The following is a 57671-nucleotide window of genomic DNA, read 5'->3' as shown; positions in this document are numbered from 1 at the left end:
GCCTCACCATCACCTGCCGTGCAGTCCCATTTGTTCGTGGTGGGAGGCACGAGGGTCGCGATACCCGCGACGCCTCCATCGCCACCGGGCCCGCCCAGCGCCGCGGGCCTGCCTCCGGAGCCTGCCTGGCCTGTCTGCGCCGAGCCCGGCTTGCCAGCCCCTCCTCCATGATCCTGGCCCCCGCAGATGCTGATGCCAGGCCCTCCGATGGAACCCGTGTTCCTGCCTTCGGCGGCGCCACCATCGAAGCCAAAGCCTCCGTCCAGCCCCTGAGCGCCGGCGCTTCCGGCAAGCCCATCCGCTCCCTGGCCCGCCCCGAAGGTGTCGTAGCGCAGTACGACTCCCTGGGAATCGATGACCTGCAGCGCGATGGAGGGCGTCCCCGCATCCGTCGCGTTGGCGGAGGAGACGTTCAGGCGGTCCAGCACCATCCCCGCGTTGCTGGGAATGCCTCGGATGACCAGACCGATCGTGCCGCCATCCAGGTGGGTGATGTAGTCGCCCTTGCGCCGCCAGTTGTCGAGGCCACCGTACGCGCCGTACAGGGACACCTGGGTGTCGAGCACGAGCCCCGGCTCGTTGTAGGTGCCGCGCGCCAGGTACACCAGGCGGGGAGCCGCGCCCGTGCGCACGCGCGCGAGCGCCTCGGTCAGCGTCTTGATGGGAGCGGACGCGGTGCCCGCGGCGCCCTCCGTGCCGCTGAGCGGGTCCACGAAGATGCCCGCGTCGGCCATGCCGTCGACACCGTCGCAGTTGGTGTCCAGGAACTCATCGTCCGGGACGTCATTCTCGTCCGTCTTGGTGCACTCCACATCGTTCTTGCAGCGATCCCCGTCGATGCAGTCCTGCTTCGCCTTGTCGAAGTCGAAGCAGCCCATCGCGACGGAGAAGCCTGCGAGCGCTGCCAGGGTGATGCGGGGTTTCCAGGTCTTCAACATAGAGTTCCTCACGGCAACGTCCCGACCACGCCCACCATTCCACCGCCAGGGCCCACCGAGACGGTAGGGCTGACCGGAGCCTTCTCGGCGGGGAGCAGATAGAGCACCGCGCTCGTCACGATGCCAGCCGCCGCGAGGCCAAAGGACACGCGGCTCAGCAGCTGGTTCCTCTTCCCATCACTGGCGAGCTTGGAGCCGTCGAGCAGCTGACCGTTACCACCCTGGGTCGTCAGCGTGTCGTAGTCGTCCTTGGCCTGGAGATAGAAGTACGTCCCCGCGCCAGCGAACACGACGCCACCAGCGGCGGGCGCCCACGCCCAGCGACGGCCCGAGGGCTCCGGCTCCTTCCGCGCCTCGGGCGGTTTCTCCACGAGGGGAGGAGGCTTCACCTCGGTGGGCTTCGTCTCGGTGGGCGTCTCGGGAGGCTTCGTCTCGGTGGGTGTCTCGGGCGGCTTCACCTCGGGCGGCTTCACCTCGGGCGGCTTCGTCTCGAGAGGTGGAAGGGAGCCCGGACGCAGCTCGCGCATCACCGCGGGCACCACCACATCCAGCGACTGGGTGAGCGCATCGAGCATTCCGTCCTCCCGGACCCCGGGGATGAGGTGCTCGGCCACCAGCCCGCCGTCCTGCGTCTTGTAGACCTTGGTGCCCACGCGATAGCCGTCCATGCGCTGCAGCAGCTCGGCCACCAGCACCACCTCGCTCCTGGCGGCCTGGCCGAGCGCGGTGAGGCACTTGAGATCGGTGCGCTTGCAGCGCAGCAGCGTCCGGCGCCGGGCCGCGGGAACCTTGCGGATGAAGTCCTTCATCCGGATGACGGTGAGCCCCTTGGCGCGGGCCTGATCGGCGACGTGCTCCTGTGCGAACTCCACGACGTGCCCGGGCACGCCTGCCGTGTCCGGCGGAGCGATCAGCACGGGAATGGGCGCCGGCGGCGAGGCGGGAGCCTGTTGGAGCACTACCAAGGTCAGGAGCAGGGGTGTCAGCACGGGGGCGACTTTCTCCTCATGCCGCCACTCAAGCAAGACTGTGGCTCACCCCAAGGCACACGCCGGACCTCGGCTGCTCCGCCGTGTCACTCCGAGTTGAGGTCGCCGAGCACTCCCCTCCGACCGAGGGGTGGTGGGAGAGCGCCCTACTACTCCCGAGGGCGCACCGGGGAGGAGCCCCGGGCGGCAGCGAGCTTCGGTGCCTCGGGGCCCTGCTCACCGGCGCGGTCGCTCGGGGGGAGGAGAGCGGATCTGGGTCTTCTCTCCCTTGCTGGGGGCCCCACTGTCCACCTCCTCGTCGTCCACGGCCGGCCGAGCGGCGGAGGTGGGCGCGGGAGCGGGCCGGCGAGGCGGCACGGCGCCCGGGCGCAGCGCATTGGAGGCGCCGGTGGTCGGGCGGGCGGGCGCCGCGGCGGGAGCGGTGGGGCGACGCGGAGGCGTGGCTGCTGCTGCGCGGGGATTGGTGGCCTCCGCGAGCAGGTCCTCGGCGATCTCCACCTTGGGCTCGTCCTTGGGAGGCATGCCCGCGTGGGTGGGCAGCTCCTCGGGCGGAGCGCTGAGGTCGTCCTCGTCTTCACCGCGAGCGAAGGGGTTGCGGGTGGGCGGCGGCGTCTTGTCCTCGTCCGAGAGGGCGTCGGGCGAGGGGCGGCTGGCGGGCCGCAGCTGCGCGGGCGCCGAGGCGGGCTTCGCTCCCGGAGGAGGCGGCGGCTTCCCGGTAGGGAGGTTGGCGGGCACCTGCACCTGCACGGGCGGCGAGGTTCCCGGCTGGCCGTCCTTGCCGTGGCGCGCGTCGTTCTGGAGCTTCTTCTCGAAGTCCAGCCACTGCTTCTTGTACTCGGAGGGGTCCGGCCGGCCCTGCTCGCGGTGCTTGAGCGAGGGGGCCCAGCGCACCTCATAGGAGGAGCCGACCTGGAAGGTGGGCGGCGGCGGCACCCCGTAGGTGGCCGGATCGAAGAAGGACTCGTCCAGGTCCGTGAAGCCGTAGGCGCGCGCCTTGCCCACGAAGGTGGGGATGATGCCGGTGGGGGCGTGGTAGCCCAGCACGTGGCCGTCCTCGTCCTTCGTCACCGGGGTGAAGACGAAGATGTCCTGGGTGCGGTAGTCGCCCTTCTCGTTGAGCGGGAGCACCTCGGACAGGGCAATCGTCTTGCGGCTGCCGTCATGGAGGCGCTCGCAGCAGACGATGAAGTTGATGGCGCTGGCGACCTGGGCGCGCACGGCGACCATGGGCAGCTCCACGGCGGACATGAGGCACAGCGACTCGATGCGGCGCAGCGTGTCCGTGGGGGTGTTGGCGTGGCAGGTGGCCAGCGAGCCGCCGTGGCCGGTGTTCATCGCCTGCACCAGGTAGAAGGCCTCGCCGCCGCGCACCTCGCCCACCACGATGCGGTCGGGGCGCAGACGCAGGGCCGAGTGGAGCAGGTCGCCCATGTCCACGCCGCCCTTGCCGAACTTGTCCGGCGGGCGGCTCTCGAAGGCCACCAGGTGGGACTGGTTGAGCTGGAGCTCCGCCGAGTCCTCGATGGTGAGGATGCGCTCGTCGTCGGGGATGAGCGAGGAGACGATGTTGAGCAGCGTCGTCTTGCCCGAGCCCGTGCCGCCGGACACCAGCATGTTGAGCTTGGTGTGGATGGCCGCGTCGATGATGCGCGCCATCTGCGTCGTCATCGAGTTGTATTTGATGAGGGCCTCCATCGTCAGCTTGTCCTTGAAGAACTTGCGGATGGAGATGGTGGTGCCCCGGCGGGCGATGGGCGGGATGACGACGTGGATACGGCTGCCGTCGGGCAGACGCGCATCGAGCCGCGGGCGCTCGTCGCTGAGGATGCGGCCGACGAACTGCGCCATGTTGCGCGCGGCGCCCATCAGGCCTTCCTCGGAGAAGACGGCGTCAGTCTTGGAGAGGCGGCCCTTGCGCTCGATCCAGATGTCCGCGGGGCCGTTGATCATGATCTCCGACACCGACGGGTCATCCAGATACGGGAGGACCGGTTTCAGGAAGGCGCGGAGTGACTCGGTGTACATCGACATGGCACCCCCGAGGGTAGCGCGAGCGGCGCCTCAAACCCAAGAACCCGCGGACGCTTCCCTGGTCGGGGTGGGGCCGACCTACATCCACCCGAGGGCGTGGACCGCCAGCCCCACGAGCGCGGACGAGGCGACGACGACCATGGGGGTGAGCCGGGCCTTGGAGCGGAAGAGGACGACGAGGGCGGCGGCGAAGACCAGGCCGGTGGGCACATCATGCACCGCGGCACGCAGCAGGGGGAGCGCGGTGCCGCCGATGAGGCCCACCACGCCTGCGGTGACGCCCTCGAGGAAGCCCCGGGCGCGAGGGTGGTCGAGCAGGCGTTCGAGCGGATCATGCGCCAGCAGCGTCATGGCGAAGGCCGGGGCGAAGATGCCGGCAGTCATGGCGAGCGCGCCGGGCAGGCCGCCCCCGAGGTAGCCGACGAAGGTGCCGAAGATGATGAGCGGGGCGGGGAGCACTCCGCCGAGCGCGAGCCCGTCGAGGAACTGGGCATCGGTCATCCACCCGCCACGGGCCACCGCGTCATTCTGGAGGAAGGGGATGGCGGTGTAGGCACCGCCGAAGGTGAGCAGCCCGGTGCGCAGGCCGGAGCCGAGCAGCGAGAGGGTGTCCGGCGCTGCCCCGGTGGCCGGCGTGGCGTTGAGCGGGGCGGGGTTGACGGGGGTGTGGATGAAGAGGAAGAGGCCCACGCCGAGGGCGCAGGCGATGGAGAGGGCGAGCGCCGCGGCGCGGGAGCCGGCCTGGAGGAGCACGGCGGTGAGGCCGGCCCAGGCCAGGGTGAGGGTGAAGTGGACGCCGAGGAGCTGGGCGACGGCGGCGAGCAGGGCGATGGCGATGAAGGCGCGCCGGGTGAAGGCGTGGGTGCCGATGCGGTGGACAGCGCGGACGATGAGGGCGGCGACGGCGGCCTGCACGGTGGTGAAGGCGGCCTTGACCCAGGGCGACTCGAGCCCCAGGTGCACGTAGAGCCAGGAGCACAGGAGCATGAGGAGGAGCCCGGGGAGCATGAAGCCCAGGCCGGCCAGCAGCCCGCCCACGCGGCCGCGGGAGAGCATGCCGAAGTAGACGCACAGCTCATGGGCCTCGGGGCCGGGGAGGATCTGGTAGAGGGCGAGCGCGCGGTTGAAGCGGGAGGGGGTGACCCACTTCTCCTCCTCGACGAGCTCCTGGCGGATCATGGCGATCTGCGCGATGGGGCCGCCCCAGGCCAGCAGGCCGAAGCGCAGGAAGCGCCAGAAGAGGCGAGGCAGGGGCTCGGCGGGCACCCGGGCGGTGGGCTCCGTGGAGTCGTGCGCCTCGGCGGAATTCAAGGTATCTCCCCTCACCCCTCGCTCGCGGGGAGCGAGGGCAACGAAGGTCCGTGACTCTGCTGTCTCCCGGCAAGCCCGTCCAGCCACGAGCAGGTCAACGATCGGAAGCGAACGGGGCCCGCCGGTTTTTCGCCCAACCCACCACGTCGGCATGATGGTATGAGACGTATGAGGGAGGGTACATGAGGGAGTATCTGCCGGGAGACTGGAGCGAGGTGCTGAAGGAGGCGCTGGAATCCCCCACGTTCCGCAAGCTCGAGCGCTTCGTGGCGGAGGAGAGGCGGCGGTACACCGTCTATCCCGCGGAGGCCGATCTCTTCTCGGCGTTCCGGCTGACGCCGTACGCGCGGGTGCGGGTGCTGCTGCTGGGGCAGGACCCGTACCACGGCCCCGGGCAGGCGCACGGCCTGGCATTCTCCGTCCAGCCGGGAGTGACGCCGCCGCCCTCGCTGGCGAACATCTTCAAGGAGCTGTGGAACGACCTGGGGCTGAAGCCGCCCGCGGGGGGCTCGCTGGTGCCCTGGGCGGAGCAGGGCGTGCTGCTGCTCAACGCGGTGCTGACGGTGCGACAGGCTGAGCCCAACAGCCACGCCGGCCAGGGCTGGGAGGAGTTCACGGACGCGGTCATCCGCGCGGTGGGCGCCAGGCCCGAGCCGGTGGTCTTCCTGCTCTGGGGCAACTACGCGCGCAAGAAGCGGAAGCTCATCGACGCGCAGCGGCACGAGATCATCGAGTCGGCGCACCCCTCGCCGCTGTCGGCCATGGGGGGCTTCTTCGGCAGCCGCCCGTTCAGCCGGATCAACGACGCGCTGATGCTGCGCGGCCAGGCGCCCATCGAGTGGGGCCGGCCGGAGTAGGCCCTCGCGCTCGGCCCGGGGACAGAACCGGTGGATCCCTCACACCCGGTACCAGGCGCCTGTGCGCTGCCCGACAGTCGTGGCAGGGAAGGAGGGGGTGGGCTCGGCAGCTGTCCCACGGCCTGGAGCACGATGTTGATGTTCCATGGCCCCTCTTGGTACGCACCCCTCGGATGAGCTCTCCGGGCGCCAGGCCTCCCGATCGGCCGGGGGTGCCCAGGCGCGACAGGAGGGCATCGACACCGTCCTCTTCGATCAAATGGAGGAGAGCGTCTCCGTCTTCCGGTGCGATGGGACGTACCTCTACCTCAACGCCGCCACCGAGCGCATGTTCGGTAAGTCGCGCGAGGAGGTGCTCGGCCGGTGCGTCTGGGACGTCTACCCGGGCGTCGAGGGCGGCGCGTTCCACCGGGCGTTCATCCAGGTCCGGGAGACGGGAGCGGGGCTGGAGTACGAGCACCTCTACGAGCCCTGGGGCCGCTGGTACCGCCAGCGGATCTACCGCAGCGGCGATCGGCTCTACGTCTTCTCTCGGGAGACCACCGAGGAGCACCTGCGCGCCGACGCGTTCCTGCTGCACGCGCGCATCCTCGAGAACATGACGGAGGGCGTCTCCCTCACGAACGAGAGCGGCGTCATCGTCTACACGAACCCCGCCGAGGATCAGATCTTCGGGTACGGCTCTGGCGAGCTCCTCGGCCAGCACGTCAGCGTCCAGAACGCCGCTCCGCCCGAGGAGAGCCGCCGCTTCGTCGAGGAGGTCATCGACCGCCTGAGGCGCGAGGGGAGCTGGGAGGGGGAGATCGAGAACCGCCGGAAGGACGGGACGGCCTTCACGACGGCGGCGCGGATCTCCGCGCTCCACATCGGCGGCAAGCCGCACTGGCTCTGCGTGCAGAAGGACATCACGGAGCAGAAGCGCGCGGACGCCGAGCGCGCCGAGTCCTACGAGTTCACGGAGCGGCTCTACGAGCAGACGCGGCTGGCGGAGCAGCGCGCCACCTTCCTGGCCCTGGCCAGCGAGGTGCTGGCCTCGTCGCTGGATCGCGAGGAGATCCTCCGCAGCCTGACGCGCCTGGCCGTGCCGACGCTCGGGGACTGGTGCGCGGTGGACGAGGCCACTTCGGACGGCAAGGTCCGTCGCGTCTCCGCGGTGCATCTGCAGCCCGAGCGGCTCGCGCAGGGAGAGGCGTTCCACGCCAGGTACCCCATCCTGCTGGATGATGCCGGCGGCATCGGCAAGGTGCTGCGCATGGGCACCACGGAGTACGTCCTCGACCTCTCGGACGAGCTGCTCGAGCGGACGATCCCGGACCCCGAGATGCGCCGCGCCACCCGCGAGCTGGGCATCAAGTCCCTCATCAGCGTCCCCCTGAGGAGCCGGGGCCGGACGCTGGCGGCCCTCACGCTCTGCTACGCGGACTCGGGGCGGCGCTACACCGAGGCGGATGTCCGGCTGGCGGAGGACCTGGCCCGGCGCGCGGCGACCTCCCTGGACAATGGCCTGCTCTATAAGGAGGCCCAGGACGCCGTCCGGGCGCGGGACTCGTTCCTCTCCATCGCCTCCCACGAGCTGAACACGCCCCTCACCTCGCTCAGCCTGAACGTCCAGGCGCTGCACCGGGCCTTCCAGAAGGCGGCCACCGGAGCCGACGGGCTGGCCCAGGAGACGGTGGGCGTGAAGCTCCACGCCGTGCAGCGGCAGATCTCCCGGCTGGCCAAGCTGATCCACGAGCTGCTGGACGTCTCCCGCATCACCTCGGGCAAGCTCCGGCTGGAGCCCGAGGAGGTGGAGCTCACCACGCTGGCGCGCGAGCTCGTGCCCCGGTTCGCGGATGACCTCACCCGCGCCGAGTGCGAGCTGCGGCTGAGCGCTCCGGAGTCGGCGGTGGTGGGGCACTGGGACAGGCTGCGCGTCGAGCAGATCCTCCAGAACCTGCTGTCGAACGCCATCAAGTACGGGCACGGGCTGCCCATCGAGCTCGAGCTCACCGCGGACGCGCAGTGGGCCCGGGTGGTGGTGCGGGACCAGGGCATCGGCATCTCGGCCGAGGACCAGGCCCGGCTCTTCCAGCGCTTCGAGCGGCTGGCCAGCGAGCGGCACTACAGCGGCTTCGGCCTGGGGCTGTGGATCGTCCGGCAGATCCTCGACGCCATGGGCGGCCGCATCCACGTGCGGAGCGAGCCGGGCAAGGGCTCCGTCTTCACGGTGGAGCTGCCGCGCCGCCCACCCGGGAGTCCCCCACCTGCCGGGTCCTGAGCTTCCGAGGCGCCTGGCGGGTCGCCCCTCTGCTAGGGTGGGCCCGTGCGGATTCTCTGGATCCTGATCCACGTCATTTGCGCGGTGTTCGGCGCCGTCGGCCTCGCGCTGCTCGTCGCGGGCCTTCGTGATGCCTGGAGGTCAGCGCGGACCCGCCGCTGGCCCACCGCGCCCGGCACCGTCGTCTCCGCCGAGGAGCTCCAGCACAGCCGGCAGATGCCCGAGGAGGCCGGAGGCGGCTCGCGCATCCACTACGAGGCCCGCATCCACTACGAATATTCCGTGGGCCGGGTCCATATCGGCTCGACGGTTGTACGCCTGGGCCCGACGGAGACCAGCAACGAGGCGGGGGTGCAGTCCACACTCGCGCGCTACCTGCCTGGTCAGCAGGTCCGGGTCTACTACAACCCAGGGGATCCCACCGAATCCGTGCTCGAGCCAGGGCTCCATCCTCTGGACTTCTCACGTGCCCTGGTGGGGCTGATCCTGCTGGTGGTAGCCTTCGGCATGCATCTCGTCGCTCGCTGGTTCGCGGCCAGGCTGTAGGTTTTCTCTTCAGGTGAGAACCGTAGCGGCTCCAATGTCCCGGATCCGACGCAACCCGTTTCACAAGCCTGCGATAATCCAGCAACGACTCATTCCAACGAGGTTGCCGTCATGTCCGTCCGCTCCACGAATTCGTCTGGCTCTGGCCTGGTCAATCGTTCCGTCACGCAGGAGAACAAGCCTGCGGCGACTCCCGAGAAGAACACCGTTGCGCAGCCGAAGTCGTCGCGGCTGCCGGATCACCTGCAGAGCAGCTTCGAGCGCAGCGGGGAGATCAACCGCAACTGGAACAAGACCTATACGACCGACCGTCCGATGAACACCCCGAAGCTGGGGACCACGGGCTTTGGCGGGGCGCTGGCGGGCCTGCTGGGCAAGCTCCCGAAGCTGACCAAGGAGGGCAGCTTCGAGAAGAGCGTGGCGGTGGCGAAGAAGGAGGGCAGCTTCGGCGACCCGAACGGCATCGTCTCCGGTAACTACAAGGCCAGCGTGCTCGAGGCCGGCGTGAACGGCTACGGCTCGGCGACGTTCGAGAACGGCGCGGCCAAGCTGCACGGCGAGGTGCACGCGCAGGCCACGCTGATCGACGCGGCGGCGGACTTCCGCGCCAAGCTCGGCCCGGTGTCCGCCGAGGGCCAGGGCAACGTCTACGTCGGCGCCAAGGCCAACGCGCACGGTGACCTGACGATCGACCCGATCAACGGCAAGTACGCGCTGGAGGCCGGTGGCGATGCGTTCCTGGGCGCCCGCGCGGGTGTCTCGGGCAACGTGAGCCTGGGCGAGTACGGCGGCCTGCACGGCAGCGCGGAGGCCTGGGCCGGCGTGGGTGTCTCGGCCAAGGCGCACATCGGCCTGGAGAACGGCCGCTTCAAGGCGCGCTTCGAGATCGGCGCGGCGCTCGGCCTGGGCTTCAAGCTGGGCTTCGGCGTCGACATCAACTTCAAGAAGATCGGCGAGGCGGTCAAGAACATCGTCAAGAAGCCGCTCGAGCTGGTGAAGAACGTCGGCAAGAAGGTGGGCGACTTCTTCAAGGGCGCGGCCTCCAACGTGGGCAACGCGGTGAAGGAGGCGGGCCAGGCGATCGCCGACGGCGTGAAGTCGGTGGGCAAGGCGGTGGGCAACGCCGTCAAGAAGATCTTCAGCGGCTGGTGAGCCGAGTCCCGACCGGCGGCGCGCGCCAGGTGAGCGTCGCCGCCGGAGCGGGGTGAAGTCCAACGCATCTTCCACGCAGCATCGAGGGGCAGGGGCGCGGCTCGCGTCATCTGCCCCTTTTCTGTTATCTGGGACCCATGAGCACTCCACGTTCTTTTGAGACCCTCCTGAAGTCAGGCGATCTGGAGATGGGGCGAGCGGAGGCCGAGGCGGCACTCAAGCGCGACCCGAAGGACCGCCGAGCCCTGCTCGCGCTGGCGAAGCTGGCGGCGCTCGAGGGCGAGGAGCAGCGGGCGGAAGCGCTGCTGCACCAGGCCGCGGGAGGCACCAGGGATGACGAGGCGGACGCGATGCTGGTGCGGGCCGCGCTCCTCATGCGGAAGGGAGATCCGAAGGCCGCGGGCGCCATCTACCTGAAGCTGGCGGAGGATCCGCCGCGGGCGGAGGCGCTGTACGGCGTGGGCTTCCTGCTGGCGGAGGCGGAGGAGAACGAGCTGGCGCGCAAGGCGCTGCAGAAGGCGGTGGAGCTCGAGCCGGGGATGGGCGTGTACCACTTCCAGCTGGCGCGGGTGCTGTTCGCGCTGGGGCAGCTGGCGGAGGCCTTCGAGCACCTGCAGACGTCGCTCAAGCTGAACCCGGCGCACATCCCTTCGTACGTGGTGTTCGCGATCGCGCTGCAGGCGGGCGGGGAGCTGGACGCGGCGGAGGACATCCTGCGCCAGGGGCTGAAGGCGTTCCCGGAGGATGAGTACCTGCTGCAGACGCTGAGCAACGTGCTGGCGGGCAAGGGGGACATCGCGGGCGCGGCGGACGTGGCGGAGAAGCTGGCGAAGCTGCAGCCGAACCACCCGAGCGCGATCGGCAACCTGGCCCGGTTCCGGATGGCGCAGGGGCGGTTCGGAGATGCGCTGTCGCTGTGCCAGGCGCTGGCCGAGCGGGGCCAGGCCACGGTGCAGAGCCGCTCGGTGGAGGCGATGATCTACGAGGGGATGAACCCGCCGGATCCGGAGGGCGCGGCGGCGGCGTGGCGCGCGGCCATGGAGCTGGATCCGAACGACTGGGCGCCGGCGAACAACCTGGGCAACCTGCTGATGCGCACGCCGGAGCTGCCGGATGCGGCGAAGCAGGCGCGCGCGGCGCTGGAGGAGGCCCACCGGAGGGATCCGGAGCGTCCCGAGCCGCGGCTCAACCTGGCGCTGGCGTGCGTGAAGCTGGGCGACAAGGCGAAGGCGAAGGAGCTGGCGGCCGAGCTGGTGGGGCGCGGGCCGACGCTGGAGGCCTCCATCCGCCAGCAGGCCGAGCAGCTGCTGAAGCAGCTCGGCTGAGCGGAGCTGTGGACCGAAGAGGGAGCGCTGCTGGCCAGGTGCATCATGGTACCTGGCTGAGCGCCTCCCTCCGGATGCACGGCCCTACGGAGCGCAGTAGGTGGCCCGGTCGAACTGGCCCGTCACGGTGACGGTGGAGCCGGCGCGGATGACGAACTCGCTGCCGCCCACGTGCGTCTCGGCGTTGCACCAGTCGTAGGTGTAGCCCAGCCCCGTCCACGGGTAGAGCGTCTTCTGCCAGAAGCCGTAGCTGTACGCGTAGTTGCCGTTCATCCAGGCCTTGTGCTCGTTGGTGGCCGTGGCCGGGAACGTCAGGCTGCACGAGGTGTCGTCGATCTCCGCGTCCGGACACGGCCGGAACATGTCCCCGGGCTTCACCCACATCTCCACGAAGAAGCGCGCGTTGTCCGCCGCGGTGGCCGGGGGCAGGCCGAGGAACTGATTGATGCGCGGGACGATCTGCTCCGCGGGGAGCGTCTTGCACAGCTCCTGCACCTGGGGCGCCGCGGTCACCCACACCTCGCGCGACAGGACGTTGTCTCCCGCCTGGTAGCCGGTGAAGGTGGTGTACACCGCCATCTTCACCGCCGTCTTGTCCGCGTTCCAGGTCAGCTTCGGGTTGGACGGGCTGATCGCCCACAGGCCCGTGTAGACGTCCTCCGAGTCCGGCTCGGCGGCGTCGCGGACGCCCGCGGAGTAGGTCTCCGCGTCGCAGACCAGCTCCTGGGGCGGGGGCGTCTCCTCGGTGTCCTCGCCGCAGGCGGTCAGCGACAGCAGGGCCGCCAGGCCAGTCAGCCAGCGGATGCGAAACAGGGTCGGGGTGTTCATGGGTTCGTCTCCGGGTTGGGAGTCGGATCAGCCTGCGTGGCCGAGCCGTGTCAGGGTGCACGCGATGGCTGTGCATACCACGTGCCTGCTCGCCTGCTCGAAGTCTCCCTCCCAGGCCCAGCGAGCCCACCCGGGTGACACGGCGGCTGACGTGTCATTTCTTCGCACTGTCACGGCAGTGTCAGCGCTGACACGCCGCGAAACCCTTCCGGTGGTTCCGTACACCCCAGGGAAATCCGTATGCTCGTGGCGTGAATCCGTCGAGTTCGATGCGTCCCGAGTACGAGGACGAGCTCCACCTGGCGCTGGTGGAGGGCGTTCTGTCCCGGGACCAGCTCGAGCCCCTGCGCGCGGAGGTGCTCCGCCTGGGACGCAGCCCCCTGGAGCTCCTGCTGGAGCGGGGCCAGCTCTCCCCCGAGACTCTCTCCTCCCTGCGGGGAGACCTCCAGCGTGAGTCCCCGCAGGGAGCCGGGGCGCAGCCCGAGGAGCCTCCCACCCGACAGCCGGGAGCCGCCACCCCGGCTGCCTCTCCCACGGAGCCCGTCTTCCCGCTGCCGAACTGGGAGCGCTACCAGCCGGTGCGCTTCCTGGGCCAGGGCGGCATGGGGCAGGTGTTCCTCGCGTATGATCCGCGCCTGCGCCGCAACGTGGCGCTCAAGTTCGTGAGGGATGGGAGCCCCGAGCTCGCGCAGCGCTTTCTCTCCGAGGCCCGCGCCCAGGCCCGTGTCCACCACGAGCGCGTCTGCGAGATGTACGAGGTCGGCGAGGTCCGAGGCCGCGCCTACATCGCCATGCAGTACGTGGAGGGACGTTCGCTCAGCCACGTCGCTCCCGAGCTTCCCCTGGAGCAGAAGATCCGGGTGATGCGCGACGTCGCCGAGGGCGTGCACGCGGCCCATCGCGCGGGCCTCATCCACCGCGATCTCAAGCCCTCCAACGTGCTGGTGGAGCGCACCGAGGACGGCGGCCTCAAGCCGTACGTGATGGACTTTGGCCTGGCGCGCGACTGGCACGGCGAGCACACGGCCACGGGCGCGGTGCTGGGCACGCCCCACTACATGGCTCCGGAGCAGGCCCGGGGCGAGGTGGCTCAGCTGGATCGGCGCGTGGACGTCTACAGCCTGGGCGCCACGCTCTATCAGGTGCTCACCGGCCAGCCGCCCTTCGCCGGCATCAACGCCCTGGAGGTGGTCAACCGCATCCAGTCCGAGGAGCCGCGCCCGCCTCGGGCCCTGGTGCCCGACCTGCCGCTGGATCTGGAGGCCATCGTCCTCAAGTGCCTCGAGAAGGAGCGCTCCGCACGCTACGACTCGGCGCGAGCCCTGGCCGAGGACCTGGAGCGGTTCCTCTCGGGAGAGCCAGTGCTCGCGCGCGCGGCGGGCGCCTGGTACCGGCTGCGCAAGAAGGCTCGCAAGCACCGGCTCGCGGTGGCCCTGGGCTCCGCGACGTTCATGGTGATGGGCGTGGCCGCCGGCCAGGTCATCCTCGCCCGACGCGAGGCGGTGCTCAGCGAGCGCATCTCCCGCGGCCTCACCGAGCGGGTGGAGCGCATCGAGGCCATGGTGCGCTACTCCTCCATGGCTCCGCTGCATGACACGCGCGCCGATCGCCAGGCGCTCCAGGCCAGCATGCGCGAGCTGGAGGCCGAGGTGCGCGAGGGCGGAGAGCGGGCCGAGGGCCCCGGCTCCTATGCGCTGGGCCGGGCCCTGCTCGCGCTGGGAGACACCGAAGGCGCTCGCGCGCGGCTCGAGTCCGCCTGGCAGCGCGGCTATCGCGAGCCTCGGGTGGCCTACGCGCTGGCGCTGACGCTCGGACAGCTCTACCGGGATCAGCTCCTGGAGGCGGGCCGCATCCGCAACGCCGAGCAGCGCGAGGCCCGCCGCCGCGAGCTCGAGCGTGGCTTCCGGGATCCGGCGCTCGGCTATCTGCGTCAGAGCCAGGGGGCCGAGGTGGCTCCTCCCGAGTACGTGGCCGCGCTCCTGGCCTTCTACGAGGGACGCCACGAGGAAGCGCTGAAGCACCTGGAGGCCCCCGGCATCGCGAACCCCTGGTTCTACGAAGCCCCCCTGCTGCGCGGCGACATCCTGCTCGACAGGGCCACCGTGCGCCTGAACCAGGGCGATCGCGCCGGGGCCCTGGCGGATCTCGAGGCGACCCGGCATTCCCTGGCCACCGCCGCCGACATCGGCGAGAGCGAGCCCGCTGCCTACAGCGGACTGGCGCGGCTGGAGCTCACCGCGATGACCCTGGAGCTCTATGGCCAGGGGGAGGTCCGGCCCTACTACGAGAAGGGGCTGGAGGCGGTGGGGCGCGCGCTCACCGTCGCGCCGGACCACGTCAAGGCCCGGGTGCTGGAGTCGCAGCTCCACCGGCGGATGGCGGAGCAGGTGGCCCAGCAGGGCGGAGAGGTGCTCCCGCTGCTGGAGAAGGCGCTCGCCACCCTCCGAGCGCCCGAGTTGGGTGGCTCCGAGCACCCCCGCCTCCTCATGGAGCGGGCCTATGTCCTGCGCCGCTGGGCCGCCTACCGCCAGGGGCGGGGCGAGGATCCGAGCGAGCAGCTCCGGGATGCCATCGCGGCCTTCGAGCGCGTCCGACCGCAGGACCGCGACTTCGTCTTCCACACCGAGCGGGGACACAGCTTCAAGGTCTGGGCGGACGCCGAGGAGCAGCGCGGCGCGGACTCACTCGAGCACCGCTCCCAGGCGATCGCCGCCTACCTCGCCGCCATCGAGCTCGACGCGAGCCGGATGGACGCCTGGCTCAACCTGGGCACCGCGTACTTCAAGCGTGCGTCGAACCCGAGCACCCCCGACGCCGATGCCGACCTCGAGCAGGCCCGGGTGGCGCTCGAGCGGGCCCGGAGCATCGACCCGGGGCACTACGCTCCCTACTACTACGGCGGGCAGGTGCATGAGCTGAGGGCGCGCCGCCTGTACAACCGGGGAGAAGGGCCCAGCCCGGAGCTGGAACAGGCGATCGAGCTGTTCGGCAAGGGGCTCGCCATCAACGGCAAGCTCTCGCAGTTCCACGACGTGCTGGCCGGCGCGCTCATGTGGAAGGCCGAGCTGGCCTGGGAGGACGGGGGAGACGCCTTTGCGCTGCTAGACCAGGCCCAGGCGGCCCTCGAGAAGGCGCGGTCCCTGGCTCCGCAGCAGGCCTTCCTCTCCAACAACCTCGCCGAGGTCCACGCCTTCCGGGCCCTGTACCAGCTCCGCCGGGGAGAGGACCCGAGCGCCAGCACCCTGGCGGCCGCGACGGCCTATCGCCAGGCGCTGGAGAAGCTGCCACGCAACGCCCAGTTCTGGGCCAACCTGGGCAAGCTCTCCCACCTTCAGGCCCTGTGGGCGCTGCGCCAGGGAAGGGAGCCTCGCGCGGAGCTCGCTCAGGGCACGGAGGCGCTGCGCCATGCGCTCGAGCTTCGCCCGGGCATGGGCTACGCCCTGCGGTACCTGGGGGAGCTTCGCGGAGATCAGGCGCGCTGGTTGGCGCGGCAGGGACGGGCCCGGAGCGAGGACTTCGAGCAGGCGGCCCAGGCCTTCCAGCAGGCGGTGGAGGCGGACCCCGAGTGGCAGGAGTACCGGCTCTCCGCGGCCCTGCTCCACCGGGACTGGGCGCTGTGGCTGGCGACGACGGGAGGAGAGCCCGCTCCGGTGCTGCGGCGGGGGCTCGAGCTCATCCATCAGGCGCTGGCGGCTCGGCCCCGGTGGGCGCATGCGCGGGCCGCTCGCTCCAGCCTGCTCATGGCGCTGGCGGAGAGCCCCGCTCCCCTGACCCAGCGGCGGGACTGGCGGAGCGAGGCCCGGGGCGAGTTGGAGCGAGCGCTCACCGACAACCCCAACCTGATGGTGGAGTGGGGCAGTCCGCTCGCCTCACAGCACGTGACGCTCGACCGCCCCTAGTTCGCGGAACCGCCTCGAGGGAGGACCTACCACTTGGGCGGCCCGTCCGACTCCACGTCCAGATCTCCATGAACGGTGCCGGGCTTGTCGGGATCCATCCTTCCGATCCCTCCTCCCCCCGGCGCCGGCGTCGATACCGGTATGATGCTGAAGGGATAGTTCCCTCGCGCGTCGGTGGCGATCGTCCTGTCGGTTGCGTTCTGCGCCGGATCGCTGCCATTCAACGTGATGCTGGGCTCCGTCCCGAAGGGACTACCCGAATCGAACGTCACGTTGACGGTGTCCGTCCGCCCGTCCATTTCGAAGTGCACCGCCTCGCCGGGTCTCACGAGGGGCTCCGGGGTGCTGTAGGTCACTTTATCGGTCTTGATGTAGACGGTGAGGGGCATGGGATCGACTCCGCTCCTTTCGAGCGACTCCTGAAGGTTGCCGTGGACGTAAGTGCAGGCAGCGTACCAGCCCGTCCAGGCTCGAAGTGCCAGGGCTCGCGCGCCATACCCTGGTACTCGCGAGCGGCTGACGCGTCAGCCAGGGTGTCTGACAGGGCAGTGGCTGTCACTGACGTGTCAGCGCACGGCCAGGGCGCGTGGGCGCTCCGTCACGACTCGCTCAGGCCGAGCTCCCGGATGCGACGCTGGAGCCCGCGCTTGGAGACCTCGAGGCGCTGCACCATCGCGTCCACATCTCCCTGGCACTCGTGGAAGCAGCGGGTGATCTCCTCCGCGCTCAGGTCCCCCACCGTCCGCAGGCTGGGGCTGCGATCGATCAGCATGTAGAGCGAGGGGCGGGTGATGCCCAGTCGCTCGGCGGCGGCCTTGATGTCCCACGAGGTGCCGCGCAGCGCGGCCAGCAGCTCCGCGTCGCTCACGTCGGAGGGCTTGCGCCGTGCAGGCGCCGGCTCCTGGGGCTCGGCCGGCTCCTGTCGCGGGGCGGACGGTGCGGCGGCGGAGCGCCCGGAGACGGGTGGCGTGGCGGCGTCCAGCTCCTGCTCGAGCCGGGGACTGGCCTGCAGCTCGGGCAGGCCCCGGCTGCCGATGATGATCTGCCGCGTGAAGTTGCGCAGCTGGCGGACGTTGCCGGGCCAGGCGAAGCGCAGCAGGCGCACCGCCAGCGAGGGAGGCAGCCACGGCTCTGTCTGCGAGGCCGCGGCCTCCAGCCGGTGGAGCTCTCCCAGCTCCTCCAGCTCCTGGCGGGCGAAGTGGAGGAAGAGCACGCCGATGTCCTCCCGGCGCTCTCTCAGGGGCGGAACCTCGATCGTGTAGCCCGCCAGCCGGTGCAGCAGCGGGGCCTTGAAGCGCTCCTGGCGGATCCGCTCATCCAGGTCGGCGTCCGTGGCGGTGATCAGCCGCACATCCACGGCCACGGGCGTGTGCCCGCCCACCGGGTACAGCTCGCCCGTCTCCAGCACGCGCAGGAGCAGCACCTGCACCTCGGGTGGAGCCTCGCCCACCTCATCGAGGAAGAGCGTGCCGCCGTGGGCGGCGCGGAAGAAGCCCTCGCGATCCTGCGTGGCGCCCGTGAAGGCACCCTTGCGCGCGCCGAAGAGCTCGGCGGCGGCCAGCTCCTTGGGGATCGCTCCCAGGTTGACGCTGATGAAGGGGCCGGCGCGGCGCGGGCTGTGATCGTGGATGGCGCGCGCGACCAGCTCCTTGCCCGAGCCCGTCTCGCCACGGATGAGGACGGGCACCTTCAGGTCCGCCACGCGCGCAATGTCCTCGCGCACGCGGCGGGTGCCCGCGCTCATGCCCACCATGCCCAGCTCGTCGCCGGTGGCCGCCTCGGGCGAGCTCGTCTGATGGAGCAGCAGCACGATGCGCTCGGCCAGCACGAGGGGAACTCCCTGGGCGAGCGCCTCGGGCCCGAAGTCCCGGCTGCCGACGAGCGGCTCGTCCCCCACGCGGACCGCGCTGCCTCCCTCCTCCACCCGGATCCTCACGCCCGCCTCGCCCGCGCGCTCGAACACCACGGGCTTGCGGCTGAGGAACATGTCCGCCAGGGGCATGCCCAGGGTGCCGCCAGGGCGCAGGAAGTCGGGACCGAGGCGGGAGATGGCCACCGTTCCGCCCGAGCTCAGCCCTCCGAGCAGCAGCCGCTCGCCGGCACGCTGAGGCGTGGGATGGGAGACGATGGTCAGGGCGGGAACGAGACCTGTGGCCTGTTCGGAGTTTCGGGTCGGCGTGGCAGCTGTCGAGATGTCAGAGACCTTCGGGTCCGCCATGAGAGAGCCTGCTCGGTGAGACCGCGGGAGCGCGGCGAGTGTAGCGCCTCTTGAGGGCAGGGTGGCGCGAGAGAGCCTCCCGGCGCGGTAGGCTGCGGGCGGGATGAGCGAGACCCGGGCGCTACGCGAAAAGTTGGAAGAGATCCAGGTCGAACTCCGCCGGACGAAGGAGCACCTGGAGAAGCTGCGAGCACACCAGGCCCGGGAGCGGGAGCCCCTGGCGCGGGAGCTGGAGGCCGCGCGGCGCGAGGTGGCGGAGCTGCGCATCCGTCTCCAGAAGGCCGAGTCCGCGGGCAGTCTTCCCCCACCCGCCACGGGCATCGCGCTGCCCGAGCCCGGGAGCGGTGAGCGCTCGTTGGAGGCCACCACCGCGCTCGTCGCGCTCGCCCGGCACCCAGCCTCCGAAGAGGCGGCCATGCCCGTGCTGTCGAGGCTGTTGAAGCTCGCCCCGGTGGACGTGCGGTTCCGCCTGGCGCCCATGTCGCCGAAGGTGGTGGCGCGGTTGCCCATCGCGCGGGCGGCCGAGCTCCGCGCGGCGCTCCGGGCGGAGGGCTTCCTCGCGGTGAGCTGCCCGGTGGGGCCCCGAGCGGCGGCGGGCTGGGTGAGGGTGCGGCAGTTCGGGCTCGAGGAGCAGCACCTGAGCGTGGAGGGCATCCTGGGCGAGAGGCTGCGGGTGCGTTACCCGGAGCTGCGCCTGGTGATGAGGGGACGCCGGATCTCGACCCAGGAGGAGACCGAGCACGTGGTGGAGAGCCATCACCATGCGGGGATGGGCCACCACCGGGTGCACCGCGTGGTCGAGGTGAGACAGGAGCAGGTGGAGAACTTCGTCTGGGTGCTCGGCAAGGGGACGCGGCTGGCCTTCACGCAGTCCACGCACTTCAACGGACTGGGGGACGAGCTGGCCTCGTCGGTGTTCGAGAACCTCCAGCGCCTGGCGAACGCGCTCGCGCGGCGAGCGCCCCACGTCGCGAAGGACGAGCGGTTCCTGCAGATGCCGCGCTTCACCCTGCCGCTCGTGGATCAGGACCGGAGCCAGGAGCTGCTGGCCGAGCTGCTGTTCCAGGCCGTCGAGGAGGGGCTGTGGCCATGAGCGAGACGCGCGCCCTGAACGACAAGCTGAAGGAAGTCCGGGAGGAGCTCCGCCAGACACGCGAGCAGCTCGACCAGCAGCGCACGCAGCATGTCCGCGAGCAGCAGGCGCTGCGCAAGGCCATCGAGGAGACGCGGCGCGAGGCGGCCCGGCTGCGCGAGCGTCTCGAGAAGGTGGAGGCACGCAGGCGGGCGCAGGCTGACGGACGAGGCCATCCAGGAGGGGAGGGAGCCTGAGCCCTGCCCGTTTGATCGGCGCGCGGGGGGCGTCTGGCTTAGAGTAGGCCCATGGCGAAGACCGCACCCCGTAGCAAGGCCCCCGCGAAGAAGAAGCCCACGGCGAAGAAGCCCGCTCCTCGCGCCGCTGCCCCCAAGGCGTCCAAGCCCTCCAAGCCCGCCAGGCCCCCGGAGCCGCCCAAGGCCCCCGAGGTCACCATCCTGGAGCCCGAGCCCGTCGAGGCCGCTCCCACCCAGAAGGCGCTGCCCGCCGGCGAGCCCGTGGACAAGGGCCGCGCGCTGCCGTTCGAGATCGACCCCAAGCGCGTGGAGGAGAGCCTCAAGAAGCTCCAGGGCGAGATGGTCCACTGGGCCAACAAGGGCCGCTACACCAAGGTGCGCTTCAAGTTCCGCGGCAAGCAATTGCTGCCGGACCTGCCGCTGGCCGCCGTCGTCGCCGCCGAGGGCCTCAGCTTCTACTGGGGCGGCATCCTGCGCGTGCTCGTCGCCAACGTGGTGGGCAAGAGCGTGCTCCAGGTGGAGTTCATCAACGACTCCGAGAAGCGTGTCCAGGCCGGCAAGGAGGCGCTCCTGTCCGGTGACGTGGATCAGGCGCTCGCCCACTTCCGCGAGGCCCTCTCCATGGACCGCGACAACGCCGCCGCCCACCTCAACGTCGGCGTCGCCCTGAAGCTCAAGGGAGACCGCGAGGGAGCCCTCGCTTCTTTCGAAAAAGCCAGGGAAAAAGACCCGGAGGGACCCGTCGGAACCGAGGCCGAGCGGCTTGCCGCCCCCCTGCGTCCCAAGAGTGTTGCCTAGCCTCTCCCACACCTGCCGGGCAGGCCTGCCAACACCCCCCCGTTTCCCCTGTTGACGCAGGAAGATCCGAGGGTTACGAACGCTCCCACGCAGGGCGGATGCCTCCTCCGGGCGGGCCCGCCCCTACCTTCCAGAGCGCTCAAAACCCATGGCCGACGACACCACTGACAAGCCGGCAACGCCCCCCGCACCTCCGCCGAGCGGACCGAGCAGCGCGGGCGAGCTGATCCCCGTCAACATCGAAGACGAGATGCGTCGCTCGTATCTCGACTACTCCATGTCCGTCATCATCGGGCGCGCCCTGCCCGACGTGCGTGACGGCCTCAAGCCCGTGCACCGCCGCGTCCTCTACGCGATGCACGAGCTGGGCAACACCCACAACCGCGCGTACAAGAAGAGCGCCCGCGTGGTGGGCGACGTGATCGGCAAGTACCACCCGCACGGCGACAGCGCCGTGTACGACGCGATGGTGCGCCTGGCCCAGGAGTGGAGCCTGCGCTACCTGCTGGTGGACGGGCAGGGCAACTTCGGCAGCGTCGACGGCGACTCGCCCGCGGCCATGCGTTACACGGAAGTGCGCATGGACCGCCTGGCCGAGGAGCTGCTGGCGGACATCGACAAGGAGACGGTGGAGTTCGGGCCCAACTACGACGACTCGCTCACCGAGCCGCTCGTGATGCCCTCGAAGTTCCCCAACCTGCTGGTCAACGGCAGCAGCGGCATCGCGGTGGGCATGACGACGAACATCCCGCCCCACAACATGGGCGAGGTGATCGACGGCACGCTGCACCTCATCGACCACCCGGAGGCCACCGTCCAGGACCTGATGCAGTTCATCCCCGGTCCGGACTTCCCCACCGCCGGGATGATCACCGGCCGCGAGGGCATCCTCCGCGCCTACACCACCGGCCGCGGGCAGATCACCCTGCGCGGCAAGACGGAGATCGAGGAGAGCAAGAAGGGAGACCGTGAGGCCATCATCATCACGGAGATCCCCTACCAGGTGAACAAGGCGCGGCTCATCGAGAAGATCGCCGACTTGGTGCGCGAGAAGAAGCTGGAGGGCATCAGCGACATCCGCGACGAGAGCGACCGGCAGGGCATGCGCATCGTCATCGAGCTCAAGCGCGATGCCATCTCCGGGGTGGTGCTCAACAACCTGTACGCCACCACCCCGCTGGAGACGACGTTCGGCGCGGTGATGCTGGCCATCGACGGCGGGCAGCCGCGCACGCTCACCCTCAAGGAGCTGCTGGACCGCTTCATCGCCCACCGCCGCGACGTCGTCACCCGCCGCAGCCGCTACGAGCTGAAGAAGGCGCTGGCCCGCCTGCACATCGTCGAGGGCTTGCTGGTCGCGCAGGACCTCATCGACCTGGTGGTGAGCCTCATCCGCGCCTCCAAGGATCCGGACGAGGCGCGCTGGGGCCTGATGCACATCCTGTCCCCGGCGCTGTACGAGAACGCGAACTTCCGCAACCTGCCGCGCATCGACTACGCGCAGGCCAGGGCGCAGATGGAGCTGCTGGTCAGCCGCGCGCGCGCCGAGGAGCCCAGCTACGCGGGCCTGGAGCACAAGTACGAGGGCGCGGGCTTCAGCGAGGACCAGGCGCAGAACATCCTCGAGATGCGCCTGCAGCGCCTCACCGGCCTGCAGCGCGAGGAGCTCTTCAAGGAGCTGCTCGCCCTCATCCGGGACATCGCCCGGCTGCGGGACATCCTCGCCAACGAGCGCAGCCTGCTCCACGTCATCAAGACGGAGCTGCAGGACATCCGCGCGCGCTACAGCGACAAGCGCCGCACGGAGATCACCGGCGAGGTGTCCGAGATCACCAGCGAGGACCTCATCGCCGAGGAGGACATGGTCGTCACCCTGTCCCACACCGGCTACGTGAAGCGCTCGCCGCTGAGCGAGTACCGGGCCCAGAAGCGCGGCGGCCGAGGCAAGACGGGCGCGACGACGAAGGAAGACGATTTCGTCACCGACCTGTTCGTGGCGAGCACGCACGCGTACCTGATGCCCATCACCACCAAGGGCAAGCTGTACTCGCTCAAGGTGCACCAGATTCCGCAGGCCAGCCGCACCTCGCGCGGCAAGGCCATCGTCAACCTGGTGCAGTTCGGCGAGGGCGAGAAGCTGGCCCAGGTGCTGGTGACGCGGGACTTCCCGGAGAACCGCTACGTCTTCTTCGTCACCAAGCGCGGCGTGGTGAAGCGCACGGACCTGAGCTCGTTCGCCAACGTGCGCGCCAGCGGCCTCATCGCGCTGGGCATCGACGAGGGGGACGAGCTGGTGGCGGTGAAGATCACCGACGGCAGCAAGGACGTGCTGCTGTCCACCGCGCAGGGCATGAGCATCCGCTTCACGGAGGAGGATGTCCGCTCCATGGGCCGCCAGGCCTACGGCGTGAAGGGCATTACGTTGGAGGATGGCGACGAGGTGGTGGGCGCCGACGTGGTGGAGAAGGGCACCACCATCCTCACCGTGACGGAGAACGGCTACGGCAAGCGCACCGAGGAGTCCGAGTACCGGGTCCAGGGCCGCGGCGGCAAGGGCATCATCGACATCAAGACCACCGAGCGCAACGGCAAGGTGGTGGGCCTGGTGCAGGTGAAGGACGGGGACGAGGTGATGCTCGTCACCAACGGCGGAATGCTCATCCGCATGAAGGCCAAGGAGATCTCCGTCATCGGCCGCAACACGCAGGGCGTGCGGCTGATCGCGCTGGAGAACGGCACGGAGAAGGTGACGGGCATCTCCAAGCTGCCGGAGTCCAACGAGTCCGAGGATGCCGACACGAGCGCCGCCTCGAGCGATGCGCCGGTCACCGAGGACGCCGAGTCCTCGTCCGAAGCCGCGCCTTCCGACACCGAGAGCACCGACGCCCCGGAAGGCTCCGAGCCGGGTGACGGCACTCCCGAGGAGAGCTGAGCCTGCACGCCTCCGCCCCTCTGCCTCGCGCGGAGGGGCGTGAGCCCAGGTGCCGGGCTGCCGAGGACTGCGACACCGTGGGGCAGGATGCTACCTGTCTCTCGAGCGGGTAGGACGGGACCCATGCGTCGGCGGTCTCGCCGAGGGCAGCGCATTCGAGCGACATCGTGTGGCCGTGCATACCCTGGCGCGGTTACGTGAGGTTCAATGCGTGTGCGGGAGGTCGGTGAGGCACCCATGGGACAGTCCAGCCGCCAGGGGATGGGGTCGGGGCAGGGGCCAGGGGATGACGCGCTGGTCGTCCAGTTGGAGGTCGCCGAGGCGCGGCTCCGCATCGTCCTGGGGCTCACGGACGGCGTCGTCTTCGAGTTCGACGCGGAGGGCCGCTACGTCGGCATCTGGACGCAGTCGGATCTGCTGCTGACGCTGCCTCGGGAGCAGGCCCTGGGGCGCACGCTCATGGAGGTGCACGGTCCCCAGGTGGGAGCGTTCTTCATGGAGCGGCTCCGGCAGACGCTGGAGACGGGCCAGCCGCTGCGCTTCGAGTACAGCCTGGAGGTGGCGGGCGGGCACCGCTGGTTCAGCGCGGAGTCCATGCGGGTGCCTCACCGCACCACGGTGGCCTTCCTGGTGCGGGACATCACCCAGCACAAGGCGATGGAGCAGCGGCTGATCCAGGCCGACCGGCTGGCGGCGCTGGGCACGCTGGCGGCGGGGGTGGCGCACGAGGTGAACAACCCCCTGAGCTACGTCTCGTCGAACCTGAACTTCATCTCGGAGAACCTGACGGCGGTGAAGCGGGCCATGAGCGGCGTGGATGGGCCGCTCGATGTGACGTTCGTGGAGCGGCTGCTGGGAGAGTGCGCCGAGGCGCTCGCGGAGGCGCGAGAGGGCACCACCCGCATCCGCCACGTGGTGGGCGACCTGAAGACGTTCGCGCAGGTGGAGACGGAGGAGGGGCTCGCGGACGTGAAGCGGGCGCTCGAGTCGTCCCTCAGCCTGGTCACTCCGGAGCTGCGGCACCGGGCCCGGATCAACCGGCACCTGGAGGATGTGCCTCCCGTGCGGGGCAACGAGTCCCGGCTGGGACAGGTGTTCCTCAACCTGCTGATCAACGCGGCGCAGGCCATCGACTCGGGCGCTCCGGAGCGGAACCAGGTGGACGTGCACCTGCGCGGCGAGGGCCGGTGGGTGGTGATCGAGATTCAGGACACCGGGCATGGCATCCCGCCGGATCTCCTGAAGCTCATCTTCGATCCGTTCTTCTCGACCCGGCCGGTGGGGATTGGCACCGGGCTGGGGCTCTCCATCTGCCACGGCATCGTCACCGCGCTGGGCGGGGAGATCTCGGTGGAGAGCACCGTGGGGCGAGGGACGTGCTTCCGCGTGCGGCTGCCGGTGGGCGACGAGGACGCGGTGTCGGCTGGCACCGCGCCGATGTAGGCGCCCGAGCGGGCCTCAACGCCCTGCCTTCCGGAGGGTGGAGGCGGCCTGGGCGAGGGCCTCGTCGAGCTCGGCACCTTCTGCTCCGCGCCAGCGCTGCTCGGACTGAGCGTAGAGCCGGGTCATCCGTCGGCGCGCGGTCGAGGCGAGCGCGGCCAGCTCCGAGCCCGCGCGGCGCTTCCTGGAGGCGTGAGCGCTCTCGGGCACGTCGGACATCGTCTCGAGCATCACGTGGAGATCGTGCAGCTCGCCGAAGGCATCCTGGAGTTCCTTGAGGCGCTGGATGGTGTCGTGCACGCCGTCCAGCTTGCCGAAGGGCTCCAGCAGGTAGCGCACGCGCTTGGCGGTGATGCGGGAGGCATGCGCGCCCTCGACGTCGGCCATGCCTTCGATGCGGTCCAGGCGTTCTCGGAGGCGGTGGCCCTGGCGCACCACCCGCTTCGCGGTGTCCTTCCCGAAGGTGCGCCGACCGCTGGCCTTGGCGCGCTTCAGTTGCCGGCGCAGGCGCGCGGCGAGCCGGGGGAAGTCGCGGGCGAAGCGCTCGCGGATGTCGAGCAGCAGCTCCTCGTGGTGCTGGGTGAGGCGGGTGCGCAGGTGCGTGGCGGGGCTTGTCGTGGCGCGGCGGCTCCGAGAGTGCTCGGCGAGCCACTGCGCCTGGACCTCGGCGTCGCGGGCGGGGCCGGTGAGCTGGGTGAGCTCGCGCAGGGTCTCGAGGCTCTTGTCGGACACGGTGTCCGCGAAGAGCTTGCGGTAGGCGGCGAGGTACGTGCGCAGGTGGCGCAGGGCGACGCGGAGATCATGCAGCGCCTCCGGGTCATCGGGGCGAGGCAGGCGCTCGACGGCGGCTTCGGCCTCTTCCAGGTGCTGGAGCATGAGCTTCCGTGCCCCCTTCACGGCGGGCATGCGCGCGAGCTTCTTGGAGGCTGATGCCACGGGTCCTGAACCCCCTCCACACCGGTGAGGCGTGGTCGTTCGTCACCGAGCGTGAAATCTATGGAGGGGAACTGCAAGCCACCCAGGGGGCAGGGGCCACGGTGGGGTCATGGGGTGGACTGTCGGCCGCTCACCGAGGAGCCGAGCGCGTGGAGGCCGGGTGCAATGGATTGGGGCCCCCATCCGTAAGAGGGGGCATGAATGCTTCGGGTCTTCGTGGAATGGGGTCCCGGTTCTTCCGGTACCTGAGTGACGGTCGTGTCCCGCTGTGGAAGAAGCTCGCCGGGCTGCTGGCGGTGCTCTACTTCCTGTCTCCGGTGGATGCGCTGCCGGATTTCATTCCCGTGCTGGGCTGGCTGGACGATCTGGGCGTCCTGTCCGCCGCGGCCTGGTGGATGGCGCGGCAGGTCCAGCAGTACCGCCCGGAGGCCCGCTGGGACGGGGTGCCCCGGGACATGGACGGGCGCCCGCGCCTGCCTCCGCTGCACGACCCCATCTGAGTGTCGTGCGGGGCACCGCGCTGCCATGAGGGACGGCAGCGTGGTGGACGCTGCTCGGAGGAGGTGAGTATCTTCTCCGGGACGCGAGGAGCCTCACATGGTCGAGGTCGAAGCACCGCTGGCGGCACTTGGGACGCCGCACCGCTTCACGGTGGACGCCTACCATCGGATGCTGGAGTCTGGCATCCTAGATGAGGACGACCATGTCGAGCTGCTCGAGGGGGTCATTGTCGAGATGTCGCCTCAGGGAGCGGCTCACGCCAACATCATCACGCGGTTGACGCGGTTGTTGGTGCTGAGCCTGAGTGAGTCCTTCGAGGTGCGCCCCCAGTTGCCCCTCACCCTGGATGCGCAGAGCGAACCCGAGCCGGATCTCGCAGTGGTACCTGCGGCAGCCAGGTCTCGAGGAGAGCATCCGCACCATGCGCTCCTGGTGGTGGAGGTGGCGAGCGCCTCCCTCGCGCGAGACCGCGAGGTGAAGGCTCGCCTCTACGCCCGTGCATCCATCCCGGAGTACTGGCTGGTGGATGTGGAGCGGGAGTGCATCGAGGTGTACCGGGACCCCGATGAGGCGCAAGGACGCTACCGGAGCCGGGAAGTGCGCTCCGGTGGAGACGTGCTCGAGTGCCGGGCGCTGTCTGGCGTCTCCCTGCCTCTGTCGCGAATCTTCGGCTGAGTCGGCTGCCGCTCACGCCGCCTTGCCGACCGCCTGACGCCACGCCGCGAGGATGTGCTCGACGACCTCGGGCACTCCGACGTCCTTGTTCACCTGAGTGAAGAGGAAGGGCCCGTCGCCGCGCATCGCGCGGGAGTCGCGGTCCATCACGCCCAGGTCTGCTCCCACGTGGGGCGCCAGGTCCTTTTTGTTGATGACGAGCAGGTCCGACTGCGTGATGCCCGGGCCGCCCTTGCGCGGCACCTTGTCGCCTCCCGCCACGTCGATGACGTAGATGGTGTAGTCGACCAGCTCCCGGCTGTACTGCGCGGCCAGGTTGTCACCGCCGCTCTCGACGATGAGCAGCTCCGGCTTCACGTCGTGCATCAGCCCGTCGAGCGCGTCCAGGTTGTGGCTGATGTCCTCGCGGATGGCCGCGTGCGGGCAGCCTCCCGTCTCCACCGCCCGGATGCGCTCGGGGGGCAGCGCCTTGTTGCGGTGGAGGAACTCGGCGTCCTCCTTGGTGAAGATGTCGTTGGTCACGACGCCCAGCGAGTACTTGTCTCGGAGCGCCCGGCAGAGCGCCAGCACCAGCGCCGTCTTCCCGCTCCCCACCGGGCCACCGATGCCCACCGTGAACGACCGCTGGCCGTAGTCGCGAGGCAGCCGGGGCTCGCGCTCCCGGAACAGGCCGGGGCCCGACCAGTGCTCGTGGGTGTGTCCGTGGTCATGGTCGTGGTCGTGGCCATGTCCGTGGTCGTGGTCATGGTCGTGGTCGTGGTCGTGCATGGTGCTCCTCAGGACTGGAAGAGGCGGGAGTAGAGGCGATCGTGGGTGGCGCCGAGCAGGTCGATGAGCGGCGCGGGCTGGGACAGCTCGCTCAAGGTGAGCGGTGCACAGCGCTCGAGGATGGTGCTCTGCACGCCCGCCAGCTCATGCTGGAGCCGCTGGGCCTCATGCGGGCCGAGCAGCCCCAGCCGAACGGCGGCCGAGGCCACTCCGCGCAGCGCCAGGTGGAGGAACAGCTCCTGGGCCTGCTCGAGCGGCACCGCCAGGGCGCGGAGCGTGAAGCCGAACATGGGCGCGTGGTGGGCCAGCAGGGTACGAGCGCGGACCGAGGCATGGAGCCGCTGGAGCTCCTCCTCCGGGAAGATGCGCGCCGCGGTGGCCACCAGCGTGCGGCCCTGGGTGCGGCTGGTCCGGTTGGCGACGTGGTTGGACAGGAACGCGTCACACCACGCGTCCAGCTTCGCCGGCTCGGCGTCCGAGTCATGGGCCGCGCGCAGGAAGGGCAGGGCCCCATGGCCGGCCTGCCACAGTACGCCCTCGATGAAGGTGCGCAGGGCCTCCGGCTCCGCCAGCTCGCCCTGTTGAGCGGCGGCCTCCAGCCCCGCGGAGTGCGAGAAGCCTCCGGTGGGAAAGGCCGAGTCGGCGAGCTGCAGGACGCGCCAGCGGGTCGTCATGAGCTCAGAAGAGGCTGTACAGGCGGGCCAGGGGGACGTGGGTGGCCGGCTCGCATCGCAGCAGCTCGCCGTCGGCGCGCACCTCATAGGTCTCCGGGTCCACCGTGATGCGCGGCAGCGCGTCGTTCAGCTTCATGTCCCGCTTGCCGATGCCGCGGCAGTTGCGCACCGCGACCAGCTGCTTGTGCAGCCCCAGCGCCTTCACCCGCCCTTCCTCCAGCGAGCGCCGCGACACGAAGGCCACGCTGGTGGCGCCCGTGGCCTTGCCGAACGCGCCGAACATGGGGCGCATCTGCAGCGGCTGCGGCGTGGGGATGGACGCGTTGGCATCTCCCATCTGCGCCCAGGCGATGAAGCCACCCTTCACCACCAGCTCCGGCCGAGCGCCGAAGAAGGCCGGGCGCCAGAGCACCAGGTCCGCCAGCTTGCCCACCTCCACCGAGCCCACCTCGTGGCTGAAGCCGTGCGCGATGGCCGGGTTGATCGTGTACTTGGCCACGTAGCGGCGGATGCGGAGGTTGTCGTTGTCCCCGCGCTCGTCCTTCAGCCGGCCCCGCTGCTCGCGCATCTTGTGCGCCGTCTGCCAGGTGCGGGTGATCACCTCGCCCACCCGCCCCATGGCCTGGCTGTCGCTGGAGATGATGCTGATGGCGCCCAGGTCGTGGAGGATGTCCTCTGCGGCGATGGTCTCTCCACGGATGCGGCTCTCGGCGAAGGCCACGTCCTCGGGGATCTGCCGATCCAGGTGGTGGCAGACCATGAGCATGTCCAGGTGCTCGTCCAGCGTGTTCACCGTGTACGGGCGCGTCGGGTTCGTCGAGCTGGGGATGACGTTGGGCTCGCCGCACACGCGGATGATGTCCGGCGCGTGGCCGCCGCCCGCGCCCTCCGAGTGGTACGTGTGGATGGTGCGCCCCTTGAACGCGGCGATGGAGTCATCCACGAAGCCCGACTCGTTGAGCGTGTCGGTGTGGATGGTGACCTGGATGTCCTCCGCCTCGGCCACGCCCAGGCAGCAGTCGATGGCCGGCGGCGTGGTGCCCCAGTCCTCGTGCAGCTTCAGGCCCGCCGCGCCGGCGCGGATCTGATCCACCAGCCCCGCCGGGTGCGAGGTGTTGCCCTTGCCCGTGAGCGCGATGTTCAGCGGCAGCGTGTCCGTGGCCTGCAGCATCAGCTCGATGTTGCGCGCGCCCGGCGTGCAGGTGGTGGCGTTGGTGCCCGTGGCGGGCCCCGTGCCTCCTCCGAGGAAGGTGGTGACGCCCGAGGCGATGGCCTCGAAGGCCTGCTGCGGACAGATGTAGTGGATGTGCGCGTCGATGCCGCCCGCCGTGACGATGTGGCCCTCGGCGGAGATGACCTCGGTGGTGACGCCCACGAGCATCCCCGGCGTGACGCCCGGCATCACCCGCGGGTTGCCCGCCTTGCCGATGCCCACGATGCGGCCGTGCTTGATGCCGATGTCCGCCTTGTAGATGCCGGTGAAGTCGACGATGAGGGCGTTGGTGATGACGCAGTCGAGCGCCTCCGCGTCCCCGATGCCCTCCATCTGCCCCATCCGGTCGCGCAGCACCTTGCCGCCGCCGAACTTGCACTCGTCTCCATAGGAGGTGAAGTCCCGCTCCACCTCGGCGATGAGGCCCGTGTCACCCAGGCGCACCCGGTCTCCCGTGGTGGGCCCGTACATGTCCGCGTAGTGGCGGCGATCCAGGGTGCGGCTCACGGTGTGCCTCCTGCCTGCGGCGTCGGTGCGATGGGGACGAGCGTCACCGTCTTCCTGTCCCCGGGCTCGAAGCGGACCGCCGTGCCCGAGGGGATGTCCAGCCGCATGCCCGCGGCCTGGGCGCGGTCGAACTCGAGCGCGCGGTTGGTGTGCTCGAAGGGATAGTGGCTGCCCACCTGGATGGGGCGGTCCCCGCGGTTCTCCACCGCGAGCGTGAGGCGGGGGCGGCCCGGGTTGAGGGCAATCTCCCCCGGCTGCGGGAGCAGCTCACCGGGAGCCGGCGCGGACTCGGCGGCGGCGGCGAACACCGAGGCGGCGGGGACGGGCAGGAAGCTCCCGTAGAGCGCCAGCGCCAGGTCTCCCTGGTCCAGCGCGATGGGGTGGTGGACGGTGACGAGCTTGGTGCCGTCCGGGAACGTGCCCTCCACCTGCACCTCGTGGAGCATCTCCGCGACGCCCGGGAGCACCTGCGCCCGTCCGAGCATCCTCCGTCCCAGGTCCATCAGCTCGGCGACGGGGCGCCCGTCGCGGATGAGCTCGAGCAGCTGGGTGGACAGCAGCGCGACGGTCTCGGGGTAGTTGAGGCGCAGGCCGCGAGCCAGTCGCTTCTGGGCCAGGAAACCAGCGGCGTGGAGCGTGAGCTTGTCGAGCTCGCGCGGGACCAGGTGCATGGGGGCCTCTCGGGGACAACCAGACGCCCTCGATGATGCCGCAGCGCGTCAGCCGCGTCACCATTTCCTTGCGAGCGGGTCGTCGCCCAGCACCTGGGGCAGGAGCCGCAGGCGGGCCTTCACGGCGGACATGGCCTCCTCTACGGAGGTGGCGGCCACTCGCAGCAGGGCGCCGTCCTCCCCGAGCGGGCTGGTGGTCTCGATGACGGAGGCGCGCCGCCGCAGGGGCGCCAGGGGGCGCAGGAGGGCCTCGCGCAGGGGCGCCACCTCCGGGCCGAAGACGGCGAGCGTGGCCAGGGCCTCGAAGCGCCCCATGCGCGCGGGCAGGGCGCCCTCCTCGGGCGTGAGGCGGAGGGCGTCGAGGAAGAGGGGCACGCCCTCGCGCTGGATGAGGGTGCGGCTCAGGTAGTGCGCGAAGGCCCACCGCTCGCCTCGCGCGGCCCGCCCGCAGGAGAGGGCATCCAGCAGGACGAGCGAGGCGCGGGGCGCGAGCGTGACGGTGGTCTCCTGCTCGTAGCGAGCGTCCGCGAAGCAGGAAACCGGGTCCGGCAGCAGGACGAGCAGCCCCTCCTCTGCGACGCGGGCGTGGAGCGCCTGCCGGCAGCCTCGCGGGGAGCGGTACACCTTGGTGGAGGACTGCGTCGAGAGCAGGCCGGTGGCGCGCGCGCCGACATCCACCTCGACATGGACCGAGTCTCCATCCACGAGCCCGCCGCCGAAGCTGGCCAGGTAGGCCCACACGCCCCGGCCGTGGTTGCGCGGCAGCAGCAGCTTGAGGGGACTGTTGGCGCGTGCGGCGCGGACGACCGTACCGCGAGCCCCGCGCTCGAGCGCGAGCACTCCTCGCCCGGCGGCGTGCTGTGAGGGTGTCTCCTCGAGCGCGAGAGCCTGCATGCGCCGCTCAGCCGCCGCGGTTCTCGAAGTGGACGAAGTCGATGAGGAACGTGGCGGCCACTACCAGGCTGCGCAGCCGCGGGTCCCTCACGTCTCCGAAGGTGACGCCGAAGCTGTCGGCGTCGGTGAACATCTCCTTGCCGAACCCGCTCCACTTCTTCTGGATCTTCCCCACCTCGCGGCCCTGCTCCTCGATGTTGAACGTCCACGGCTTGAAGAACGGCCCGCGCAGCGTGGCGAGCACCTCGCCGGAGGGGCCGTGCACCTCGTAGAGCCGCTCGAAGAAGGCGAAGCGCTGCTGGATGGCGCCCAGCGGGCGGCCCGAGCCGTCCTCCACGTCCAGGTGGGCGAACCACCAGCGCCAGGGCCGCTTGAGCCGCAGCAGGGTGGCGCCATCGGGCGTCTTCAGCTCCATGGTGAAGGGGCGGTTGGCCTTGAGGAAGAGGCGGGTCAGGAGTGCGCCCAGGCCTCCCTCCACCTCCCCGGCGAAGAACACGGGCTGCCCGTCCTCTCCCACCACCTGGTACTTGTTGCGCGTCTCAAAGCCTGTGAGGATCTCCCCCCACTCCTTCTTCTGTTGCACGCGCAGCGCGCTGTGGTGCTGGAAGAGGGTGAGGGCGGTCGAATCGGATCGCATTGGCGGCCTCGGGACGAGAGTTGGGTACACCCTAGCGCCCCGAGGCCCCTTCCGTCAGGAGAGAACCCTCACCGCGTGGCCAGCGTGTCCACGTGCTGGCGCAGCTTCGCCTCGTCGCCGATGCAGGCGCTGAGGCCCGCCAGCGGCTGGGCCGCCTGGGCGATGCGGCCCCTCGTGCGAGGCCCCGCCGCCGCCAGCCACGCCACGCCCAGCGCCAGCTCCGCCACCTCGGGCACGCCGGTGAGCTCCGAGGCGAGCGCGAGCAGCGCGTCCACCGCCTTCTTCACCTGGGCGCCGTGCAGCGGGTGGTTGCTGGTGATGCCCTGCCGCAGCAACTCCAGCAGCGCGAGCGCGGTGGCGCGCGCCTGGCGCACCGGCTCCGGACCGGTGCCCGTGCCCGCCCACAGGCCGCTGGCGAGCTGGCGGGACAGCAGCGCCGTGACGTCCGCGCCGGAAGCCTCCTCGTGCTCGGCGAAGGGCTCCTCGCTCGCGTAGCCGTCGTCCAGCATCTCCGCCTTCGCGCTCTCCAGGGGCTCGGGCGCCGGCGCGCTCTTGCCCTTGATCATCCGCTCCAGGTCGGCCGCAGCCTCGAGGACGCGCTCGGCCACCTCGCGACGCACCTCGCCCACGATGCCAGAGACACTGAAGGAGGGCCGACCCGGCGCGGCCGCGACGGGCGCCGGGGCGGAACGGCTCGGCGCGGCAGCCGGAGGCGGAGGCGGGGCTCCACCCGGCGCCATGCCCCCCACGGCGGGGAAGGAGCCCGTCGTCGCCCGCTTCCGGCTCTTCTGGGGCATTCCCTGGCTCTGGGCCCGACCGAAGCCACGGCCATCGACGGCTATGTCCTTCTCCTCCTGCTTCTCCGTGCCGAACATGCCCCAGCCCGCGGGAGCGTTGACGGGGACGACGCGGGTCTCCGGCTGGCCCGAGGCGCGGCGATCGCCGGTGCGCTCCTCCACCACGACGAAGGAGGTGTACTTCGTGACGATCTGGTGCGCCACGGCGAGCTGGACGATGCGCTCCTTCATCCGCTGGGCGCGGCGGCCGTCGAGCTCGGCCCCCTCCCATGCGCGGATGCGCTCGGCGGCCCACAGCTTCTCCACGGCGGGACGGTCCGAGGTCGCGGAGAAGTCCACGGGGACGGTGAGGGAGAACGGCTCGCGGCCCGAGCGACCCTTGAGCGTCACCTTGCCCAGGCCCGGCGTGGGGTAGCGGCCGAAGAGCGTCCACGGCACGGCGTCCACCAGCGGCGGCAGCTCCGCGGGGGCCAGCTCCGCGCCCTCCACGCCCTCGAAGCGGACCTCCAGCTCGGTGACGCGCGGGGCGAGCGCGCGGGAGAACTGGGCCACCACCTTGTCGTCGATGCGCTCGCCCGGGTGGATGAACTCCACCGCGCCGCCGGTCTGCCGCGCCATGTCGCGCAGCAGCACGTCGCTCACGTTGGTGCCGATGCCGAACGAGTACACGCGCGTCGTCTTCCGGGCGCCGAGCACCGCGCGGAGGATCTCCTCCTCGTTGCCCACCTGTCCGTCCGTGAGGAGCACCACCACGCCGTCCGGCGCGCCCTGCACGGCGGCCATCATGGGCTGGAGCAGCTCCGTGCCGCCGGAGGCGTGCAGCGCGGCTACCCACCGGTCGGCCTGCTCCAGCGTCTTCTGCGTGAAGACGACCGGCTCGGGGGCGAACGTCCGGTAGCTGTTCTCGAAGGCGATGATGTTGAAGCGGTCCCCCTCGCGCAGGTGGCGCAGGCACAGCCGCAGCGCGCCCTGGGCCTGCGGCAGGCTCGCCCCCTCCATGGAGCCGGAGGTGTCCACCACGAAGACCACCTCCTGCCGCTTCGCCACGCCCGCCATCTCGAGCAGGTCCGGCACCACGGTGAGGGCGAAGGTGCCCGGGTTCTCGCCCTGGCGGTGGGTGACGAGCGTGGTGAGCGAGGTGGAGGTGTCCTCGCCGCGCACGGTGAGGACGAAGTCGCGGTCGAGTGCCACCTCGCCCGTGGCGAACTTCACGCGCACCTTCTGGCCGTCCTTCTCCAGCTTCAGCGCGTGCGAGGGGCTCTCCACCACCACCGGGCGGCCCAGGTCCACCAGCAGGTCCATCTTCAGGCCGTAGGCCACATGGCCGATCGGCGGGGTGATGCGGTCGGCGTCCGGCACCCGGGGGGTGGGGCTGGCCGTGCCGTGTCCGGTCCGGTCCCCCTGCGTGTTGCCGGGGATGTAGCGCGGGGCCACCAGCGTGGGCAGCATCCACCGCACGCTGCCCTCCTCCACCTGGATGGCCTGGAGGAACTCCACCTCCACCAGCGTCTCCTCGTCGGGCAGCAGGTTGCCCACCTGGGCGGTGAAGACGTTGGGGCGCTCCTGATCCAGCAGGGCGGCGCCGTGGCCCGCGGTGACGGCGTCGTCATAGGCGCGGAAGGCCTCCTCGCGCTCCTTCACCACGCCCTGCACCTTGCGGCCGTTGCACTCCATGGAGAAGCCGGTGAGCGTCCCGTCCGAGGGCAGCGGGAACACGTAGACGGCCTCCACCGGACGGCGCTCGGCGTTGCGGTAGCGCTGGCGCACGCGCACCCGCGCATGCCCGCCGAGCAGCTCACCTGTCACTTCCACGCCCTGGAGGGGAACCTGCGCGCCGTCCCGGGTGAACAGCCCGCACTGCGCCTTCTGGCCTGCCTGCTCGGTCGTCATCTGGCTCTACCTTTCTTCCGACTGCTCGATGAGGGCGCGCACGCGCTCGGCGAGCGCCCGGGTCTTGTCATCCGCCGTGTCCGCGAGGTGCAGCTCCAGCCCCGGCGCCAGCTCCCAGCGCCGATAGCCTGCCACCTGCACCTGCCTGCCTGCTGAGGCGGGCCCCGTCGTGGACACCTCCGCGGCCTTGAGCGGTTCCGGCGCCGCGGCGGGCGGCGGCGGAAGGATGTCGGTGGGCACCTCGGACTCCGCCAGCGCGCGCAGCTCCTCGGGGCTCAGCCGCGCCAGCTCCACCTGGATGGCATCCAGCGGCAGGAAGCGCGCCTGCAGCACGCGAATGGCCTTGAGCCGCCGCAGGTGCTCCTCGCCATAGACGGTGTCCGGACCCTTGAAGGGCGGAGCGGGGAGCAGCCCGCGCTGCACGTAGTAGCGCACCGTGCGCGGCGAGACGCCCGCCTCGGCGGCCAGCTCGGCCAGCTTCCACTCGGTCTGTGTCTTCGTCGGGCTCACGAGAGCAACAGTAAGACTCGACAGCGGAAGTGTCAAGATGACAGTTGGTGGGAACCTGCCACTGGCGGGATGTCTTGCAGGGAGGGGAGAGGTGGGAGAGAAGGAGCCATGGACGCAAGCGCGAGCGGGCTCGACTTCTCCTCCATCCGGGTCATTGGCGCGGCGGTGACGCCAGCGGTGATGGTGTCCGGGTGCGGCATCCTGGCGACGGGGTTGGACAACCAGGTGGCGCGGATGACGACGCGGGTGCGGGAGATGGTGCGCGAGTGGCGCTCGCTGCCGGAGGGGCACGCGCGGCGCACGCTGCTCCAGCAGGAGGTGGCCATCCTGGATCAGCGGCACGCGCTGCTGGCGAAGGCGCTGATGCTGGACTACGCGGCGATGCTGTCCTTCGTGGTGACGTCGCTGCTGTACCTGGTGCAGCGGCGCTTCAGCGTGCCCGAGGTGGCGCCGGTGGTGTCCTTCTCGCTGGGGGTGGTGCTGGTGGGCGGCATCGCCGTCTACGCGCTGGCCTCGCTGCGGCTCAGCCGGCGGGCCATCGCGCTGGAGCAGCGGGAGATGTTCGAGGAGCGTCCTCCCTCCGCCGGGCCCTGAGCGAGCCGCCTGAAGGCCACGCCCTGCCCACCCGGGCGCGGCTCATCGCCCCACACCCAGCGCGCGCAGCAGCTCCAGGGGAATGGGGATGATGGTCTGGTTGCCGCCGCCGGTGATCTCCACCAGGGTCTGCAGGTAGCGCAGCTGGAGCGTGGCGGGGTTGCGGCTGAGCACGTCGGCCGCCTGGGCGAGCCGCTCGGCGGCCTGGTGCTCGCCCTCGGCGGCGATGATCTTCGCGCGCCGCTCGCGCTCGGCCTCGGCCTGGCGGGCGATGGCGCGCTGCATCTCCGCCGGCAGGTCGATGTGCTTCACCTCCACGTTGGAGACCTTGATGCCCCACGGATCCGTGTGGGCGTCGAGCACCTGCTGGATGTCCCGGTTGATGCGATCGCGCTGGGAGAGCAGCTCGTCCAGCTCCACCTGGCCCAGGATGGCGCGCAGCGTGGTCTGCGCCAGCTGGCTGGTGGCATAGAGGAAGTCCTCCACCTGGAGCACCGCCTTGTCGGCGTGGATGACGCGGAAGTAGACGACGGCGTTCACCTTCACGCTGACGTTGTCCTTGGTGATGACGTCCTGCGGGGGCACGTCCTTGGCCACGGTGCGCAGATCGATGACGACCATGCGCTCGACGAAGGGGATGAGCCAGCGGAAGCCGGCGTTCTTGAGCCCGATGTAGCGGCCGAGCCGGAAGACGACGCCGCTCTCGTATTCGTTGACGATGCGCACCCCTGAAATGAAGAGGAGGAAGATCAGCGCCAGGGGGATGAGCAGGCCGAAGGTTCCCAGGACATCATTCATGTCTTCACCTCGTCGACATAAAGGGTGAGACCTTCCACGCGGCGGACCACCACATGGGCGCCGCGTGGCAGGGAGGTGTGAGAGCTGGCCCGCCAGCGCTCCCCATGGACGAACACCTCGCCGCCCTCGGAGGAGAGGGGGGTGAGGGCGGTGCCGAGCTCTCCCACGAGCCCCAGGGCCCCCGCGCGCTGGGGCAGCCGGCGGGACTCGGCGCCGCGGAAGGCCACGAACACGGCGCACCCGGCGACGACCAGGGCGGTGGGCAGTACCAGCGACAGCGGCACGTGCAGGCGCACGGAGCGATCGGCGAACCAGCTCGGGTCGAAGCGATCCACGAGCAGCACGCCCCCCAGGATGAGCATCAGCGCGCCGCTGGCGCCGAGCAGCCCGCTGGTGACGAACAGCTCCGCGATGAGCAGCCCGATGCCCAGCGCGAGCAGGGCGACGGCTCCCGCGCGCACGGGCAGGACGGAGGAGGCCAGCAGGGCGAGCACCAGGGCCACCAGCCCCAGGAGGCCCGGGATGATGAGGCCCGGGTTCGACAGCTCCACGGTGATGCCCAGCGCCGCCACCAGGAAGAGCAGGTAGAGGACCGCGGGCTGCGAGAGCGCGTGGAGCAGGCGATGGGAGGGGCTCGGCGTGAGCTCCACCACCTGGGCGTCGCGGGTGGCGAGCAGCCTGGGGCCGTCCGGCGTCTCCACGCGCCGGCCATCCGCCCAGGCGAGGAACGCCTCCTCCGAGGCGACCACCTGCTCCACGACGCGCAGCTCCACGGCGCGGTCGGCCGGGACGCTGACGCTCTCGCGCACGGCGGTGGCGGCCCACTCGGCGTTGCGGCCCCGCTGCCGGGCAATGCTCTCGGCGAAGGCGACGGTATCGTTCTCGAGCTTGCGGGCCATGGCCTCGCCCCCGGCCTGCTCGGGATCCTGTCCGGAGAGGCCAACGACGGGGTGTGCCGCGCCGATATTCGTGCCGGGCGCCATGGCGGCCAGGTGCGAGGCGAGGGTGATGAAGACGCCCGCGCTGCCAGCCCGAGCACCCGAGGGCCCGACCCAGACCAGCACGGGCACGCGCGAGCCGAGGAAGGCCCGGACGATGTCGCGGGTGGACTCCAGGGAGCCGCCGGGGGTGTCCAACCGGACGAGCAGCGCGGCGTGTCCCGCCTCCTCGGCTCGCCTCACGCAGTCGGCCAGGTAGGCGCCGGAGCCGGCATCCACCGTCCCGTCGAGGACACAGCGCGAGAGGACGGGCCTGTCAGGCGGGCCCGCCGCGAGGACGCTGCTGCCGAGCATCAACGCCGCCAACAGGAGCAGGAAGGTCCTCCCGCGGGCTCTCTGCGCCTGGGCGTTCATGGCGAGGGGCTCGAGTGATGGACGACGGCCAGCCCGCGAGGCGCGAGGGGCTTCTCGTGGACCAGCGAGTCCAGCAGGCGGAGGAAGTCCAGCAGCAGCCGGGGCACGAGGAAGTGCTGGCGTACGTGCTCGCGGCCCTGCTCGCCCAGGCATTGCGCCTCCTGCGGGTGCTGGAGCAGGTGCAGCACGGCCTCGGCGCACTCCTCCACGGAGTCCACGAGGATGCCGCCGGTGCCCTCGGGCATCTGCAGGGGGATGCCTCCAGCGCGTCCGGCGACGACGGGGGTGCCCTTCCACAGCGCCTCGGAGACGACGAGGCCGAAGCCCTCGCGGATGGACTTCTGGATGACGACATCCGAGAGGGCCTGGAAGGCGTTGACCTCGATGTTGCCCACGCCCACCAGGTTGGTGAAGACGTGGATGAAGTTGTCGTTGGCGGTGGCGTCGCGGATCTGCCGGTAGACGTCCCAGCCCTCGGGGTCGTCCAGGGCGAGCGAGCCCACCATGGCCAGCTGCAGGTTGGGGATGTGGGCTCGCACCTTCCGGTAGGCGGCGATGACGCCGAGCGGATCCTTCCACGGATCAAAGCGGCTGATCTGCGTGACGAGGGGGCGGGTGGTGCGCACGCCGATCCACGACAGGACGTGGCGGGCGAGGTCCTCCGGGAGGGTGAGGTTCTTGGGGCTCAGCGGGTCGATGGCCGGCGAGTGGATGGCGATGTGGGAGATGGGGAAGCGCGGAGGGATGAACTCGGGGAGGGTGAAGATGGCGGCGTCGTAGGCGCCGAGGAACGGGCGGAGGAACTCCCAGGCCTGCGGGTTGGGGCGTGAGGTGTCGATGTGGCAGCGCCAGATCCACCGGGCGCCCTTGCGGCCACCGAGCATGGGCAGGGCGGCCGGTTGCGGATCATGGACGATGATGAAGTCGTAGTCGTCCGAGAGGTGGCTGGCGTTGAGCTGCGAGTGGGCCAGGTACGTGGCCTTGTCCAACTCGGAGAACTCGCCGGGGGCGCCCTGGAGCGCGTTGTGGAGGCGCTTGGTGATGTGGAAGAAGGCCTCGTCGCCGCGGATGATCTGCCAGTCGGTGACGATGCCGAGATCATTGAGCAGGGGCACGCCCGAGCGGAGCAGCTCCGAGACACCGCCGCCATAGGGGGTGGCGTTCAGGTGGAGGCAGCGGACGCCGCGCAGGCGCTCGGCGAGGCGGAGCACCTCGTCGAGCTGCGCATCGGGCGCAATTCCCCGGTAGGCCGAGAACGAACGTTTGCCGAGGTCGACGAGATCCAGCATCGGGCTCTCCGGGGTGGTATCCTGGAGAACGTGGCCACGTCGGGGTCCAGCTTCAGCTGAGCAGGGCGGGAAGCCGGGATGGGGGGCCGGGGCACGGAGGCCCGCCGGGACGCACGCTCATCCAATGCCGAACGAAAGCTCGCGCGGCGCGTTGCCATGCAGGGGAGCGCTACCTAGGGTCGGGAATCCTCAGGGAGGCCCCATGCGTCGCGCCGTGCTCATCGCCGCTGTCCTGGCAGCCGTTGCCATTGCCTGCCGTACCACGCAGCCGCCAGGGACGGAGAACCAGGTGCCCATCGATCAGGTGGGCCCGGAGCCTGTGCAGAACGTGCCGGCGGAGCCCCCCGGGCCCGCGGGCCCCATCACCGCGCCCATGGCGGGAGACGCCGGGACGCCGGGATAGGCCCGAGGCCGGGAGGGCCCTCACTTCCTACTGAAAGATGTTGGCGCGAGCCGCCTCGGCGATGGCGACGACGGCGGGGTGGCGCAGGCGCCGCTCCACGGTGATGGCGTAGAAGCAGTTCTCCACCTCGTGGGTGCGGCCGATGATGGAGACGTCGAGCTGGCGGGCCACCTCGTCCTCGATGACGGAGGGCATGGCGAAGACGCCGAGCCCGCGCTGACCGAATGCCTCGAGGAGGGCGCTGTCGTCGAAGTCGCCGACGACGGTGGGGTGGACGCCATGGGTGTCGAACCAGACGTCCAGGGCGTGGCGCACGGAGCTGGACTCGGTGGGCATGAGCATGGGCGCGCCGTCCAGGGAGTTGGGGAAGTCCTTCTTCAGGTGCGAGTGGGAGTTCGCGGCGAAGAAGGAGACGCCACACTTGCCGAGCAGGTGGTTGAAGGAGCGGACGCTGACGGGCTCGGAGCCCGGGGCGTCGGCGATGACGACGTCCAGCTCATGGAGGGCGAGCGAGGCGAGCAGCTGGGGCAGCGGGCCCTCGCGGCAGACGAGGCGCAGGGGGCCGACATCGAGAGCGGGCTGGAGGAGGCGCTCGGCGACGGCCTTGGGGACGACATCGGCGACGCCGACCTGGAGGCGCAGCTGCTGGCCGGAGGGCAGACCGCCGACGACGTTCTTCAGCTCGTTGCCGAGGCGGAAGATTTCGTCGGCGTAGCGCATGACGGTGCGGCCCACGTCGGTGAGGACGAGCTTGCGGCCCTGGCGCTCGAAGAGCTTGTGGCCGAGGGACTCCTCGAGGAGCTTGATCTGGCTGCTGATGGTGGGCTGGGCGAGATGGAGCTCCTCACCCGCCTTGGCGATGGTGCCGGCGCGGGCAACGGTCCAGAAATAGAGGAGGTGGTGATAGTTGAGCCAGCTCACGGGAACCTCAGAAGGGCAGCCTTGGGAAAATCACGAAAAAATCGAAGGGTTCTGTCCAGAGGACCCCCCAAGACGATTTTTGGGCACACGAGAGTGGAACGCTGTGGCGGTAGGGGAGCAGCCGAGCGGGCGAGCGGGAGGGGGACAAGATGCTCACAACACGCTTGACGTGGGAGGGGAGTCCCCGTAAATCGGCGCTGCTTTCGCAGCGGCACCCGCCCAGGTAGCTCAGTTGGTAGAGCAGGGGACTGAAAATCCCCGTGTCGGTGGTTCGATTCCGCCCCTGGGCACAGAATTTGAAAGGTTCGAGGGCGCTGGACTCCGGTCCGGCGCCCTTCTTTTTTCCGCAGGGTGCTTGGGTCGCGCTTGACGGTGGGGATGCTCAGCGGACCCCAATGTCATGAGATGAGTTGGAGCTTGCGGTTCGTACAGCAGCCTACCGCGCCCCATTCAAGAACCTGTCGCAGTGAGGAGGAACAGCGCCCAGCCAGTGTCGATCCACCGCGTCGACTCCTTGGGCGTACCTTCGAGATAGCGGAGCCGGTTCACTCGCGCCTCATCCAACAGGCCGCCTGTCTTCCGCGTGTCATCTCGAGCCAGCAAGGCCCAGGCGAGGTCCGCCAGGCTGACCGTCCGCTCCTTGAAGCCTTTCGGGCCTCCATCGATGCGCACGCCTCCTTGTGGCGACCTGCCCACGATGCGGCAGCGCTCACCATCCCGCGCGAGGAGCGTCCCCGGAGGATGGGTGCGGAGAAGCTGCTCGACCCAGGCCTCGGCTCGGGCAGTGGCTTCGGGCGGCAGGCTGCGCGAGCTGGTGCGCCCGTGGCCCAGCGCGCGCCAGGTCGCGTGATCCACTGGCTCATCGAGCGCCCAGCGGTCCTCATCGTCTTGCCAGCGTGCCACCCCCCAGTATTGCCACGAGCCTCGCGGTGCCGTCCTCGTGAGGACGAAGGCCGTCTCCGCTGGCCGCCGCTCCGCGATGCGCAGGTCGAGCCGGTCGGGCTCCGTCAGGACTCCCTTCTTCGTGATGCAGAGAAACAGGTGTCCGCCGCGGCGCCCCGTCTTTGGCGGCCCCTCTAGCCCGAAGGCCTCCATGGCCTGCTCGTCCGTGAGCTGGGCTCCCCGCTCAGGCCCCAGTTGCTCTGGGTGGATGACCTCAACGAGGAGTGCGATGGGGACCACATCCTCCGCGACCTCGAACGAGGGCCGAGCAGGGTTGTCCGAGCGCAGCACCCAACGGTCCTTCTCTCGGACGACGCGCTCAGCGCGAACAGGGCCCGCTGCTCCTCGGCTGTCGCCTCGAACCATGTGGTCACCACACGGCGCGGAATGACCAGCGTGTGCCCCGGACTCACCGGGTAGCGGTCCCGGACGGCGAAGGCCAGCGCGTTGGACGCCACCCACTCGGACTCGGGAATCGCCAGGAAGGGGGATGACACACCGGCACCCTAACCCAGCGCCCACCCTCCCCAAGCCCCGAACCGGCCCCCTCCGCCTGCCTGTACCTCATGCAGGTGCTGGCAACGGGCCACCCGAGGTATTAGGTTGGATGCAACCGACACAACCCATTGGGGAAGGTCATGGACCTGAATGCAATCACGGCCCTCGAGAAGGCAGGCATCGACCCCACTCACCCGGAGCTCCTCCGGGTGCCTCCCGTGCTCGGCGAGCACGGCCGCATCGTCTCCCTCGACCATGACCTGCCCGTCCCCGTCATGGACGAGCTGGACCGTGTGCTCTGGCTCCCCCTCCTGTCCATCTCCGAGCTCTGGACGGGCTCGGCCGTCGCCCCGGACCTCTCCCGCGCCCCTCCGCCGGAATACGAGCCCTTCTTCATCCTCACAGAGGCCACCGCCGCCGAGTACTGCGACGCCACCGGCCGACCCGAGCGAGACCGGGAGTTCCACCGCCTCTACCGCTCCCTGCGCCGCCGCCCCGACGGCGTCGATCCCAACCCCCTGTTCTCCTACCTGCGGGCCGCTTCCCGGCTCTACCTCTCCCTGCGCGACGTGAGCCGCAATGAGTTCGAGGCCGTGGCCGACCGGCTGCGCGTCTCGGCGCAGACCTTCGCCACCCGGCTCGACAGCACCAACTACCACCGCTTCGTGCTTCAGGAGTTCTTCCCCTCGGCCCGCCAGCCGTCCGCCGGGTGGCCGGAACGCGCCTCCTGAACCTCCTGCTCCTGGACTCCACCGCCCGCTTTGAACGTATGGCCAGCCAACAGGTTGAATCCCCATCCCAGTCCGTCTCTCGCACCCCCTCCCCGGAGGCCGTGGCTCCCCTGCGGCGGTGGCTCACCTCGGAGTCGTTGTCCGAGACCGCGGGGCCTCGGCTCTTCAAGCAGGGACAGTCGTGCATGGCCCGGGGGCGCGTCGCCTCGTTCGAGGCGCTGCCCGATTCCCTCCACGGTCAGGTGCTCAATCGCCACGGCCAGCCCTACTCCGTCGTCATCTCCACCGACGCGGAGGGCTTGTTCTGTGAGTGCCAGTGCCCCACCTTCAACAGCCAGGGGTTCTGCAAGCACATCGTCGCGCTCGGCCTGGCCTACCTCCAGTCGGGGGCCGTCGTCTCCGACCGGGCCCTGCCTCCTCCCAGCACCGAGCGGCCTCGGGGGCCCCAGGAGCTTCAGGCGTGGCTGGAGGCGCACCACCTCACCTACGCCCGGCGCATGCCCCTGGTCGTCGTCGAGCCGTTCCTCGCCAAGAGTTTCCGCGAGACGCCCGGGCTCTATGGCCTGGAGCACCTGCCCGTCACGAGTGCGCTGGACGGGTCGCTCGAGCTGCGTCGCCACGTCCAGGGCGCCACCACCCAGGCCCTGCTGCGCGAGGCGGTGTGGACCTGGCTCGGCGCCGAGGCCGAGCGCGTCCGCCACGGGCTCGCGCTCGAGCAGGAGCGGGCCATGACGCCGCGCCCCGCTCCGCTGGAGGCGCGCCTGCTGCCCTGGAAGGAGGCCCTCGAGCGGGCCCGGGCCCGCGTGCGAGAGCAGGCCGTGCCTCGGCTCCTCCCGGGCAGGCCCGATGTCTCCCTCCAGGAGCGTCCCCTCCTGCTCTTCGTCGAGGAGCCGGGAGGCCCTTCTCACCCCGCCAAGGTGCCCGCCCCCTGGAGTGGCCTGCTGCGGATGCGCGTGTCCGTGGACCCGCGCGCCCTGCTCGACGGCCAGCAGGCCCTGTCCTGCTGGTGCACCTTGCAGGGAGAGGCTCGCTGCGTTCATGCCCTCTCCGCGCTCGACACGCTGCTCGACATGCTCGAAGAGCCCCTGCAGGCGCGGTTCAACGCGCGGCTCGCGGAGCTGCTCTTCGACGTGCCCGCGCGGGAGATCCTCGGCGCCTTCGAGAAGGTCACCCAGGCGCCGGCCGCCAGCGAGGCGCGCGTCACCTTCCGCCTGGAGGGGCTCGACACCCGGGCCCTCAAGCTGCGCCTCTACCTCCATCGGCCGCTGAAGAAGGGCGGCCTGTCCAAGGGCACGCCCGCGAGCTGGCGGGACCGGGAAGAAGTGCGTGCCCTGCTCGCGGACCCGCGAGAGCTCGAGGCCTTCGAGCTGTGCGAGTTCGCCTCCCGCCATTCGCTCGCCAGTGATGGGTACTTCCTGCTGCTGCGGACGTTGAGACTGCTGGCGCACAGCCCGCGCCTGTTCGCCGCTTCCCGGCCGGATGCCCCGCTCCAGGTGCGCGAGGCGCCGCTCGGCTTCGCCTTCACCGAGCTCGACGGTGGCCTCTCGGTCCACCCCGCCATCGAGGGCGTCCCCTTTCGTCCAGCAGCGCTCCAGCCACCTCCCTCGGGCGTCGACGCGCCGCTGCCTTGGCTGCTGTTCGAACCGGCGCTGCCCCGGCTGTCCCTGGTCACCGTTCCTTCCAGCGCGCGCACCGTGCTCGCCACGCTGCGCGAGTATGGGACACGGCTGCCGGAGGCCGTCCGCCCGGCCCTGGTGCGCAACCTGGCGAGCCTGGAGGCCGCCTATCCCATCTCCCTGCCGGAGTCCCTGGAGGCTCGCCCCGTTTCCGCCGAGCCCGGCTTCCTGCTGCGCCTTCGCCCCGCGAGGGAGGAGGGCCTGGAGGGGGCGCTCCTCGTGCGCCCGCTGCCCGAGGCTCCACCCATGGCGCCAGGGGAGGGGAGCCCTCGGGTGCGGGGTCTGCGCGGTGGAGAGCGCGTGGTGGCCCAGCGCGACCTGGAGGCCGAGCGCGCCGAGGCCCTGGCCCTCCGCGAGCGGTTGGGCCTGCTGGCGATGGACGCCTCGGGACACTTCATCCTGGAGGAGCCAGAGGCCGCCCTCGACTTCCTGGAGCGGTTGGAGCCACAGGCAGGCGCGAGCCTACGCGTGGAGTGGGAGGAGCACCCCTGGAGGGTGCTCCAGGCGCCGGACGCTCGCGGCCTCAGGGTGGAGGTGCGTCGCCAGCGGGACTGGTTCGGTATCGAGGGCGGCGTGGAGGTGGACGGGGAGCAGGTGGAGCTGACCACCCTCCTCGAGGCCCTGCGTGGCCGCCGACGCTTCGTCCGCCTGAGCAAGGGGCGCTGGCTGCGGCTCACGGAGGCCCTGCGCGAGCGGCTCACTCCGCTCGCGGACCTGGCGCACCCCAGCCGCGAGGGGCTGGAGGTCAGCCAGGCCGCGGCGCCCGTGCTGGATGCGCTCTCCGAGGCCGGGGTGGAGGTGCAGGCCCCGCCGGACTGGCGCCGCCTCGCCTCCCGCATCCGCAAGGCCCAGGCGCGCGACATTCCCATCCCCGCCGGCCTCAAAGCCGAGCTGCGCGACTACCAGCGCCTGGGCTTCCAGTGGATGGCGCGGCTCACCGAGTGGGGCGGAGGCGGGTGCCTCGCCGACGACATGGGACTGGGCAAGACGCTGCAGACGCTCGCGCTGCTGCTGCACCGCGCGAGGATGGGGCCGGCGCTCGTGGTGGCTCCCACCTCCGTCTGCTTCAACTGGGCGCTCGAGGCCGCCCGCTTCGCTCCCTCGCTGCGAGTGAAGTCCTACCGCGAGGCCGATCGGGAGCGGCTGCTCGCGGGGCTCAAGGCCGGGGACGTGCTGCTGATCAGCTATGCCCTGCTCGTTCGGGACGAGGAGCGGCTCGCGGGCGTCTCCTTCGCCACCCTCGTCGTGGACGAGGCCCAGGCCGCGAAGAACCCGGACACGGCTCGCGCGCGGGCGCTCCGGGCCATCCAGGCCGAGGCTCGCGTGGCGCTCTCGGGCACTCCCGTGGAGAACCGCCTCTCGGAGCTCTGGAGCCTGTTCCGCATCGTCTTCCCCGGCCTGCTCGGCAGCCGCCAGTCCTTCCGCAAGCGCTTCGCCGAGCCCATCGAGCGTGAGAGGGATCCGGTGGCGCGTGCCGCGCTCACCCGGGTGCTGCGCCCCTTCCTCCTGCGCCGCACCAAGGCCGAGGTGGCGCGCGAGCTGCCCCCGCGCATCGAGACGCTCGTGCCCGTCGTCCTCTCCGAGGAGGAGCGCAGGCTGTACGAGAAGGTTCGGGTCGCGGCGCTGGCCCGCGTGGGCGACAGCGCGAGCGAAGGCCAGCGCTTCGAGCTGCTCGCGGCCCTCACCCGGCTGCGGCAGCTGGCGTGCCATCCTCGCCTGGGAGATCCGGACTCGACGCTGCCGTCCTCCAAGCTGGAGCGCCTGCTGGAGCGCGTGGAGGAGCTGCGAGCCGAGGGGGGCAGGGCGCTCATCTTCAGCCAGTTCGTCCAGCTCCTCGGCCTGACGCGAGAGGCTCTCGAGGCCCGCGGCTTCTCCCTCCAATACCTGGATGGGCAGACCCCCGCGGCCGAGCGACAGGCGCGCGTGGAGGCGTTCCAGCGCGGCGAGGGCGATGTCTTCCTCATCTCGCTCAAGGCGGGAGGCACGGGCCTGAACCTCACCGCGGCCGACCACGTCATCCACCTGGACCCGTGGTGGAACCCGGCCGTGGAGGACCAAGCCACGGACCGCGCCCACCGCATCGGGCAGACGCGGCCCGTCACGGTGTCACGGCTCGTGTCGCAGGGGACGATCGAGGAGGCCATCGTCGCGCTCCACGCCGAGAAGCGAGAGCTGGCCTCGAGCCTGCTCTCCGAGGTGGATGGAGCCACCGCCCTCACTCCCGAGCAGCTGATGGCCCTGCTTCGCTTCTCCCCCGAGCAAGAGGGCGCACCCGCTCCTTGAGGCTGGTTCCCAAGAACCCGACGCGAGAGGCCATGCCTTCGGGCTCGACTCCTGGGAATATGGCGGCGGCCCACAAGTTGGGGCCCGTTCGTCATCGAAGGGGGAGTGGATGCACCGTCAGCAGTGGTTCATCGTGGCTCTCGCGCTCCTTGCGGGCTCGAGCGCCGGGGCGCAGGGCCGCCCAGGCAAGGCGGGGCCCACCCCACCCGGCAAGACGGAGCCGGCGCGGCTCGGCGCGGGTATCGAGACGCGGACGCTCAAGAACGGGCTGAAGATCATCGTCTGGCCGGACCAGGACATCCCCAACGTCTCCCTCTACAACTTCTTCCGCGTCGGCAGCCGCAACGAGCGCCCCGGCATCACCGGCCTGTCTCACTTCTTCGAGCACATGATGTTCAACGGCGCGAAGAAGTTCGGCCCGGGCCAGTTCGACGTCGTCATGGAGGCCGCCGGCGGCAGCAACAACGCCAGCACCTCCGAGGACCTCACCATCTACATGGACTGGTTCCCCCGCTCGGCGCTGGAGACCATCTTCGAGCTGGAGGGGGACCGGCTGGCCCACCTGTCGTTCGATGCGAAGAGCATCGAGAGCGAGCGCGGCGTCGTCTACTCGGAGCGGCGCTCGGTGGTGGACAACGACAACATGGGCGCGCTGAGCGAGCAGGTGCAGGCCACCGCCTTCGTCGCGCACCCCTACCAGTTCACCGTCATCGGCTGGCCCTCGGACATCGAGTCCTGGCGGCTGGAGGACCTGCAGCGCTTCTTCCAGACCTACTACGCCCCCAACAACGCCACGCTGGTGGTGGCCGGCGCGGTGACGCCCGCGGAGATCTTCGCGCTCGCCGAGAAGCACCTGGGCTCCATCCCCGCGCAGCCCCCGCCCGAGCCGGTGCGCACCAAGGAGCCCGAGCAGCAGGGCGAGCGGCGCGTCCTCGTCCGCCGCGCGGCGCAGTCCCCGCTGCTCGAGGTGGCCTACCACGGCATGGACGCGAAGGATCCGGACCTGCCGGCGCTGAAGCTGCTCCTGCACATCCTCGCGGAGGGCGAGTCCTCCCGGCTCCACCGGCGGTTGGTGGAGGAGGAGCAGGTGGCCATCCACATCACCCAGATGTTCTCGCTCACCTTCGATCCGTCCCTGGTGTGGTTCATCGTGGACATGCCGCCCGGCGTGGACGTGGCTCGCGTGGAGAAGCTGCTCGGCGAGGAATTGGAGAAGGTGCGCACCCAGGGCGTCACCGACGCGGAGCTGCGCAAGGCGAAGAACATCACCGTGGCGAGCTTCTGGCGCGGCATGGAGACCAACAGCTCCCGCGCCTACCACCTGGGCACGTACGAGCTCTTCCTGGGAGACTGGCGTCAGCTCTTCGAGGTGCCTACGCGCTATGAGCAGGTGACGCGCGAGCAGCTGCGCAAGGTGGCGCAGCGCATCCTCAACCCGGACCACCGCACCGTGGGCGTGCTGCTGCCCACGGAGGAGCCCCCGGCGCCGGCCAGCAAGAAGGAGGCGGGACGATGAGCGGCGGCATGGGCAGGACGGTGCTGGCGGCGCTGCTGGTGGCCACCGTGGCGGGCGCTCAGGGCGCCGGGGCCGCGGAGCCGAAGAAGGCCGGGCCCACGCAGGGCATCCAGCTTCCGAGGACCACGGTCATCGAGCTGAAGAATGGAACTCGGCTCATCCTGGCCGAGAAGCACGAGGTGCCCCTCATCTCCTTCAGCGCGTGGCTGCGCGGTGGCGCCCTGGGCGAGCCCCAGGGCAAGGAGGGGCTCGCCTCGCTCACCGGGCAGCTGCTGCTCAAGGGGGCCGGCAAGCGGGACGCCCGGCAGTTCGCCGAGGCCGTGGACGGCGTGGGCGCCCAGCTCGACGTGTCTCCGGATCGCGAGGCCCTGCGGGTGGAGGGCCAGTTCATGTCGCGCGACCAGGCGCTCATGGTGGAGCTGCTCTCGGACCTGCTGATGCGGCCCCGCTTCGAGGCGGGCGAGCTCGAGAAGCTCCGGGAGCGACTGGCCTCCGAGCTCGTCTCCGCCAAGGACGGAGACCCGCGCTCCCTCATGAGCCTCTACTTCTTCGCCTTCCACTTCGCCGGGCACCCCTACGGCCGGCCGGTGACGGGCAGCGAGGCGTCGCTTCCCACCCTCACCCGCGAGGATGTGCTGGCGTACGCCAAGGCCCAGCTCGGGGGAGACCGCCTCATCTTCTCGGTGGTGGGAGACTTCGACACCCAGCAGCTCGCCCGCCGGCTCGAGGCGGCGCTCGGAGGCTGGGCTCGCGCCGGAGCCCCGGCTCCCGTGGCTCCGCCCACCACCGTGGCCAAGGGCCGGCGCGTGCTGCTCGTGGACAAGCCGGATGCCACCCAGACGTACTTCTGGCTCGGCAACACCGGCATCGCTCGGGGAGACCCGGATCGCGTCGAGGTGTCCCTGGCCAACTCCGTCCTCGGCGGGCGCTTCACCTCGCTCCTCAACACGGAGCTGCGCGTCAAGTCCGGCCTGAGCTACGGCGCCAGCTCGGTGGTGATGCGCGAGACACAGCCGGGCGCGGTGGCCATCGCCTCGTATACGAAGACGGAGTCCACCGGGAAGGCCATCGACCTGTCGCTGGAGGTGCTCACCCGCTTCCGGCGCGAGGGCCTGGATGATGCGATGCTCTCGTCCGCCAAGGCCTACGTTCTCGGCCAGTTTCCGCCCCAGCTCGAGACGAGCAGCCAGCTGGCCTCGAAGCTGGCGGAGCTGGCCTTCCATGGACTCGACTCCAAGGACGTGGATGGCTTCGCCGCCGAGGTGGAGAGCGCTACCCGGGAGCAGCTCCGCCAGGTCATCCAGCGCGTGGTTCCGGCCCCGGAGGACCTGACCCTCGTCCTCGTCGGCAAGGCCTCCGCCATCCGGGACGTCGCGCGCCGCTATGGCCCCGTGACGGAGATGAAGCTGTCCGACAAGAGCTTCGCACCCGTGGCCGCGCCCAGGCGCTGAGGCTCGCGCCCCCGCCTTGGCCCGCTACTTCGCCTGCGCGCGGTAGCGGGTCATGCACCGCTGGAAGCGCTGATCCACCGAGCGCGCGAACCACCCGGTGCTCTTCTCCCCGGACAGCTTCGGGCTGCGGATGACCACCTCCGGCAGCTGCGCGTACGCGGGGCGCTTGCCCTTCACCCGCTCATACGTCCGCTTCACGGCGCGCCACGTCTCCGTCTCCTCGAAGTCCGCCTTCTTCTCCTCGAGGACGTCCTTGCGCAGCTGGCGCTCGCTCAGCTTCGGCGCGTAGCGGGCGCGGAACGCCAGCAGCGCGGTGAGGGTGCGGCTGTCCTCGTCCCGGGGCTCGCCCTCGGCGCCATAGAGGAGCAAGTCCCCATCCGCCGTCAGCTTCAGCCCCATCAGCTCGTTCACCTGCGCCTGCAGCGCCGCGTTGCGCGAGGCGTAGAAGCCCGCGTTGTAGTCCGCGAAGCGGTAGAGCGGCAGCTCGTAGCCGGCCTCGTACCCCAGCAGCCGCGACGTGCCGAAGCGCACGCCCCCTGCCCGCGTGTACATCTCCTCCCGCACCTCCGCCTCCGGGCGATCCTCGTCGGACTGCTCCACCGCGTAGCGCACGCTCACCTGCATGGAGCCAGCGGTGGTGATGGGGTTCAGGTCCGCCAGCCCACGCGAGGTGAACAGCTCGCTGGCCAGGTCCGCCGCCGTGTACACCGCCGGGTATTGCTCCTCGTACGCCGTCAGCAACTCGCGGAAGAGCCGATCCAGGTCTCTCTCCGTCCGCACCTGCTGGAGCCGCTTCTCGAATGAGAGGGATTGGCCCGGGGCCCGGTGCTCGAGCAGCGCCTGCAGGGCCTTGCGCCCCACCACGCCCAGCCTTCCCGCGTAGGCCTCCAGCCGCTGGCGGACGATGCGCGGCAGCCCCTTCACCACCGGGTTGGCCTGGAAGCCGGACTCCTGCTCGATGACGGCCAGCACCTGGCAGACGGGCTCCGCAGAGGGGTACACCCGGAGCTGCTCCAGCGCCGACAGCACGTCCCGGCTCCAGCCCTCGGGCTCCTTCACGCTCGGCGGCAGCAGCCGCGCCACCTGGGCCACCGTGAGCCTCGGAGGAGGCGGCGCCACGGGCGCGGTGTCTCGTATCGGACGCGCGCTGCAGCTCGAAATCACCACCAGCGCCCCCAGGCCCAAACACAGACGCTGCAGTGGAGATGGAAACTTCATGTCCTGCTGTCCGTTCGGGTGAGTCCGAATTCACTCGGTTTTACACCGGGTGCGGGGTGGGTCGCAGCGGCCCCTGGGAGAGCCACACTCGCATAACGGCTCGCCGGCGTTGGAGAATTCAAAAAACAGAAACCCGTATACGCCGTGATACCTGTTTAAAACGCATTTTTTATAATTTATGTTCAAATTGTTAGAAGCTACTTCCTCAAAAAAGTAGTTGCTCTCATGCTGACCCGCATGTCACGAAAGCCTCGCATTTCCCCCGAGGAGGTAGCGCGTTGAGCAACAAAATCCTGAAGGCTTTCTGTGCGGCGTGGTTGGGCCTGACCTACGCTGCGTGCGGCACCGCCGAGCAGCAGCAGGTGGACGCCGATGAGCTGATGACCAATGCCGAGGCGAAGGACGGCACGGACATTCAGCAGGCCCTGAGCGTGCTGGGCAACACGCGCGTGCTGGCGACCCAGGCTGACAAGGTCACGCCGGCCTTCATCAAGGGCAACCTGGGCCAGGTGAGCCAGGGGCTGGTCGGGGTAGACGCGCAGGCGGCGCTGCCCGCCGTGGCTGCGGCGTTCCGCATGCAGGCCCAGGACCTGGTTCTCAAGAGCACCACCACGGACAGCCAGGGCCACACGTACCTGCGCTACAGCCAGACCAAGAACGGTCTGCAGGTGGTGGGCGCGGAGCTGCTGCTCATGGTCAACCCCAAGGGCACGGTCTACGCCGCCAACAGCTCGGCGTATGACGTGGCCCCGGGCGTCCAGGTGCCCACCAAGCCGACCATCGCCCCCGAGGCCGCCGCCTTCGCCGCGCGCGGTGCGGGCATGCTCTTCCGCTCGGAGAGCACCGGCCGCCTGGTCTATGTGCATGGCGACCACGGCAAGCTCGTCCTGGCGTACGAGACGATCGTCACGGGTGAGCGCGACGGTCTGCCGGTGAGGGACATGGTGTACGTGAACGCGACCAACGGCCAGGTGGCCCTGCGCGCTCCGACCATCCACTCGGCGATGAACCGCGCGGTGCACACCGCCAACAACGGCACCAGCCTGCCAGGCACCCTCAAGCGCTCCGAGGGCGGCGCGGCCACCGGCGACTCCCACGTGGACGACAACTACAACCACCTGGGCACCACCTATCAGTGCTACTTCCAGAACTTCGGCCGCGACTCGTACACCGGCACGGGCGCGCAGCTGAAGAGCACGGTGCACTACAGCAGCAACTACGTGAACGCCTTCTGGAACGGCACCCAGATGGTGTACGGCGACGGTGACGGCGTGCAGTCGGCCCCGCTGGGCAAGTCGCTGGACGTGACGGTGCACGAGCTGACGCACGCGGTGACCAGCTCCGAGTCCAACCTCACCTACTCGTACGAGTCGGGCGCGCTCAACGAGGGCATGAGCGACATCTTCTCCGCCTACTGCGAGGCCTGGACGAAGGGCTGGGTGGTGGACGCGGCCGTGTGGATGATCGGTGATGACGTGTGGACGCCGGCCACGGCGGGTGACGCCCTGCGCTACATGGGCAACCCCACCCAGGACGGCTCGTCGACGGACTACTACCCCGAGCGCTACACGGGCTCCTCGGACAACGGCGGCGTGCACTGGAACTCGGGCATCGCCAACCTGGCGTTCAAGCTGCTGTCCACCGGTGGCACCCACCCGCGCAACAAGACGACCGTCAACGTGGCGGGCATCGGCATCCAGAAGGCGGGGAAGATCTTCTACGAGGCCAACGCCAACTGCATGGTGGCGAGCACCAACTTCGCGGGCGCCAAGACGTGCACCGAGCAGAAGGCCGAGCAGTTCTACGGCGCGGCCGAGAAGGCCTCCACGACGCAGGCCTGGGAGGCCGTGGGCGTGGGCATCGTCGTGCCGCCGCCCACTGCCACCCCGCTGAGCAACGGCGTGGCGCTGACGGGCCAGTCCGCCAGCACGGGCGCCAACAAGTACTACAAGCTGACCGTTCCGGCCGGCCAGACCAGCCTGAAGTTCGAGATGAGCGGTGGCACGGGCGACGCCGACCTGTACACCAAGTTCGGCGCGGCTCCGGACGCCAGCACCTATGACTGCCGTCCGTACGCCTCCGGCAACACGGAGACGTGCACGCACAACAACCCGGCCGCGGGCGACTGGTACGTGATGATCAACGCGTACTCCACCTTCTCGGGCCTGTCGATCAAGGGCACCTACTCCGGCACCACGCCTCCGACGGGCGACACGCTGACCAACGGCGTGGCTTCGGCCGCGTACTCTGGCGCCAAGTCCACCTGGACGTGCTGGACGCTGACGGTTCCGTCTGGCAAGACCAAGGTGGTCTTCAACCAGGCCGGTGGCACGGGCGACGCGGACCTGTACGTCCGCCAGGGCTCGGCGCCGACCACCAGCACCTACGCCTGCCGTCCGTACACCGCGGGCAACACCGAGACGTGCACCATCAACAGCCCGGCGGCTGGCACCTGGTACGCCTGCTCCTACGGCTACCAGGCCTACAGCAACACGACGATGAAGGGCACCTACTAGTCCTTCCGTCGTAGCGCCGAGTGAGAAGTGAGACGCCCGGGGGCCTGTGCTCCCGGGCGTCGTCTTTGCGGGGCCCGAGCGGGCCGAGGTGGCTCAGCGGCGGACCTCGATGTCGCGCGCGAAGCTGCTGCCGCCGACGAGATCGAACGAGGCGCGCACGGGCGTGCCTTCCTCGAGCTGCCGCAGGGGCACGCTCTGGCCCTGCTTCACCCCGCGGCTCTGCTTGTCGATGCGCAGCTGGTACACGTTGCCCTCGCCGTCGCGCACGTGGACGGTGCCGCGCTCCACGCGGGTGACGCGGCCATCCACGGTGCCCGTGGCGATGACCACGCGGTCCAGCGGCACCGAGTCGCTCTGCCGGGCCGCGCGCGCCGCCTTGGCCGCGCCCTCGAACCAGGCCTCGTCCTCACTGGCCTGGACGGCCTCCAGGCCGATCATCACCCGGCCCTCGGGCGCTTCCTGCGCGGCTGCGGCCCCGGGTGCCGTGGGGGTGCCACGGGGCGCGGCGGGCGCCGGCTGGGGCGCGGCGCTCGAGGCTGCCAGGCCCTGGCGCTGGCCCTGCGCGGCAGGCGTTGCCTGGGCCGGGGCTGCTCCCGAGGGCTGCGCCAGGGGCGGCTGCGTCTGGGCCGTCACGGCCGGTGGCGCCATGCTCGTCCGCTCGGGCGCGGTGCTTCCGCTCGGCCGTGAGGGTGCCGGTGCCCGCGCCGAGGTGGGCGCTGTCTGCTCGTGGCTCTCGCGCCGCTGGCACCCTGTCAGCAGCGCGCACACTCCCACCATTCCCATCCACGCCCAACGACGCCCCATTCCTCGCCTCCCCCGATGTGGGAAAACTGGTTCCTGCCTGCTCCCATCTGCAAGCAGCGCGCCCGGCGGGGGTGGGGGAGGAGCCAGCGCGGTCCTTCCACCAGCGGACAGTGCCAGGCCCTGACGTCAGGTGGGAGGCTCGCCACGAGCAGGGGGACACGGCGAGAGGACCTCCCGCGGTGGAGGAGTTTGCCCTCCCTGTGGGGAAGGAGTTTCCCTCTCGCCGTGGATCCGTGGACAGTGCTCAGTCGATGAGTGCGCGGACCACGGCCCGGACGTGCATGCGGACCCGCTCGCGTGCGGCGGTGAGCGTGGCGGCGTCAGCCGGATCGTACCCGAGGCACAGCACGACATCGTCCTCGGGTGCGGCCCGCACGCCCAGGCGCGCATAGTTGAGCGTGCGCGAGATGGGCTCGCCCTCCGTGTCCGGCGTGAAGCGGCCGAAGATGGGGGCGTGGGGGGTGCGCTCGGCCGCCGTCTCCTTCAGCGCGAAGAGGCGCCGCACGGCCTCCAGCGCGGCGGGCCGGGCCATCATCCGCTCCGGGCGGGCGGGGCCGGCCAGCTCGCGCTCGATGAGGCGCAGGCAGCCGCGGACGAACTCCACGTCGGTGATGACGAGCCCATAGAGGTACCAGTCCTGGCACGCCGCCTCGACGAGCCGGGCCTGGGCATCCTCGAGCCAGCCGAAGGAGGGGCAGGTGAACGTCTCGCAGATGGAGGCGCGGTAGACGCCGCAGTCGCGCAGGTCCACTCCGCCCGTCACCTTGGGGTGTCCCATGCAGCCCACCCTGCGCTGCTCCTCGTCGATGAAGCCCAGCAGGGGGCACACGCGCACGGAGGGGAAGAGGGGCGCCTGCTGGCGGGACTCCACGAGAGCTCGCGCGGCGGCGCGCCAGGCCTCCCGCGTGTGGGGCACGCCGCTCATCCGTGCCGTCTGCTCGGCCAGCCGCTCGGTGAGCGCCGCGCGGGAGTGGTCTCGGAAGTTGTAGAGCCCACAGCAGGCACCGCAGGAGGCACCTCGTCCGGGCTGGCACAGGTGGAAGGAGACGGGCACGTTCGCTCCTTATATACGCTCAGAACCAGCCCGGCTGCATGCGGGTATAGGAGTCCTCGCACGAGCGGCAGAGCTGCACCAGGTGAGGCACGCGCGGCACCTCCACGGCGAACCAGTACTGGGCCGCGCACACCTTGCCCTCGTAGAAGTCCCGGCCCTCGCCTCCTCGCGCGAGCCCCTCCCGAGCCGCCGCCGCCTGCGCCAGCCACCGCCACGCCACGGCGATGATGGAGAACAGCTCCATGAAGTCGGCGCTGTGGCGCAGCATCTGCTCCACCTCGCCCGCCATGCCCATGGCGCCCAGCGACATGGTGAGCTCCGTCGCCTGGCCCAGGGCCTGCTCCATGGCGGCGCACCAGCTCTCCTCCACCTGGGCGCGGCGCGCGCGGGCCACGGTGGTGGCCACCTCCTCGGTGAAGAGACGCAGCGCCTCGCCCCCGGCCGCCATCACCTTGCGCCCGAGCAGGTCCAGCCCCTGGATGCCGGTGGTGCCCTCGTGGATGCTGTTGAGCTTCTGGTCGCGCAGCCACGCCTCGGGCAGGTACTCGCTCGAGTAGCCGTAGCCGCCGTGCACCTGGAGCGCGAGCGCGTTGGCCTCGTAGCCCTTCTCCGCCGGGAACGTCTTGGCCACCGGCGTGAGCAGATCCAGCAGGAGCTGCGCGCGCCGCCGTGCCTCTTCGTCGGGGGCGTGCGCGGCCAGGTCCGCCTGTTGGGAGGCGGCGATCAGCAGCGACAGACCGCCCTCCACGATGGCCTTCTGGCGCAGCAGCATCCGCCGCACGTCCGCGTGCTCGATGATGGCCGTCTGTGGCTGGGTGACGTCCTTGGCGCTGGCGGGGCGGCCCTGCGGGCGGCTGCGCGCGTAGTCCAGCGACTCGTGGTAGGCCACGGCGGCGGTGGACACGCCGTTGAGGCCCACCATGATGCGCGCCTCGTTCATCATCTGGAACATGCAGGCCAGGCCCCGGTTCTCCGGCCCGACGAGCCAGCCCCGGCAGTCGCCCGCCTCGCCGTAGTTGAGCACGCAGCTGGGCAGGCCCTTCCAGCCAATCTTGTGGATGACGCCGGCCACCTGGACGTCGTTGTCCACCAGTCGGTTGCCCTCGGGGCGGCGCGTGGGCACGGCGAAGAGCGAGATGCCGCGGGTGCCGGGCAGCGCCCCGTCGATGCGTGCCAGCGTGAGGTGCACCACGTTCTCGGTGAAGTCCTGGTCCGCGCCGCTGATGAAGATCTTCGAGCCGGTGATGCGGTAGGAGCCGTCCGGCATGGGGGTGGCGCGTGTCTTCACGTCCGCGAGGCTGCTGCCCGCCTGCGGCTCGGTGAGGGCCATGGTGCCCGTCCACTCGCCCTGGTACAGGCGGGTCATGAAGTGCTCGCGCAGCCAGGGCGTGCCGAATGCCTCCAGCAGGTGGGCCGCGCCGATGGTGAGCCCCACGTAGCCGTAGGCGCTGAGGTTGGCCGCCATGAGGTAGGCGGAGGCCACCGAGGCGACGGTGAGGGGCAGTCGCTGGCCGCCCACCTCGGGGGGACGGGTGGCGGTGAGCAGGCCCAGCTCCACCATCCGCGGGTAGAGCCGGCGCATGAGCGGGTGCGCGTGGACGCGTCCGTCCCGGAAGGCGGGTGGCTCGGAGTCCATCAGCCGGTAGGTGGGGAAGAGCACCTCGCGGGCGAAGCGGCGGACGTTGCCCAGCAGCAGCTCGAACGTTTCCTTCGAGTGCTCGGAGAAGGCGGGCAGGGCGCAGAGGCTCGCGGCGTCGAGCACTTCGTAGAGCTGGAAGTCGACGTCACGGTCGGACAGGAGCGGGTTCGAGCTGGCGGAGGTCACGAAGGTAAAGTGAACGAAGACAGGCCGGGTCGCCAGCCGGAATATTCGTCACGCACGCGCAGTGAGCCCTTGCGTTGAGGGAGTGGCAGAGCGGCCGGGTGGGAGCCGGGGCTCGGGAGGGGGGAACTCCAAGGGAATGCACGCTCGGCTGTGGGGCGCCAGCTCCATAGGCTGACCTCGGAGGGCGTGGCCTTCGGCCGGGCGTGTGACTGTAGTGTGCGTTGAAACCGCGCCCGTGCCAGCGAGCGGAGGGGGAGGAGACATGAGTGGAGTC

45 protein-coding genes, 1 tRNA gene and 1 pseudogene (1 of these 47 running past the window's edge) are annotated in these 57671 nt (G+C 70.4%); 21 read left to right on the top strand and 26 right to left on the bottom strand.

The window, feature by feature from the left end:
- From KY572_RS37855 to chrA, 4 genes are all read right to left on the bottom strand, one after another.
- Positions 1-938, bottom strand: the 5' portion of a protein-coding gene (locus KY572_RS37855; RefSeq protein ID WP_224248589.1) for a hypothetical protein. It extends 694 nt beyond the left edge of the window; only the first 938 of its 1632 coding nucleotides appear in the window; its start codon is at positions 936-938; its stop codon lies off the left edge, out of view.
- 8 nt (positions 939-946) lie between these two features.
- The gene (locus tag KY572_RS37850; protein ID WP_224248588.1) at positions 947-1927 is read right to left on the bottom strand and encodes a hypothetical protein; all 981 of its coding nucleotides are present in this window, start codon (positions 1925-1927) and stop codon (positions 947-949) included.
- A gap of 216 nt (positions 1928-2143) precedes the next feature.
- Positions 2144-3958: a CpaF family protein gene (locus KY572_RS37845; protein ID WP_224248587.1), complete on the bottom strand. Its 1815-nt coding sequence runs from the start codon at positions 3956-3958 to the stop codon at positions 2144-2146.
- 78 nt (positions 3959-4036) lie between these two features.
- Entirely contained in the window at positions 4037-5269 is a 1233-nt protein-coding gene (chrA, locus tag KY572_RS37840; RefSeq protein WP_224248586.1) for a chromate efflux transporter, read from the bottom strand.
- Positions 5270-5451: 182 nt separating this feature from the next.
- On the opposite strand from chrA, the gene KY572_RS37835 reads away from it, so the two are divergent.
- The 5 genes from KY572_RS37835 to KY572_RS37815 all read left to right on the top strand — a co-directional run bounded on the left by KY572_RS37835 (position 5452) and on the right by KY572_RS37815 (position 11409).
- Entirely contained in the window at positions 5452-6126 is a 675-nt protein-coding gene (locus KY572_RS37835; RefSeq protein WP_224248585.1) for a uracil-DNA glycosylase, read from the top strand.
- 145 nt (positions 6127-6271) lie between these two features.
- Positions 6272-8386, top strand: coding sequence for a PAS domain-containing sensor histidine kinase (locus tag KY572_RS37830; RefSeq protein ID WP_224248584.1), 2115 nt, complete (start codon positions 6272-6274; stop codon positions 8384-8386).
- A 45-nt stretch (positions 8387-8431) separates the two neighbouring features.
- Positions 8432-8932, top strand: a complete 501-nt coding sequence (locus KY572_RS37825; RefSeq protein WP_224248583.1) for a DUF3592 domain-containing protein — start codon at positions 8432-8434, stop codon at positions 8930-8932.
- 111 nt (positions 8933-9043) lie between these two features.
- Positions 9044-10084 carry a hypothetical protein gene (locus KY572_RS37820; RefSeq protein ID WP_224248582.1) on the top strand — a complete coding sequence of 347 codons (1041 nt, stop codon included), beginning with the start codon at positions 9044-9046 and terminating at the stop codon, positions 10082-10084.
- 137 nt (positions 10085-10221) lie between these two features.
- Positions 10222-11409, top strand: a complete 1188-nt coding sequence (locus tag KY572_RS37815) for a tetratricopeptide repeat protein (protein ID WP_224248581.1) — start codon at positions 10222-10224, stop codon at positions 11407-11409.
- An 84-nt stretch (positions 11410-11493) separates the two neighbouring features.
- On the opposite strand, the gene KY572_RS37810 is transcribed toward KY572_RS37815, so the two are convergent.
- Positions 11494-12237 carry a hypothetical protein gene (locus KY572_RS37810; protein WP_224248580.1) on the bottom strand — a complete coding sequence of 248 codons (744 nt, stop codon included), beginning with the start codon at positions 12235-12237 and terminating at the stop codon, positions 11494-11496.
- 269 nt (positions 12238-12506) lie between these two features.
- Between KY572_RS37810 and KY572_RS37805 the strand changes: the two genes are divergently transcribed.
- On the top strand, positions 12507-16136 hold the full coding sequence (locus KY572_RS37805; protein ID WP_224248579.1) for a serine/threonine-protein kinase: 3630 nt from the start codon (positions 12507-12509) through the stop codon (positions 16134-16136).
- A gap of 26 nt (positions 16137-16162) precedes the next feature.
- On the opposite strand, the gene KY572_RS37800 is transcribed toward KY572_RS37805, so the two are convergent.
- Both KY572_RS37800 and KY572_RS37795 read right to left on the bottom strand, forming a co-directional pair.
- Entirely contained in the window at positions 16163-16525 is a 363-nt protein-coding gene (locus tag KY572_RS37800) for a hypothetical protein (protein WP_224248578.1), read from the bottom strand.
- Positions 16526-16734: 209 nt separating this feature from the next.
- Positions 16735-18354, bottom strand: a complete 1620-nt coding sequence (locus tag KY572_RS37795; protein WP_224248577.1) for a sigma 54-interacting transcriptional regulator — start codon at positions 18352-18354, stop codon at positions 16735-16737.
- 103 nt (positions 18355-18457) lie between these two features.
- On the opposite strand from KY572_RS37795, the gene KY572_RS37790 reads away from it, so the two are divergent.
- From KY572_RS37790 to KY572_RS37770, 5 genes are all read left to right on the top strand, one after another.
- On the top strand, positions 18458-19447 hold the full coding sequence (locus KY572_RS37790; protein ID WP_224248576.1) for a hypothetical protein: 990 nt from the start codon (positions 18458-18460) through the stop codon (positions 19445-19447).
- Positions 19444-19683, top strand: coding sequence for a periplakin (locus KY572_RS37785; protein WP_224248575.1), 240 nt, complete (start codon positions 19444-19446; stop codon positions 19681-19683). Before KY572_RS37790 ends, KY572_RS37785 begins: the two co-directional genes overlap by 4 nt.
- Before the next feature lie 51 nt (positions 19684-19734).
- Positions 19735-20481, top strand: coding sequence for a tetratricopeptide repeat protein (locus KY572_RS37780; protein WP_224248574.1), 747 nt, complete (start codon positions 19735-19737; stop codon positions 20479-20481).
- A gap of 148 nt (positions 20482-20629) precedes the next feature.
- On the top strand, positions 20630-23413 hold the full coding sequence (gene gyrA / locus KY572_RS37775; protein ID WP_224248573.1) for a DNA gyrase subunit A: 2784 nt from the start codon (positions 20630-20632) through the stop codon (positions 23411-23413).
- A gap of 237 nt (positions 23414-23650) precedes the next feature.
- Positions 23651-24856 carry a sensor histidine kinase gene (locus KY572_RS37770; protein ID WP_224248572.1) on the top strand — a complete coding sequence of 402 codons (1206 nt, stop codon included), beginning with the start codon at positions 23651-23653 and terminating at the stop codon, positions 24854-24856.
- Between the two features lie 15 nt (positions 24857-24871).
- Here KY572_RS37770 and KY572_RS37765 read toward each other — a convergent pair whose 3' ends face one another.
- A complete protein-coding gene (locus KY572_RS37765) occupies positions 24872-25789 on the bottom strand; it encodes a CHAD domain-containing protein (protein WP_224248571.1) in 918 nt (305 codons plus the stop codon).
- A gap of 197 nt (positions 25790-25986) precedes the next feature.
- On the opposite strand from KY572_RS37765, the gene KY572_RS37760 reads away from it, so the two are divergent.
- Entirely contained in the window at positions 25987-26289 is a 303-nt protein-coding gene (locus KY572_RS37760) for a YkvA family protein (RefSeq protein WP_224248570.1), read from the top strand.
- 97 nt (positions 26290-26386) lie between these two features.
- On the top strand, positions 26387-26965 hold the full coding sequence (locus KY572_RS37755; RefSeq protein WP_224248569.1) for a Uma2 family endonuclease: 579 nt from the start codon (positions 26387-26389) through the stop codon (positions 26963-26965).
- 12 nt (positions 26966-26977) lie between these two features.
- Here the strand turns inward: KY572_RS37755 and ureG are convergent, their stop codons facing one another.
- The 8 genes from ureG to KY572_RS37715 form a co-directional block, all read right to left on the bottom strand.
- The gene (gene ureG, locus KY572_RS37750; protein ID WP_224248568.1) at positions 26978-27733 is read right to left on the bottom strand and encodes an urease accessory protein UreG; all 756 of its coding nucleotides are present in this window, start codon (positions 27731-27733) and stop codon (positions 26978-26980) included.
- Positions 27734-27741: 8 nt separating this feature from the next.
- Positions 27742-28407 (bottom strand): urease accessory protein UreF, encoded by a 666-nt coding sequence (locus tag KY572_RS37745; RefSeq protein ID WP_224248567.1) that lies wholly within the window; start codon positions 28405-28407, stop codon positions 27742-27744.
- A gap of 4 nt (positions 28408-28411) precedes the next feature.
- A complete protein-coding gene (ureC, locus tag KY572_RS37740; RefSeq protein ID WP_224248566.1) occupies positions 28412-30127 on the bottom strand; it encodes an urease subunit alpha in 1716 nt (571 codons plus the stop codon).
- Complete coding sequence (gene ureA, locus KY572_RS37735; protein WP_224248565.1) at positions 30124-30798, bottom strand: urease subunit gamma; 675 nt, start codon at positions 30796-30798, stop codon at positions 30124-30126. Before ureA ends, ureC begins: the two co-directional genes overlap by 4 nt.
- 57 nt (positions 30799-30855) lie before the next feature.
- Complete coding sequence (locus KY572_RS37730; protein WP_224248564.1) at positions 30856-31692, bottom strand: urease accessory protein UreD; 837 nt, start codon at positions 31690-31692, stop codon at positions 30856-30858.
- Positions 31693-31699: 7 nt separating this feature from the next.
- Entirely contained in the window at positions 31700-32329 is a 630-nt protein-coding gene (locus KY572_RS37725; protein ID WP_224248563.1) for a phospholipid scramblase-related protein, read from the bottom strand.
- Positions 32330-32397: 68 nt separating this feature from the next.
- Positions 32398-35016, bottom strand: a complete 2619-nt coding sequence (locus KY572_RS37720) for a VIT domain-containing protein (protein WP_224248562.1) — start codon at positions 35014-35016, stop codon at positions 32398-32400.
- 6 nt (positions 35017-35022) lie between these two features.
- Positions 35023-35526 carry a helix-turn-helix domain-containing protein gene (locus KY572_RS37715; protein ID WP_224248561.1) on the bottom strand — a complete coding sequence of 168 codons (504 nt, stop codon included), beginning with the start codon at positions 35524-35526 and terminating at the stop codon, positions 35023-35025.
- 108 nt (positions 35527-35634) lie between these two features.
- Here KY572_RS37715 and KY572_RS37710 point away from each other — a divergent pair, with 108 nt between their 5' ends.
- A complete protein-coding gene (locus KY572_RS37710; RefSeq protein ID WP_224248560.1) occupies positions 35635-36120 on the top strand; it encodes a DUF2721 domain-containing protein in 486 nt (161 codons plus the stop codon).
- Positions 36121-36162: 42 nt separating this feature from the next.
- Here the strand turns inward: KY572_RS37710 and KY572_RS37705 are convergent, their stop codons facing one another.
- Genes KY572_RS37705 through KY572_RS37695 form a run of 3 tightly spaced genes read right to left on the bottom strand, consistent with a single transcriptional unit; the run spans position 36163 to position 39559 of the window.
- Positions 36163-36918 carry a slipin family protein gene (locus KY572_RS37705; protein WP_224248559.1) on the bottom strand — a complete coding sequence of 252 codons (756 nt, stop codon included), beginning with the start codon at positions 36916-36918 and terminating at the stop codon, positions 36163-36165.
- The gene (locus KY572_RS37700) at positions 36915-38270 is read right to left on the bottom strand and encodes an NfeD family protein (protein WP_317987949.1); all 1356 of its coding nucleotides are present in this window, start codon (positions 38268-38270) and stop codon (positions 36915-36917) included. The genes KY572_RS37705 and KY572_RS37700 overlap by 4 nt, the downstream gene beginning before the upstream one ends.
- A complete protein-coding gene (locus KY572_RS37695; RefSeq protein ID WP_224248558.1) occupies positions 38267-39559 on the bottom strand; it encodes a glycosyltransferase in 1293 nt (430 codons plus the stop codon). Before KY572_RS37695 ends, KY572_RS37700 begins: the two co-directional genes overlap by 4 nt.
- 202 nt (positions 39560-39761) lie before the next feature.
- Here KY572_RS37695 and KY572_RS37690 point away from each other — a divergent pair, with 202 nt between their 5' ends.
- The gene (locus KY572_RS37690) at positions 39762-39962 is read left to right on the top strand and encodes a hypothetical protein (RefSeq protein WP_224248557.1); all 201 of its coding nucleotides are present in this window, start codon (positions 39762-39764) and stop codon (positions 39960-39962) included.
- Positions 39963-39989: 27 nt separating this feature from the next.
- Here the strand turns inward: KY572_RS37690 and nhaR are convergent, their stop codons facing one another.
- Positions 39990-40883, bottom strand: coding sequence for a transcriptional activator NhaR (gene nhaR / locus KY572_RS37685; RefSeq protein WP_224248556.1), 894 nt, complete (start codon positions 40881-40883; stop codon positions 39990-39992).
- Between the two features lie 217 nt (positions 40884-41100).
- Between nhaR and KY572_RS37680 the strand changes: the two genes are divergently transcribed.
- Positions 41101-41173, top strand: a tRNA-Phe gene (locus KY572_RS37680).
- Positions 41174-41333: 160 nt separating this feature from the next.
- On the opposite strand, the gene KY572_RS37675 is transcribed toward KY572_RS37680, so the two are convergent.
- Both KY572_RS37675 and KY572_RS48260 read right to left on the bottom strand, forming a co-directional pair.
- The gene (locus KY572_RS37675) at positions 41334-42116 is read right to left on the bottom strand and encodes a hypothetical protein (RefSeq protein ID WP_224248660.1); all 783 of its coding nucleotides are present in this window, start codon (positions 42114-42116) and stop codon (positions 41334-41336) included.
- Positions 42117-42151: 35 nt separating this feature from the next.
- A pseudogene (locus KY572_RS48260) lies at positions 42152-42283 on the bottom strand (HIT family protein); the annotation flags it as partial.
- A gap of 180 nt (positions 42284-42463) precedes the next feature.
- On the opposite strand from KY572_RS48260, the gene KY572_RS37665 reads away from it, so the two are divergent.
- The 4 genes from KY572_RS37665 to KY572_RS37650 all read left to right on the top strand — a co-directional run bounded on the left by KY572_RS37665 (position 42464) and on the right by KY572_RS37650 (position 49980).
- Positions 42464-43054 (top strand): hypothetical protein, encoded by a 591-nt coding sequence (locus tag KY572_RS37665; RefSeq protein WP_224248555.1) that lies wholly within the window; start codon positions 42464-42466, stop codon positions 43052-43054.
- A 101-nt stretch (positions 43055-43155) separates the two neighbouring features.
- On the top strand, positions 43156-47013 hold the full coding sequence (locus tag KY572_RS37660; protein WP_224248554.1) for an SNF2-related protein: 3858 nt from the start codon (positions 43156-43158) through the stop codon (positions 47011-47013).
- A 109-nt stretch (positions 47014-47122) separates the two neighbouring features.
- Positions 47123-48529, top strand: a complete 1407-nt coding sequence (locus KY572_RS37655; RefSeq protein ID WP_224248553.1) for a M16 family metallopeptidase — start codon at positions 47123-47125, stop codon at positions 48527-48529.
- Positions 48526-49980, top strand: coding sequence for a M16 family metallopeptidase (locus KY572_RS37650; RefSeq protein ID WP_224248552.1), 1455 nt, complete (start codon positions 48526-48528; stop codon positions 49978-49980). The genes KY572_RS37655 and KY572_RS37650 overlap by 4 nt, the downstream gene beginning before the upstream one ends.
- A gap of 24 nt (positions 49981-50004) precedes the next feature.
- Here the strand turns inward: KY572_RS37650 and KY572_RS37645 are convergent, their stop codons facing one another.
- Positions 50005-51099, bottom strand: coding sequence for a DUF1615 family protein (locus tag KY572_RS37645; protein ID WP_224248551.1), 1095 nt, complete (start codon positions 51097-51099; stop codon positions 50005-50007).
- A gap of 377 nt (positions 51100-51476) precedes the next feature.
- Between KY572_RS37645 and KY572_RS37640 the strand changes: the two genes are divergently transcribed.
- Positions 51477-53714: a M4 family metallopeptidase gene (locus tag KY572_RS37640; protein ID WP_224248550.1), complete on the top strand. Its 2238-nt coding sequence runs from the start codon at positions 51477-51479 to the stop codon at positions 53712-53714.
- Between the two features lie 93 nt (positions 53715-53807).
- Here the strand turns inward: KY572_RS37640 and KY572_RS37635 are convergent, their stop codons facing one another.
- From KY572_RS37635 to KY572_RS37625, 3 genes are all read right to left on the bottom strand, one after another.
- The gene (locus tag KY572_RS37635; RefSeq protein WP_224248549.1) at positions 53808-54518 is read right to left on the bottom strand and encodes a hypothetical protein; all 711 of its coding nucleotides are present in this window, start codon (positions 54516-54518) and stop codon (positions 53808-53810) included.
- 244 nt (positions 54519-54762) lie between these two features.
- Positions 54763-55572, bottom strand: a complete 810-nt coding sequence (locus KY572_RS37630) for a hypothetical protein (RefSeq protein ID WP_224248548.1) — start codon at positions 55570-55572, stop codon at positions 54763-54765.
- Between the two features lie 19 nt (positions 55573-55591).
- On the bottom strand, positions 55592-57397 hold the full coding sequence (locus tag KY572_RS37625; RefSeq protein ID WP_224248547.1) for an acyl-CoA dehydrogenase: 1806 nt from the start codon (positions 57395-57397) through the stop codon (positions 55592-55594).
- Between the last annotated feature and the right edge of the window lie 274 nt (positions 57398-57671).

The organism is Hyalangium gracile, from assembly GCF_020103725.1.
GTDB classification, from domain to species: domain Bacteria; phylum Myxococcota; class Myxococcia; order Myxococcales; family Myxococcaceae; genus Hyalangium; species Hyalangium gracile.
Note: the sequence above shows the minus strand (reverse complement) of the source record. Positions and strands in the feature narration are given on the sequence as shown.

What these genes read in the sequence shown, in the direction of transcription:
- KY572_RS37760 (WP_224248570.1), top strand. Translation starts at nt 25,987, where the DNA reads ATGAATGCTTCGGGTCTTCGTGGAATGGGGTCCCGGTTCTTCCGGTAC.
- gyrA (WP_224248573.1), top strand. Translation starts at nt 20,630, where the DNA reads ATGGCCGACGACACCACTGACAAGCCGGCAACGCCCCCCGCACCTCCG.
- KY572_RS37815 (WP_224248581.1), top strand. Translation starts at nt 10,222, where the DNA reads ATGAGCACTCCACGTTCTTTTGAGACCCTCCTGAAGTCAGGCGATCTG.
- KY572_RS37665 (WP_224248555.1), top strand. Translation starts at nt 42,464, where the DNA reads ATGGACCTGAATGCAATCACGGCCCTCGAGAAGGCAGGCATCGACCCC.
- KY572_RS37795 (WP_224248577.1), bottom strand. Translation starts at nt 18,354, where the DNA reads ATGGCGGACCCGAAGGTCTCTGACATCTCGACAGCTGCCACGCCGACC.
- KY572_RS37655 (WP_224248553.1), top strand. Translation starts at nt 47,123, where the DNA reads ATGCACCGTCAGCAGTGGTTCATCGTGGCTCTCGCGCTCCTTGCGGGC.
- KY572_RS37650 (WP_224248552.1), top strand. Translation starts at nt 48,526, where the DNA reads ATGAGCGGCGGCATGGGCAGGACGGTGCTGGCGGCGCTGCTGGTGGCC.
- KY572_RS37690 (WP_224248557.1), top strand. Translation starts at nt 39,762, where the DNA reads ATGCGTCGCGCCGTGCTCATCGCCGCTGTCCTGGCAGCCGTTGCCATT.
- ureA (WP_224248565.1), bottom strand. Translation starts at nt 30,798, where the DNA reads ATGCACCTGGTCCCGCGCGAGCTCGACAAGCTCACGCTCCACGCCGCT.
- KY572_RS37845 (WP_224248587.1), bottom strand. Translation starts at nt 3,958, where the DNA reads ATGTCGATGTACACCGAGTCACTCCGCGCCTTCCTGAAACCGGTCCTC.
- KY572_RS37720 (WP_224248562.1), bottom strand. Translation starts at nt 35,016, where the DNA reads ATGACGACCGAGCAGGCAGGCCAGAAGGCGCAGTGCGGGCTGTTCACC.
- ureG (WP_224248568.1), bottom strand. Translation starts at nt 27,733, where the DNA reads ATGCACGACCACGACCACGACCATGACCACGACCACGGACATGGCCAC.
- KY572_RS37790 (WP_224248576.1), top strand. Translation starts at nt 18,458, where the DNA reads ATGAGCGAGACCCGGGCGCTACGCGAAAAGTTGGAAGAGATCCAGGTC.
- KY572_RS37730 (WP_224248564.1), bottom strand. Translation starts at nt 31,692, where the DNA reads ATGCAGGCTCTCGCGCTCGAGGAGACACCCTCACAGCACGCCGCCGGG.
- KY572_RS37770 (WP_224248572.1), top strand. Translation starts at nt 23,651, where the DNA reads ATGGGACAGTCCAGCCGCCAGGGGATGGGGTCGGGGCAGGGGCCAGGG.
- KY572_RS37700 (WP_317987949.1), bottom strand. Translation starts at nt 38,270, where the DNA reads ATGAACGCCCAGGCGCAGAGAGCCCGCGGGAGGACCTTCCTGCTCCTG.
- KY572_RS37695 (WP_224248558.1), bottom strand. Translation starts at nt 39,559, where the DNA reads ATGCTGGATCTCGTCGACCTCGGCAAACGTTCGTTCTCGGCCTACCGG.
- KY572_RS37800 (WP_224248578.1), bottom strand. Translation starts at nt 16,525, where the DNA reads ATGCCCCTCACCGTCTACATCAAGACCGATAAAGTGACCTACAGCACC.
- KY572_RS37705 (WP_224248559.1), bottom strand. Translation starts at nt 36,918, where the DNA reads ATGAATGATGTCCTGGGAACCTTCGGCCTGCTCATCCCCCTGGCGCTG.
- KY572_RS37830 (WP_224248584.1), top strand. Translation starts at nt 6,272, where the DNA reads ATGGCCCCTCTTGGTACGCACCCCTCGGATGAGCTCTCCGGGCGCCAG.
- KY572_RS37725 (WP_224248563.1), bottom strand. Translation starts at nt 32,329, where the DNA reads ATGCGATCCGATTCGACCGCCCTCACCCTCTTCCAGCACCACAGCGCG.
- KY572_RS37820 (WP_224248582.1), top strand. Translation starts at nt 9,044, where the DNA reads ATGTCCGTCCGCTCCACGAATTCGTCTGGCTCTGGCCTGGTCAATCGT.
- KY572_RS37810 (WP_224248580.1), bottom strand. Translation starts at nt 12,237, where the DNA reads ATGAACACCCCGACCCTGTTTCGCATCCGCTGGCTGACTGGCCTGGCG.
- KY572_RS37780 (WP_224248574.1), top strand. Translation starts at nt 19,735, where the DNA reads ATGGCGAAGACCGCACCCCGTAGCAAGGCCCCCGCGAAGAAGAAGCCC.
- KY572_RS37785 (WP_224248575.1), top strand. Translation starts at nt 19,444, where the DNA reads ATGAGCGAGACGCGCGCCCTGAACGACAAGCTGAAGGAAGTCCGGGAG.
- KY572_RS37745 (WP_224248567.1), bottom strand. Translation starts at nt 28,407, where the DNA reads ATGACGACCCGCTGGCGCGTCCTGCAGCTCGCCGACTCGGCCTTTCCC.
- KY572_RS37710 (WP_224248560.1), top strand. Translation starts at nt 35,635, where the DNA reads ATGGACGCAAGCGCGAGCGGGCTCGACTTCTCCTCCATCCGGGTCATT.
- KY572_RS37835 (WP_224248585.1), top strand. Translation starts at nt 5,452, where the DNA reads ATGAGGGAGTATCTGCCGGGAGACTGGAGCGAGGTGCTGAAGGAGGCG.
- KY572_RS37805 (WP_224248579.1), top strand. Translation starts at nt 12,507, where the DNA reads ATGCGTCCCGAGTACGAGGACGAGCTCCACCTGGCGCTGGTGGAGGGC.
- KY572_RS37755 (WP_224248569.1), top strand. Translation starts at nt 26,387, where the DNA reads ATGGTCGAGGTCGAAGCACCGCTGGCGGCACTTGGGACGCCGCACCGC.
- KY572_RS37635 (WP_224248549.1), bottom strand. Translation starts at nt 54,518, where the DNA reads ATGGGGCGTCGTTGGGCGTGGATGGGAATGGTGGGAGTGTGCGCGCTG.